Genomic DNA, 57,671 nt, shown 5'->3' on the forward strand with positions numbered 1-57,671 from the left:
CGCGGCTGCGTGACCCGGCTGGCAGCGTGGTCCGCGGCCGGCTGGGTGCTGAGCTGAAACGTCGCCTGATCGCGCATCATTGTTTTCTCCGACTCCTGGTTGCGGTGCCGCGCTCAGCGCATGAAAGACACGACTTTTTCGCCGTGCGAAGCCGGCGTGGTTTCGCCTGCTTCATGGGTTTGGGGCGCATTGCTGTAATCCGCCAGGCGGCCGATGTACCACTCGCAGAACTTCTCGACGAGGCCTTCCGTGAACGGCGAATACGGGCCCGGCTCATAAGCGCTGCTCGTCGCGCCGCGTTGCGAGTATTCGACGAGTGCGCGATCCTGATCGTTCGTCGCGCGCCACACAGCCGTGAGGTTGTTCACGTCGTAATCGATGCCTTCGCGCGCATCCTTGTGAACGAGCCACTTGGTGCGCACCAGCGTCTTGCCCGCCGAGAGCGGAATCACCGAGAAGCTGACAATGTGATCGCTCATGAAGTGATGCCACGAATTGGGCTGCGTCCAGAACGACAGGCCGCCGAGATCGGCCTGCTCGAAGCCGCCGAGCAGTTTCTTCGAGGCCACTTTCGCGTCGAGCGTCTGCGATTCGCCGTCTCGATCGAGCGGCAGGCGTTGCGTGCGAAAACCGGTGACCAGATCGGCAAGCCGTTCGATTTCCGCGGAAGGCAACTGCATCGCTTCCCATTGCGCGGTGCGGCGAGCCACGGTCTCTTCGAACGCGGCCATGCCCTCTTCATTGGCCGGCGTGCGCTGATAACCGAAACCGTATTCGTACAGCGAAATGGTCAACTCGGGATGGTTCGCGACGCAGTGATAGCACTCGCGGTTGTTTTCCATCGTGAGCTTCCAGTTGCCCTCTTCGACAATGTCGATCGAGGCCGCGATCTTGCAGTTGGCCAGATCGTGCGGCAACAGATACGGCTCCATTGCCGCGCGTACCACGGCGAAGTCCGCTGGCGGGTTATCCGCGAGGCAAATGAAAATCAGGCCGGCCAGATTCTCGAGATGCACGGACTTCAGGCTATGTTTGCAGCGGTCGAACTGGTCGCCCATGTGTTCGGCGAACATCAGATCGCCGTTCAGGTTATACGTCCAGCTGTGATACGGGCAGACGATATTGCCGAGCGAGCCTTTGTCGGTATTGCACAGGCGTGCGCCGCGATGGCGGCAGACGTTGTGAAACGCCCTCACCTGCATATCGTCGTCGCGCACGATCAGGATCGAATCGTTGCCGATCTCCACGGTGATGTAGTCGCCCGGTTCCGGCACGTCCGGTTCCACCGCGACCTGAATCCAGTGTTGCCGGAAGATCGCATCCATGTCGAGCGCGAAAATATTCTCGCTCGTATAGAAAGGCGCTTCCAGCGTGTGATTCTTCTTACGGCGTTCGATCATTGCGCGAACGTCTGCCGAAACTTTCATTGTGTGCTCCGTTGCATGTCACGTCTGGCGCTGCGCCAGGCCCTCCTGGTCGCATGCGGGCCCGAACCGGAAATCAGTAATCCACGAGTTGATGCTCGCGCAAATACGCGAGAATGACTTGTGCTTTTTCGACGGAACTCCCTTCAATTACGACGCTGCCGCCTCGGCTCTCGGTCGTCGTGGCCGACAGCATGCGGGCGTGGCCGGAACGCTTTTCGGCGGCGGCAAGCCGCACCGGTTTGGCGGCCGCCGGGCGGATAGCCCAGGCAAGCTCGTCGGCGCTGCCGGCGGCTTGCGTGGCGACCGGGCGGATCGTGCCTTCGCGCAACCGTGCGTAGGCGTACGTGGGAGCGGCGTTGGCCAGCGGGTGCACGGCGATCAGCGCGGGCAACCGCACCTCCACGCGGCGGCGCAACCCCTTCGGCATGAACTGGCGCACTTCCGCACAACCGTCGCGCAACGTCACGTCGACTGCCGCGCCGACCAGCGCAATCTCCAGCGCATTGGCGACGCGATACGGCAGCATGCCGCTGTCGAACGCGCCTTCAGCGCGCGTGCCGGTCAGAACGAGGTCGTAGCCACGCAGCCGCGCGGCTAGCGGAGCGGCTGCGTCCGCCTGGGTTTCAGGTGTCGTGGCTATTTCAAGCACTTCGACCGAACGTGCGCCGAGTGCCAGATACTCCTTCAACGCAGGGTTCGACGGATCGCCCGCATGCAGCACGTCGAGCGTCGCGTTGTGCGTTCGGGCGAGCGAGAGCGCCATGGTCAGCGCGGCGGCATCGTTGCGGCTGTAGCGCGCCGTGCCGCTCACCGGATGACGGCCCACGGAAACGAGGACGGCAATCTTCATGCGAGCGCTCCTTCGGTGACAGCCGTTGAATTCAGCAGCGCCGCACCGGTTCCGCGCGCAGTGCGCGCCGCGGCCGCTGCTTCGTTGAGCGCCGCGATGGTTTCCTGCGCGTCCGCGATCACTGTCAGGTTCGCGCGCTTGGCGATCGGCGCACTCGCGTCGAGATTCACCGCGATCACATGCCGGCAGTCCTTGATCCCTTGCAGATGCTGGACCGCGCCGGAAATGCCGAAGGCGATATACACACTCGCTTCGACGGTCTTGCCGGTCGCGCCGATCTGTTTGTCGCGGGTGAACTTGCCGTCGTCCACGGCCACACGGCTCGCGCCGATGGCCGCGCCCAGCGTGGCCGCCAGACGCTCGAACGCCGGCACGTCGCGCACGCCGTTGCCCGCCGAAACGATGAAATCCGCTTCTTCGAGTGCCAGTTGCGCGGCGTCGATTTCCTCGATGCCGAGATCGCGCACCGCGCCTTGCGCTGCCGCGGCGTCGCCGTCGAAGCGCCACATGACCCGGTCGCCCGCGCCGACGAACGGCAGCTTCGGATCGACCGCGTTGGGCGCGAGCAGCACTACCTCGGGCAACGTACGCGCGGCATACGCTGTATTCGCCTGAACATAGGCCGCCACATGCGCGGCGTCGATCTCGACGACATGCGTGGCCACGCTCGCATTCGCCGCGGCTGCATAACGGCGGCCAAGGTCGCCGTCGCCGGTTGCGTTATCGGGCAGAAAAACATGCACCGGTGCGTAAGCCGCGACGCACGCGGCCAGCGCATTCAATTCGTCCAGCGGCGCGAAGGTGCGGCGGTCGAACATCGGCAATTCGATCAGCTTGTCGGCGCCGAGCGCTGCGGCGTCGCCGCTGAACTCGCCGAAGACCAGCAACACCACCTCGGTCGTTGCGTCCGCAATCAGGGCGGCGCCGGCCAATACCTGGCGCGCATGATCGTCCAGCGCGCCACGGTCCGCGTGGGCGGCCACCAGCATCACACGCTGCGGCGCCGCCGTGGTGCGGCGCGGTTTGGCCTGTTCGCGATGCGAGGCGCCGTGCGCCGTGAATTCCAGTGAGCCCGCCACACCCGTCACACCGAGGGTGATACGCCTGAGTCCGTCTGCCGTGATCGTGAACGGACGGCGCGGGTCGATTCGTTTGAGAGAGTTCATCGCGTTACTCCAGCGCCGCTGCAACCAGTTCGGCGACGTCCAGCACTTCCGGACGCGGCCCCACAACGCCTTCGAGCATCGCCGTGCAATTCGGGCAGCCGACCGCGACGATCTCCGCGCCGACGGTTTTCGCGTCGTCGATACGAATGTCGGGAATGCGCCGCTTGCCCGGAATATCGGTGAGGGGCGCCCCGCCGCCACCGCCGCAGCAGCGTCCGCGCATGCCATTGCGCTCCATCTCCACGACCTTGATTCCGATGGTCTTCAGCAAGCGGCGCGGCGCCTCCGTTTCACCGTTATAGCGGCCCAGATAGCACGGGTCGTGATACGTGATCTTGCGATCCGCAAACGCGGCCACCGCACGCGGCGTGAGCTTCCCGCTCGCGACCAGTTGCTCGATCAGCGCCGTGTGATGCTGCACCTCGTAGAAACCGCCCAGCGCGCGATACTCGTTGCGCAGGCTGTGCAGCACGTGCGGGTCCGCGGTGACGATCTTGCGGAACGAGTACTGCGAGAGCGTGCCGATCAGCTTGTGCGCGAGCTGCTGGAAAGTCGCTTCGTCGCCGAGACGGCGGGCAGTGTCGCCCGTATCGGTTTCCACGCCGCCCAGCACCGCATAGTCGATGCCCGCGCGATTCAGCACCTTGACGAGCGCACGCAGCGTGCGCTGATAGCGCATGTCGAACGCGCCTTCGCCGGCGATCAGCAGCACGTCCACCGGACGGCCCGGCTGCGCGACCTGCACTTGCAGATCGACGGCCCAGTCGTAACGCGCGCCGATGTCGTAGCCGTTCGAACTGCCCGTCTCGCGCAGATTCGCGAGCGTGATCGGCCCCTTGCCCGGCACGCTGCCTTCAACCAGCGTCTGATTGCGGCGCATATCCACAATCGCGTCCACATGCTCGATCAGCATCGGGCACTCCTGCACGCAAGCGCGGCAGGTCGTGCAGGACCACAGCGTGTCCGCTTCGATCAGGCTGGAGATCAGCGGCTTGCCCGGCGCACCGGCGTGCTTGCCGACCGGAATGCCCGGCGTGGGACTGCCCGCGTATTCGGCGTCCGTGCCGCCCACCATGCCCGTGACGAGGTCTTGAATCAGCTTCTTCGGATTGAGCGGCTGACCCGCGGCGAACGCGGGACAGGCTGCTTCGCACTTGCCGCACTGCACGCACGCGTCGAAACTGAGCAACTGGTTCCAGCGAAACTCAACCGGCTTGCCGACGCCGTATTCCTTCGCGTCGAGCAGCGGTGCTTTCAATGCGGTAGGCGGCACCACGTCCGCGTCATTGCGCTCGGCAAAACGCTCCTGACGCGGATGAAACGCGAGATGCAGCAACCCGGCGAGCGCATGCTTCATCGGGCCGCCGCGCGCCGCGCCGAACGTCATCGCAAACGCGCCCACCGCGATCAGCAGCGCGACGATGACGGCGAGCGCACCGGACATCGCGGAAGCCGGCAGCGCGATGAACAGCACCAGACCGAGCGCAAACGACCCGAGCAGCAGCGGCAGATGATCCCATGGCCCGCGCGAGAGCCGCGCCGGCACCGCTTTCGCGCCGTGGCGGCGGCGCCAGACGAACACCGCGCCGACCAGCATGACGAGCGCGGCCAGAAAGATCAGCTTGTCGAGCCACGGCGAGTAAATAGCCAGCCCGTAGTTGACGAACACCAGCGCCATCGCGAGAATCGCGCCGCCCGCGGTCGCCACGTGCGTTTTGGCGATGTACGGATCGCGCGCCACCACATGATGCAGGTCGACGAAGTAGCGCTTGGGAATCGCCAGCAGATTGGTCCAGCCGTAAGCGCCCGCCGCCGTGGCGCGGCCTTCGCGCCAATACGCGGCGCGCTTGACGAGCGCGAACGCCAGACCAGCCACCGACAACCACAACAGGACGGTGATGACAAACACGGGGCTCATCGTCAGAAATCCTTGCAAAGGCGCAGCGCGTCGTAAATCGCGCCGTGAATGTTGTGCATGGAGATGCAGTCGCCGACGCGGAACAGCAGGAAGCGGCCATTGCCGAGTTCTTCGCTCAAAGACGGTTGCGGCTCGGAGGCGAACAGCTTATGCACGTCGACCTGGCCGCGATTGACCGATTCCGGCTTGAGCTTCCAGTACAACTCGTCGTTCGGCGTGCTGCCGTTTTCGATCACCACCTGATCGACCGCCCGCTCCTCCTGCTCTTCGGTGTACTCGTTGCGGATCACGGCGATCTTCTTGCCGTCTTCCTCGTAGACCTTATCGAGCCAGTAGTTCGGCGTATGGATCACACCTTGCGCGTACAGACGCCGGTAGAAAATCGGGAACGTGGTGCCGCCCACGTCGTCGGCCACTTTCACGTCCGGCGTCACGATCTCGACGTTCGAGCCGCGGCTCGACATGAAATCGGCCACGCCCGCGCCGGCATGCGTGCTGACGCCGTCGTACACCAGCACGTTCTTGCCCGGCTCCACCTTGCCCGACAGCACGTCCCACGAACTGACGGCGAGACCTTCGTCGACGCCCCACGCCGCGACTTGCGACGTGAACGACGAACCGCCCGTGGCGAGCACGACGATGTCCGGCTTCTCGGCCATGATGATTTGCTCACTGGCGGCGACACCGAGACGCCGGTCCACGCCAAGGCGCTTGGTCTCCATGTCGAACCAGCGCACGATGCCCGCCATCTGTTCGCGCTGCGGCGCTTTCGCGGCCAGCATGATCTGGCCGCCCACGTAGTCGTTCTTCTCGAACAGCACCACGTCGTGACCGCGCGACTTCGCCACGCGCGCCGCTTCGAGTCCCGCCGGACCCGCGCCGACCACGACCACCTTGCGCTTCGGCCCACGCGTTTTGGCGATCACGTGCGGCATCGTTTCTTCGCGCGAAGTCGCGGCGTTCTGCACGCACAGCACATCGAGCCCGTTGTATTGACGGTCGATGCAATAATTCGCGCCGACGCACTGCTTGATTTCGTCCTCGCGGCCATCGCGGATCTTGATGACCATATGCGGATCGGCAATCTGCGCGCGCGTCATGCCGACCAGATCGACCATGCCGCTGGCGAGCAGGCGCTCGGCCTGGCCCGCGTCGCGAATGCTTTGCGCGTGCATGACGGGCAGCTTGACCACCGATTTGATACCGGCCGCGAGATGCACGAACGGCTCGGGCGGCAGCGCCATGGGCGGCATGCAGTTGGCAAGCGTGTTGTGCGTGTCCGCACCCGAACCGATCACGCCGAGGTAGTCGATCAGGCCGGTTTCGCTCATGGCCTGAGCGATCTCTTTCAGTTGCTCGTGATCGAGCCCGTCTTCATGGAACTCGTCGCCGCACATGCGCAAGCCGACGCAGAAGTCCGCGCCTACCGCTTCACGCACGGCCTTCAACACTTCAGTGCCGAAGCGCAGGCGGTTTTCCAGCGAACCGCCCCATTCGTCGGTACGGAAGTTGGTGCGCGGGCTCCAGAACTGGTCGATCAGATGCTGGTGCGCGGCCGAGATTTCGACGCCGTCCATGCCCGCATCTTTCACGCGCTTCGCCGCGGCCGCGAAATCGCTGATGATGCGGCGAATTTCCTCGACCTCGATGATCTTCGCATTACCGCGGTGCACCGGCTCCCGCACGCCGGACGGCGACATCAGATGCGGCCAATGCTCGCCATGAAACGCCGAGCGGCGTCCCATATGCGTGGCCTGGATCATGATCTTCGCGCCATGCGTGTGCATCGCTTCGGCGAGCCGCGCAAGCGGGTCGATGATCTTGTCGGTCGACAGATTCACCGACTTCCACCAGCCTTGCGGGCTGTCGATCGACACCGGGCTCGAACCGCCGCACACAGCAAGGCCGACGCCGCCCTTGGCCTTCTCCTCGTAGTAACGGATATAACGGTCGCCAGGCAGGCCGCCCGGTTCCGCATAGACCTCCGCGTGCGCGGTGCTGACGATACGGTTGCGCAAAGTCAGCTTGTTCAGCGTGAGAGGCTTGAAAAGGTTCGGGTAACGCATCGCGATCGACCTCGGAATGAATTGCTTGTTGCGCTGTGCCGTGCGCCGTGGTGGAAGCCGTTTATCTGTGTGCTTACGGTTGCGCTTACGATGCGAGCGGCGACACTTCGAACACACAGTGTTCGTGGCCTTCAGCGGCGCATTGCGCTTCTCTGGAATGCGATGGCGGGCCCTTGCGCGAGGCGTCCGGCGCGGTATCGTTGACCCAGTCCATCGCCCCCGCGAACCAGCCGGCGAACATGTAGCAAAGCTTGCCCACCTTGCCCGGCTGCGCCAGCACGAACGAAGAGTGATGCAGTTCGATGCGCGCACGCGAGCTCGACGGATCGGCTTCGGTGATCGTGAAGATGCCCCAGCCGCGTTGCGACAGACGCTTCAGGTAATGCTCGAACACCGCCATGCCCGCCATGCCGTGCTGCTTCGCTTCCTTGTCGCACCAGAAATACGCGGACTTGTAGCCGGCCTTGTAGAGAATCTCGGCATACGTATCGAGTCCGAGGGCCTCTTCCACAGCGGTGTGGTTGTTCGTGAAGAAGTGACGCGGTACGTACAGCATCGGCAGCGCGTCGGTGGTCCAGACGCCGGTATTTGCGTCGACGTCGATAGGCAGTTGGGGTTGCATGTGGAGGCTCCGTTTTTATCTGTGGGATAGGTGTCGATTCAGGCAGCGGTCAAACCTTCCAGACTTCGCCGAATACCCGTACCCAGTTTTCGCCCATGATCTTCTTGATGCGCGTTTCGCTCCAGCCGGCGCGTTCCATCGCGGCCGTCAGGTTCGGAAACTCGCCGATCGTGCGAATGCCTTCCGGATTCACGACCTTGCCGAAGTTCGTCAACTGGCGATAGCGGCCCTTGTCGTGCGTGATCCAGTCGAAGAATTCCGTGCTGTAGCCTTGCGTGAAGTCCGTGCCGATGCCGACCTGGTCTTCGCCGATCAGGTTCACCACGTACTCGATCGCTTCGATATAGTCTTCAACGGTCGCGTCCGGACCGCGCTTGAGGAACGGCGCGAACATCGTCACGCCGACGAAACCGCCCGCGTCCGCGATCTCTTTCAGTTGCTCGTCGCTCTTGTTGCGCGGATGCTCTTTCAGGCCCGACGGGCAGCAATGCGAATAGCACACGGGCTTGTTCGAAGCCGCGATCGCTTCGGAAGAAGTCTTGCCGCCCACGTGCGAGAGATCGACCATGATCCCGACGCGGTTCATCTCCTGGATCACCTCGCGGCCATAGCCCGACAGACCGCCATCGCGCTCATAGCAACCGGTGCCCACCAGGTTCTGCGTGTTGTAGCAAAGCTGCACCACGTTCACGCCGAGGTCCTTGAACGCCTCGATATAGCCGAGGTTGTCCTCGAAAGCATGCGCGTTCTGGAAGCCGAAAATGATGCCCGTCTTGTTCTCTTTCTTCGCGCGCAAGATGTCGTCGGTCGTGCGCACGAGCGTCAGGATCTCGCCGTATTCGCGGATCTGCTGCTTCATCTCGGCAATGTTATCGACGGTCTTCTGGAAGCTTTCCCAGACCGAGACCGTGCAGTTCACCGCGGTCACGCCGCCCTTGCGCATATCCTCGAACACGGAGCGTTCGAACTTCGAAATGTTCAGACCGTCGATGATGATGCTGTTGTCGTGCAAAGTGCTCATCGTTTGCTCCAGGCGTGCTTAATAGATGGGAAAGCGTTCGCACAGCGCGAAAATCTCGCGGCGTACGCGTTGTTCAGTTGCGGCATGGCCTTCCGGGTGATCGCGCAGCGCATCGAGCACCTCGACGATCAGACGCCCGACTTCGCGGAATTCGCTCACGCCGAAGCCGCGCGTGGTGCCCGCGGGCGTGCCGAGGCGAATGCCGGAGGTGATCGTGGGCTTCTCGGTATCGAAGGGAATGCCGTTCTTGTTGCAGGTAATGCCCGCGCGCTCCAGCGCCTGCTCGACCTGATTGCCCTTGAGGCCCTTCGGCCGCAGATCGACCAGCAACAGATGGTTGTCGGTGCCGCCCGTCACCAGATCCACGCCGCCGGCCTTCAGCACCTCGCCGAGCGTCTGCGCGTTGGCGAGCACGCTGTCGATATAGGTCTTGAAGCCGGGTTGCAGTGCTTCGCCAAATGCAACCGCCTTGCCGGCGATCACGTGCATCAGCGGGCCGCCCTGCAAGCCCGGGAACACGGCCGAGTTGATTTTCTTGGCAATGTCTTCGTCATTCGTCAGCACAAAGCCGCCGCGCGGGCCGCGCAGTGTCTTGTGCGTGGTCGAGGTGACCACATGCGCATGCTCGACCGGATTCTGATGACGCCCCGCCGCGATCACGCCGGCGATATGCGCCATATCCACCATCAATTTGGCGCCCACGCCGTCGGCGATCGCGCGCAGCCGTGCAAAGTCCAGCGCCCGCGGATAAGCCGAGAAGCCGGCGATCAGCAACGCAGGTTTGTGCTGCTGCGCGAGTTCCTCGATCTGCTCGTAATCGATCAGCATCGTGTCGCGATTGACACCGTACTGCACCGCGTTGAACCATTTTCCCGACATGGCCGGCTTGGCGCCGTGCGTGAGGTGGCCGCCCGCGTCGAGCGACATGCCGAGCACCGTGTCGCCCGGCTTCACCAGCGCGAGCATCACCGCGCCGTTGGCCTGCGCGCCGGAATGCGGCTGCACGTTGGCGAACTTCGCGTTGAACAGTTGCTTGATGCGATCGAGCGCGAGCGTTTCGATCACGTCGGCGTATTCGCAACCGCCGTAGTAACGTTTGCCCGGATAGCCTTCCGCATATTTGTTGGTCAGCACCGAGCCCTGTGCTTCGAGCACCGCGCGCGACACGATGTTTTCCGACGCGATCAGTTCGACTTGCGACTGCTGGCGCTCGAGCTCTTTCAAAATAGCGCCGCGCACCGCCGGATCGCGCGTGGCCAGCGATTCTTCGAAGAAAGGATTCGGGTTCGACATGGAAGGTCCGTGGAGTCGTTGACGGAAGGCCGGAAGCCGCGCCTGGGACTCGCTTCGCCCCTGCTGCTACCGGTGTGCATTGCGTCTATTCTTGACGCTCGCCACGCGCGTCAATTTATGAATTCAGACGCGTTCTTTGCCTTTTCCGCCATAAGCGTCCTTTTTTCACAAGTCGGCCCTTGCCCGCGTTCTACCGATTGCCGCACGAGCGTGCTTTGCGGCGGACCATGCTGCACTGCACCTGACCTTCGTGCGCAATTCGGGTGCGCCAATAAACCCTGTCAGCGCCGTTCTGGTGCCGTTTGGTTAGCTATCCGACTGGAATGATGAGTAACCAGGGGTTTAGCCTGATGGCACGGTAGTTGCCCTAGTCCTCAGAATTACAGAAGTCGCTGCTCCCCACGGCGACGCGACATTACAGATTCGAAGGAATCATTCCTCCCATGTCCACCGATCGCACGGCATCGTTGTCGCATTTCGCATTCATGCCGGTTCCCAACTTCACCATGATTGCGTTCACTAACGCGATCGAAGTCCTGCGCATGGCGAACTATCTGACCGGCCAAACGCTTTACCGCTGGTCGATCGTGAGTCCGGAAGGCGGTCCGGTCATGGCGAGCAACGGCTTGTCGGTCGATACGGGACCGGTGGAATGCGTCGGTCAGCCCGATATCGTGTTCGTGGTCGGCGGCATCGACGTGCAGCATGCGACCACGCCCGCCCATCTTTCCGCGCTGCGCCGCTTTGCCCGTATGGGCAGCGTGCTCGGCAGCCTGTGCACCGGCACGTATGCGTTGGCGCGCGCCGGTCTGCTGGCCGGGTATGCGTGCGCGATTCACTGGGAGAACATGTCGGCGCTCAAGGAAGAGTTTCCCGACACGCGCTTTCTGAAAGAACTGTTCGTGATCGATCGCGATCGCGTCACATGCACTGGCGGCGTCGCGCCGCTCGATATGATGCTGAACCTGATCGCGCCGCGCGTCGGCACTGCGCGCGTCACGCAGATCGCCGAGCAGTTCATTGTCGAACATGTGCGCGACACCAGCGCGCAACAGAAAATGCCGCTAGTGGCGCGGCTCGGCTCGGCCAACAAGTCGCTTTTCGAAGTGATCGCGCTGATGGAGAACAACATCGAAGAGCCGCTCTCACGCGAAGAACTCGCGCGGCTCGCCGGTATGTCGCAGCGGCAATTGCAGCGGTTGTTCCGCGAACATCTGGGGATGACGCCGACGCATTACTATCTGACGCTGCGTTTGCGGCGCGCGCGCGAGTTGCTGTTGCAAACCGACATGTCGATCATGCACATCACGATGGCATGCGGCTTCCAGTCGGCCTGCCACTTTTCGAAAAGCTACCGCGATGCGTTCGGCACGGCGCCGACGCGAGAACGACGCAAGCAGGCGCCGTCGCTGGCGGTGGCGCCGGTGCTGGCGGCTTGAGGCGGCGGCGTTTCCATCAGCGGAGCGCACTCAGTACATCAGCGCACCGTCCATTCAGCGGATGACGGAACGCAGGCCGCAATTGTCATAGCGCGGCCAGCCACGCCGCTGCATCCCGCACGACGGGATCCCAGTCGCCCTCCCGCGTTTGCCGCAACAGCGTCGCGCTTTCGATCCAGTTGGACGTGCTTCCCGAATGGCCCCAACGCCAGTCGCCGGACGTGTTGACCGGCACGCAAGTCAGTTTGCCCATCATCGCGGCGAGATTGGCCACGGCCGAATCAACCGCGAACACAGCGTCCAGTTCGCCGATGCATGCGGCGGTGTCATCGAAAAGGTGGATGCCGGGCAGATAGCGCTCGACCGTGGCGGGCGGCATGCCTGCTGCCGCCTCGGCAAGCGGATGATGCAGATTCACGAAACAGATTCGCCCGGTCAGCGCGGGATCCGTCACGAGCCGATTGAGCGCATCGAGCGGCAGGCTGCGTCGCGCAGCCCAGCACCGCATTGAGCTGCCGACATTGGACAGGTGGCGCTGGCCACAGTCCCAGAACAACCCGACGAGCTTCTTTCCGCGATGTTGCGCGCGCAACTGTCGCGCCCACGCTGCCGCAATCTGCCGCTTTGCCGGCGGAGCCCGTAGATACGCCTGAAACCGGTATGGACATGTCGTCTGCGCGGCGCGCAACACCGGCAAATGCAATAGCGTCGCGTATAAGTGCGGCGCGAATGCTTCCACTCGCGCGCGCACCGCGTCGGGCAGTGGGCCATGGGTCTGCAACGGACGCGCCGCGCTGACGACTTCGCAGTCGGGCAAGGACGCCTGCATGAGCGCATGGATCTGCGGGTCACAGGTAATCATCACCTGCGCACCGGCAGCGCGCCAGTCCGCCACGCAGGCGCCCAGCAGAAAGTTGTCGCCAAAACCGAGTTGGTGCACGACGAGCACCCGCCGGCCGCGCGGATCGGATTCGCCGTCCCACGCCGGGATGCCGGCCGGACGATAACTGCCGGCATCGCCAGAATCGTTGCGCCGGGTCCAGTGCTTAAAGCCACGCGGGTCGCCTGCCTTGAGCATCGCTTCGCCGAGAAGCTGTTCGGCGGTTGCCAGGACATTGGGCGTGCTCGTTGCCACCGGCCGTCGCGCCTCATCCAGCAACTGGATCGCGTGAGCGAAATGGCCTGCCATCATCAGGCTGTAGCCGAGACGCAGTTGGGCGAGCGCGGGATTATCCGCCATCGACGGGGCATGCGTTCTAGTCTCCACCGCCTCGGCATGCCGCCCCTGCAGATCCAGCGCAAACGCGCGCATGGCAAAAAAATGGTGGTCCTGAGTACCGAGTGCCAGCGCCCGGTCAGCCCAGTCAATGAGTTCGTCCTCGCGCTCGAGCGTGATCAGCACATCGCATATCTCGCGCAGAATCGCCAGGTTGTGAGGCTCGTGCTCATGACGCACGCATGCGTTTCGCAGTTGCCGCTCCAGATCGTTGGTCGGCGTCACTCGCACAATCCATCGCAAGCATTCTTCACCACGCTTTCGCACAGGTCGACGTATTGCAGCGCGGCCTCCGCGGTCAGCCCTATCACCATCATGTTCCGCACGAACTCCTGGGTGCTCCATAGGCGCCGGTAACGCTCGTACATCACCTTTACGCAGTCGAATTTGCGCTGATCGCAATAGATCTTCAATAGCATCAGGACCTCGTTGGAGCTGTAAGTCCCGATGTCCAGCTTACGCACCATATCCATCAGCATCTCGTCGCCGACGTGCCGCCACATGTTGAACACGGCGTGAAAACCGAAGGTCGGCCTGTCCGGCAGCACATGCTCATAAGCAAAGCGGGTCGCGACTTCCTCGGGCGCAAACCGGATGCCGTATCCGCTTTCGAGCAAGGGCCGATATACGCGGCAGATCAGGTCGTCCTCATTGACGCCGGGAAGGAATTCGAACCGTTCGTCCGCCAGCGCCTGCAACAGCTTTGTCGAACGCAGCGAGAACCCGCCGTTGCCCACGTTCATGCCATCGTAGTGGAACGGCCATTTCGCACCGATGTAGTCGTAGTCGAAAAACGTATCACTCCACGCCGCGGGGTCCAGCACATAACCGTCCCATTGAACGACGAGTACCCACGGTGTGGTCACATGGCCGAGCAGATGCTTGACCATGAAAGCCGAATAGTCTTCTTTGGACTGCAGGCGCGGAATCAGCACGGTACGTACAGAGGTGGGTACGGTCTCGTGAGTGAAGAGGATCGCGTCGGCAAAGTTGCACCGGGCCGCTGATATCTCGAGCGCGCGCGCGGCGAATACGGGATTGATCGAATCCGCCGCACAGAGCGTCACATTGCGCAGATTCAGGGGGGAAGCGTTACTGCTCATCAGGACTATTCGGCCAATCGGTGCTTTATCGGTCTGCGCAATGCGCAAAGGGTTTCCCTCAGCAAAGCTGAATGGGCGCAACCCTCACGCTACGACTCGCGCCAGTCATCGGGCCGCTTCGTACCAAAGCTTTCAACTGCGACCGTTGCTCGCAGTTGCCCGACGACCGAGCACGCCTCGTCGCGAATAGCGTGATCCTATACAAAGTTCACGCAAACCGAAGGATGACACGATGTCGCTGACGAAGGCTCGCCTACGCCGCCTTCAACAACCCATGCGGGTCGATCACGAACTTCTTCGGTGCACCGCCATCGAATTGGCGATAACCATCGGGCGCCTGGTCGAGCGACACCACCGTCACGTTGACGATATCCGCAATCGGCAAGCGGTCCCACAAGATCGCCTGCATCAGGTTCTGGTTGTACTTCATCACGGGCGTCTGTCCGGTATGGAACGAGTGCGACTTGGCCCAGCCCAGACCGAAACGGATGCTCAGGCTGCCTTTGCGCGCTGCGGCATCGGCGGCGCCGGGGTCGTCGGTCACGTAAAGGCCCGGAATGCCGATCGCGCCCGCAGCCCGCGTGATTTCCATCAGCGAATTGAGCACGGTGGCCGGCGCTTCCTCGTGCGAGCCGCTGCTGCCGTGGCCGTGTGCTTCGAAGCCGACGCAGTCCACTGCGCAATCCACTTCGGGCCGTCCGAGAATCTGTTCGATCTGCTCGCCCAGCGTGGCGTCCTTAGACAGATCCACGGTCTGGAAACCCATCTTGCGCGCATGCGCGAGACGCTCCTCGTTCATATCGCCGACGATCGTGCAGGCCGCGCCCAGCAAGCGCGCCGAAGCGGCCGCCGCCATCCCCACCGGCCCCGCGCCCGCGATATAGACGGTCGCGCCGGGCTTCACGCCGGCCATCACCGCGCCGTGATAGCCGGTCGGCAGAATGTCGGAGAGGCACGTGAGATCGCGGATTTTCGACAGCGCCTGCGCGCGATCGGGGAATTTCAGCAGATTGAAGTCGGCGTACGGCACCATCACATATTCGGCCTGGCCGCCGATCCAGCCGCCCATGTCCACATAACCATAAGCACCGCCGGCACGCGAAGGATTCACGTTCAGGCACACGCCGGTATGCTGCGCCTTGCAGGTCGGACAGCGTCCGCAGGCCACGTTGAACGGCACCGAAACGAGATCGCCGATCCTCAGCGTTTCCACGTCGCGGCCAATCTCGATCACCTCGCCGGTAATCTCGTGGCCGAGCACGAGGCCGACCTCGGCGGTCGTGCGGCCGCGCACCATATGCTGATCGGAGCCGCAAATATTGGTGCTCACTACCTTCAGGATCACGCCGTGGCCGATCGAACGGCCACGCGGATCGACCATCTTCGGATAGTCGATCGACTGCACTTCCACCTTGCCCTGCCCTAGATACACGACGCCACGATTGCTGCTCATTGTCTGTCTCCATGTCTTGTGAGCGGCGTGCCCGGTTCAGTGCAGCACGCCGTTCAACGAGCGTAGCGCCCGCCGAACGAAGCGCATGTGCCGAACGCGACACGGGTTTGGCCGGAACCGACACGACCAGCGCAACCCGTATCCATGTTGATGCAACCCGCTTTTTATTGATTGACCGTTCAATATAAAAAACCTACCATAGCCACTCGAATCCACTCAGGCGGATCGTGTTTTCGTCTTGCGCAGTCCGCCCGAAGCTCATGCCAGCAATAGCGCCCGCACCATGCCCAAACTTGGAATGCGCGAAATCCGCCGCGCGCAACTGATCGACGCCACGCTCCTCACCATCGACCAGACCGGTCTCGCGGGAACGACGCTGGCTTCGGTCGCGCAGCGCGCGAGCATTTCCACCGGCATCGTCAGCCACTATTTCGGCGACAAGGACGGTTTGCTGGAAGCCACCATGCGGCACGTGCTGCGCGATTTGTGGCAAGCCACCTCGCGCCGGCGCCGGGCGGCCAAGGCGGATCCGCGTTCTAAATTACGCGCCGTGGTCGCCGCGAATTTCGACGCCGAGCAGACCAGCGGCCCGGTCATGAAAACCTGGCTGGCATTCTGGACCGAGAGCATGCACAAGCCGCAATTGCGCCGGCTGCAATATGTGAACACGCGCCGCCTGAACTCGAACCTGTGCGCGGATTTTTCCAAGGCCATGCCGCGTGCGGCGGCGCGGCGCGCGGCGAGCGGCCTCGCCGCCCTGATCGACGGACTGTGGCTGCGCGGCGCGCTCTCGGGCGAGCCGTTCGACACTCGCGCAGCGCTGCGCGTGGCCAACGACTATATCGATCTGGTCCTCGCATCGCGCGAGTAAGGACGCAGGCAGATCGGCGACATCTTCAGAAAGGAGCAAGTCATGGCGGTATTCGCAACGCAACGCCTCTATATCGGCGGCGCTTACGTCGACGCAACCAGCGGCGAAACCTTCGAGACGCACGATCCCGCCACCGGCGAGACGCTCGCGAGCGTGCAGCAGGCCTCGGCGGCCGACGTCGATCGCGCGGTGCAATCCGCGCGGGACGGGCAACGCGAATGGGCCGCGCTCACGGCCATGCAGCGTTCGCGCATTCTGCGCCGCGCAGTCGAGATTCTGCGCGAGCGCAACGACGAACTCGCCGCGCTCGAAACGCGCGATACGGGCAAGCCGATTGCCGAAACCCGCGCGGTGGATATCGTCACCGGCGCGGACGTGATCGAGTATTACGCGGGGCTCGCCACTGCCATAGAGGGTCAGCAGATTCCACTACGGCCCACGTCGTTTGTTTATACGCGGCGCGAGCCGCTTGGCGTTTGCGCGGGCATCGGCGCATGGAACTATCCGATCCAGATCGCCTGCTGGAAGTCGGCGCCCGCGCTCGCGGCCGGCAATGCGATGATCTTCAAGCCGAGCGAGATCACACCGTTGTCGGCGCTGAAGCTCGCCGATATCTATACCGAAGCCGGCGTGCCCGCGGGCGTGTTCAACGTCGTGCAAGGCGACGGACGGGTCGGCGCGATGCTCGCCGCGCATCCGGACATCGAGAAAATTTCGTTCACCGGCGGCGTTGAAACGGGCAAGAAGGTGATGTCGCTCGCCGGCGCCTCGTCGCTGAAAGAAGTGACAATGGAACTCGGCGGCAAATCTCCGCTGCTCGTATTCGACGACGCCAACCTCGAACGCGCCGCCGACATCGCGATGAGCGCCAACTTCTTCAGCTCCGGCCAGGTCTGCACCAACGGCACACGCGTGTTCGTGCAACGTGGCGTGCTGGAACGGTTCGAGAAGCTGGTTCTGGAACGCGTCGAACGCATTCGCGTGGGCGCCCCCACCCACGCCGACACCAACTTCGGCCCGCTCGTGAGCGCCGCGCAATTGCAGAAAGTGCTGGGTTATATCGAAAGCGGCAAGCAGGAAGGCGCGCGGCTCGTGGCGGGCGGCAAGCGCCTCACCGAAGGGCATTTCGGCAATGGCCAGTATGTCGAACCGACCGTATTCACCGGCTGCCATGACGACATGCGCATCGTGCGCGAGGAAATCTTCGGCCCAGTCATGAGCATTCTCGTTTTCGACGACGAAGACGAGGCGATCGCGCGCGCGAACCGCACCGCGTATGGCCTCGCCGCGGGCGTCGTGACCGAGAATCTGGCGCGCGCGCATCGCGTGATTCATCGTCTGGAAGCGGGGATCTGCTGGATCAACACCTGGGGCGAGTCGCCTGCGGAAATGCCGGTGGGCGGCTACAAGCAATCGGGTGTGGGCCGCGAAAACGGCATCACCACGCTCGAGCACTACACGCGCATCAAGTCCGTGCAGGTCGAACTCGGCCCGTATCAACCGGTGTTCTAAGGAGGCAGGACGATGGCTGCGAACGAATACGACTACATTATCGTGGGCGCGGGTTCGGCGGGCAACGTGCTCGCCTCGCGCCTCACCGAAGACGCGGACGTGACCGTGCTCCTGCTCGAAGCGGGCGGCCCCGACTACCGCTTCGACTTCCGCACGCAGATGCCGGCCGCGCTCGCCTATCCGCTGCAAGGGCGCCGTTACAACTGGGCGTACGAAACGGACCCCGAGCCGCATATGAACAACCGCCGCATGGAATGCGGGCGCGGCAAGGGGCTCGGTGGATCGTCGCTGATCAACGGCATGTGCTATATCCGCGGCAACGCGCTCGATTACGACGGATGGGCTGCGCAGCCCGGCCTGGAAAACTGGACCTATCTGGATTGTCTGCCGTATTTTCGCAAGGCCGAGACGCGCGATGTGGGCGCCAACGCGTACCACGGCGGCGACGGTCCGGTGCATGTGACCACGAGCAAGCCCGGCAACAACCCGCTCTTCGCCGCGATGGTCGAAGCCGGTGTGCAGGCAGGCTTTCCGCGCACCGACGATCTGAACGGCTATCAGCAGGAAGGCTTCGGCCCGATGGATCGCACGGTCACGGCGAATGGCCGGCGCGCCAGCACGGCGCGCGGCTATCTGGATCGCGCGAAGGCGCGGCCGAATCTGACCATCGTCACGCATGCCGTGACGGATCGCGTACTGTTCGCCGGCAAGCGCGCGGTCGGCGTCGTGTATCTGCAGCATGGCAACGCGGTGAATGCGCACGCGCGCCGCGAGGTGCTGGTGTGCAGCGGCGCGATTGCTTCGCCGCAATTGCTGCAGCGCTCGGGCGTGGGCCGCTCCACGTGGCTGCGCGAACTCGATGTGCCGCTCGTTCACGATCTGCCCGGTGTGGGCGAGAACCTGCAGGATCATCTGGAGATGTATATCCAGTACGAGTGCAAGGAGCCGGTCTCGCTGTACCCGGCTTTGCAGTGGTGGAATCAGCCGGCTATCGGACTCGAATGGATGCTGAACGGCACGGGTATCGGCGCGAGCAACCAGTTCGAAGCAGGCGGTTTCATCCGCACGCGCGACGACGATCTGTGGCCGAACATCCAGTATCACTTTCTACCCGTTGCGATCAACTACAACGGCTCGAACGCGATCAAGATGCACGGATTCCAGGCGCACGTCGGTTCGATGCGTTCGCCAAGCCGTGGCCGCGTGAAGCTCACGTCGCGTGATCCGAACGCGCATCCGAGCATCCTGTTCAACTACATGGCCGATCCGCTCGACTGGCGCGAATTCCGCGACGGCATTCGCATCACGCGCGAGATCATGCGGCAACCGGCTCTCGATCGTTATCGGGGCCGCGAACTGAATCCCGGTGCCGATCTGACTACCGACGAGCAGCTCGACACTTTCGTGCGGATGCGGGCTGAGACGGCGTTTCATCCGTCGTGTTCATGCAAGATGGGTTACGACGACATGGCCGTGGTCGACAACGAGGGCCGCGTGCACGGCATGCAGGGACTGCGCGTGGTGGATGCGTCGATCATGCCGCGCATCACCACCGGCAATCTGAATGCGCCGACCATCATGCTGGCGGAAAAGATCGCCGACCGGATTCGCAAACGCGAGGCGTTGGCGCGGGTGGATACGCCCTATTTCGTGGCAAACGGCGTAGCGTCCCGCAAACGGGAGAGCGCGACGGTTTGACGCCGAAGCCCGCCTGCAAGATTTTCTTTACCCTCGCGCAACTTATACTCGATTGTCAGCGCGGCGCAAAAGCCGGATAGTGCGGCTTCATCCGCAGACAGACAATCAAGGAAACGCGAGCGATGAAGTTCAAAGCCCTCAGCCTCACGGCGGCCCTTTTCTTTACCCTGTGCGCGACCGCTCCGGCGAGTCGCGCAGCCGGCGATACGCAAGACGGCATTCAACGGACCGTCGACGCAGCGATCCGCCCGCTCATGGCTAAGGATGGCATTCATGGCATGGCGGTCGGCATTGTTGTCGGGGGCAAGCCTTATGTGTACAACTACGGCGTGGCGTCGACGGAAACCGGCAAGCCCGTGACGCGCGACACGCTGTTCGAACTCGGCTCGATCAGCAAGACCTTCACGGCGACACTGGCTTCGTATGCGCAGGTCAGTGGCGATCTTTCGCTGTCGGATGCGACGAGCAAATATCTGCCCATTCTCCAGGGCAGTCCGTTCGGCAACGTGAAGCTTGTCAATCTGGGCACGCATACGCCGGGCGGTCTGCCGTTGCAGGTGCCGGACGAGATCCATAACGACGATGAACTCATGCAGTATTTCAAGGCATGGCAGCCGAGTTGCGTGCCGGGCACATGCCGGACTTACACCAATCCCGGTATCGGCACGCTCGGCCTGATCACGGCAAAGAGCATGGGCCAGGATTTCACATCGCTGATGGAACAGCGACTGTTTCCAGCACTGGGGCTGAAGAACAGCTATATCGACGTTCCGCAAGCGCGAATGCAGGACTACGCGCAAGGCTATAAAAAGGATGGCGCGCCGATCCGCATGGCGCCCGGCGTGCTATCCGCGCAAGCGTACGGTGTGAAATCCAGCGCCGCTGATATCACGCGCTTTCTGCAAGCGAACATGAATCAGCTCCAACTCGATGCGAAGTTGCAGCTCGCGATCACGCAGACGCACACCGGCTACTTCAACGCAGGTGTGATGACTCAGGATCTGATCTGGGAGCAATACGCGTATCCGGTCGCGTTGAAGACGTTGCTGGCGGGCAATTCGTCGACGATGGCTTTAAAGGCGACGCCCGCCATCGAAATCAAGCCGCCGCTCGCGCCGCGACAGGATGTCTGGATCAACAAGACCGGTTCGACCAATGGGTTCGGCGCGTATGTGGCTTTCGTTCCGGAGAAGCAGTTAGGCATTGTCATGCTCGCCAACAAAAACTTTCCGATGGAGGACCGGGTGGCCGTGGCTTATAAGATTCTGACGACGCTTGCTGGGGCGCGTTGAATAAAGAAGTGGACATGGCGGGCGACGAGGACAAAATGCGGATGAGCACCGCCGTGGCACTCATCCTCTTTACATGACCGTGTCGCGTTCGGATGGAACGGCGTCATGGTGCGCGCGCCGTCCGCAAGAAGTGAACCTTCAATCCCGCACTGGACTCAACACCCCACGCGCATCCGTCTCAACCGCCTCCGACACCAGCGTCTCCAGCGCCAGCCCACGCGTTTCGATACCGAGAATCCAGACCGCCGCCGCTGCGATCACGAAGCACATCGCGCCGAGCGAGAAGACACCGCCCTGGCCGAACATCGGCAACACCACGCCCACCACGTAAGGTCCGATCAACGAACCCACGCGGCCGATCGCCGACGCGAAGCCCGAACCCGTCGCACGCGCACCGGTTCCGTAAAGCTCGGGCGTATAGGTGTACAACACCGCCCACATCGCGAACAGGAAGAACTGCATCGCCAGCCCCGCACAGATCAGCAAGGTCGGCGTCTGCGCGTGCAGCGCGGTTTGCCCATATACGTAAGCCATCACCGCGCTGCCCGCGAGCGACGCAATGCAGGTCGGCTTACGCCCCCAGCGTTCCACCAGCCACGCCGCGCAAATAAACCCCGGAATGCCGCCGAGCGAAATCAGCACCGTGTACAGCACCGACTTGGTCACCGCGAAGCCGGCCTGCTGCATCAACGCGCCCAGCCACGACGTCAGCCCATAAAAACCGAGCAGCGCGAAGAACCACAGCGTCCACACCATGATCGTGCGGCGCCGGTATGCGAGGCTCCAGATCTCACGAAACGCGCCCATGCTCTTCGCGGCAGGCGGCTCGGCGAGCATGGCCGGTGCGCGCAACTGGCTCAGGCCGGCCGCTTTCATCACCTTCACTTCGACTTCGGCGAGTATCTTGTCCGCTTCGTCGAGGCGGCCGCGATGCTCCAGCCAACGCGGCGATTCCGGCACCACGCGGCGCACGATCAGCACGAATACCGCAGGAATGGCGAGCAGCGCGAACTCGGTGCGCCAGCCGAACGTCGGCAGCACGAAGTACGACACCACGCCCGCGGTAATGAAGCCGAGCGGCCAGAACCCGTCCATCAACGCAATCAGGCGGCCGCGCGACGCAGCCGGCACGAACTCCGACAGCAACGTCTGCGCAATGGGAAACTCCATCCCCATGCCGAAGCCGAGCAGCACGCGATAAAAGATCAGGGCTTCGACGCTTTGCGCCGTGGAACACAGATACGATGCGAGCCCCCATAGCACCATGCTCCATTGAAACACCGGCCGGCGTCCGAAGCGATCCGCCAGCAATCCCGCAATCGCCGCGCCGATCACCATGCCGAAGAAGCTCGCGCTGGCCACCAGCCCCGCCGTCGCGCTCGATAAGCCGAATTCCGTCCTGATCGAGCCGAGCACGAAAGTCATCGTGCCGAGATCGACGGAATCGAAAAAGAACGCAATGGCGATGATGATGAAAATGGTCCGGTGATAACCGGAGAACGGCAGTCGTTCGAGTCGGGCGGCTGCGCTCGCGCGCGGCTGATAAGCGGTAGACATGTCATCCCCTGGTTGATGCGGCGGCTGCCGCGTGGGTGCTGCGAGGAGATTTCAGTAGACGCCGACATAAATCGGCCACATAGAAGAAATACGTCATCGGGATGGAACGGGGGCGTCGTTCCATCCACGTGCGTCTCGAACGCTACGTCCGCAAACGCGAGCGCGCGGCACCGGCAATGCGCGCAAGCGTGTCCGCACTCAACCGCGCGGCGATCTTTTCGACGTATTCGTGATGACGCGCCTGCAGCGGCGCGCCGAGTTGCTGGGCAAGCAGATAACGGATCAGCGCGATGCGCCGGTGCCGCAGCACGATGCTCTGATCGAGCAGCGCGAGCGCGGCGTGCGCATCGCCCTCGTGGCACGCGCGCTCGGTGAGGCGCGCGGTGGCTAGACGTGTCGACGTCATGTCGGTCAATCAGCGCGAAAAAGGCGCGAGCGGTTCGGCATCGACCGCTCGCCGCGCCTTACGACATCAGCGGCTCGGCCGCGTCGAGCATGATCTTGACGAAGTAGTCCGCAAAACTGCGGCGCACGACCAGGTCAAAACTGCTCGCGCCGGTGGGCAGCAATGTCATCGATGCCTTGAAGAAGTGACTCTGCGCGCACTGTCCCTCGCCGAATAGTTTGGGATGCAGATCGAGCGGACAACCGCGCGACAGCACTTCACGCGTGCGCGTGCCGCTGATTTCGAGCACCGTATAGCCGCTGCCGATATCCACCGCCGACGCGAACACGCCTGCGAACGCGGCACCGAGCTTGGCCTGCAACGGCGCGGTACGCGTCGCGTCGTGGGCGGCGCCCGAGCGCACCAGCCACTCGTCCGGGCCGAGCCACATCACGTCGTAGCCGTTGCCGCGGACCACCGTGTTGGCCTTTTCAGGCGGACGGCAGCCGACCACGCTTTCGAAAGCGCGCACGAACGCCGCGTCACGCGTATCGCCGCGCACATTCACGAGTTCCAGAAATGGCCGCTCGTTCAACCTGAACGCCGCGGATGCCGTCGCCTGATGTTTCTTCAGCAGCGCATCCGCGCCCACCAGCGGCGACTCCTGCCACACACCGGTCTGTTTGCCGACAGCGCGATCCACGACCGACGCCGTCCCTCTCGTTTCATTCCACATGTTGACGTGCTCCTTCGCTGTCGTAGAACACCGAACTGGTGACCTTCGCTGCAATCTGTTTGCCGCTGGAAAGCGGAATCGTGACCGTCTCGCCGATCTTGTCGAGACCGCCCTTCACCACCGCCATCGCGATCGAGCGCTTCAGGATCGGGCTGTAGTAACTCGACGTGACGTGGCCGAGCATCGCCGCCGTCTCGCCCTGGAACGGACCGGCGACGATCTGCGAACCTTCGGGTATCACGAACGACGGGTCGTCCGAGAGCAAGCCGACCAGTTGCTTGCGCCCCGCCTTCGCCGTATCCGAGCGGGTCAGCGAACGCTTGCCGAGAAAGTCCTTCGACTTCGCGACGAGTCCGCCCATGCCGAGGTCATACGGCGTCATCGAACCGTCCGTATCCTGGCCGACGATGATGTAGCCCTTCTCCGCGCGCAGCACGTGCATGGTTTCGGTGCCATACGGCGTAATGTCGAATTCCGCGCCCGCCGCCATCAGCGCCTCCCACACCGCGCGCCCGACGTTGGCCGGCACGTTCACTTCATAGGCGAGCTCGCCCGAGAAGCTGATGCGCATCACGCGCGAGGCCGCGCCAGCCACCGTGCCTTCGCGATAGCTCATGAACGGGAATGCCGCGTTCGCGAAGTCGATGTCGTGGCAAACCTTCTGCAGCGCCTTGCGGCTGTTCGGACCGACCACGGCGAAGGTCGCCCAATGGTCCGTCACCGACGCGAGCCGCACGCGCATGTCCGGCCATTCTGTCTGCAGCCAGCGTTCGAGCCATGTCAGCACACGTGCCGCGCCGCCGGTGGTGGTCGTCATCATGTAGTGCTGGTCGGCGAGGCGCACGGTCACGCCGTCGTCGAAGATCATGCCGTTTTCGTCGAGCATCAGGCCATAGCGGCACTTGCCGACTTCCAGCTTGCTCCACGGATTCGTATAGACCCAGTTCAGCAGCTTCGCCGAATCGGGGCCCTGAATGTCGATCTTGCCGAGCGTCGAGGCGTCGAGAATGCCGACGCTCGTACGCACCGCGAGAGACTCGCGCGCCACTGCCGCGTGCAGATCTTCGCCAGCCTTCGGGTAATACCACGGACGCTTCCAGTTGCCCACGTCCTCGAACGCCGCGCCGTTTTCCACGTGCCATTCGTGTACCGCCGTCTTGCGCACAGGATCGAGAAACTCGCCCAGCTCGCGGCCGGCAAACGTGCCGAACGTGACGGGTGTGTAGTTCGGCCGGAACGTGGTCGTGCCGGTCTCGGGAATCGTCTTGCCGAGCGCCTGCGCGAGAATCGCCATGCCGTTGATGTTGCCGAGCTTGCCCTGGTCAGTGCCGAAGCCCATCGCGGTATAGCGTTTGACGTGTTCGACCGATTCGAAGCCTTCGCGCGCCGCGAGGAAAATATCCGCGGCCGACACGTCGTTCTGGAAGTCGATGAACTGCTTCGGCCCGCGCGTGGCCAGTTCGCGGCCGCCGACCAGCCACAGCGGCTGCATCTTCGCTTCCGTGATCTCGGCCACCTGCACCGGATTCGGCCGCGCCACAATAAAGCCCGCCGCGCGCGCCGCCTCGATACCGGCATCCACCGCAAAGCGGATGCCCTGGCCCAGCGTGAAGTCGCCCGCACAGGCGCCGACGCTCGTTTCCGCCTGCATCGCCTTGCCCGGCACGAAGCAGGCCTTCTCGTCATGCCAATGCGCCTTGCCGCCCGATTGCGCGAACAGATGCAGCACCGGGCTCCAGCCGCCGGACATGGCGAGCAGATCGCACGAGAGTGCGCCCTGCTTCGCACCGACCTGTCCGTTCGAATACGACGCCAGGTCAACCGACGCCACGCGCAGTTTGCCGTGCGCGGCCGTGATCACCACGCCATTCATGACCTTGACGCCGTAGCGCCGTGCCAGCGCGGGCAGCGTGCCCTTCGATTCGCTCGCACGCGGATCGACCACCGTTACCTGGGCGCCGGCTGCTTTCAGATCGAGCGCGCATTGATAGCCGTCGTCGTTGTTCGTGAAGACCACTGCGTTGCGGCCCGGCAGCACCGCATAGCGATGCAGGTAGGTCGACACGGCCGACGCCAGCATCACGCCCGGCAGATCGTTGTTGCCGAACACGATGGGCCGTTCATGCGCGCCGGTCGCGAGAATCACGCGTTTCGCGCGGATCTTCCACATCAGTTCGCGCGTGCCTTTGCGCTGCGATACCGGCAGATGCTCGGTGAGCCGCTGTGTCACCGTCACGAGATTGTGGTCCTGATAACCGAACGCCGTGCTGCGGCACAGGATTTTCACGTCGGGCATCTGCCGCAGTTCGTCTTCGATCTTCTGCACCCAGTGCAGCGCGGGCTTGCCGTCGATCTCCGCGCGGCACGACAGCAGCGAGCCGCCGAGTTCCGGCTGATCGTCGACCAGCGTCACACGCGCGCCGGACAAGGCCGCGGCGTGCGCCGCCGCGAGCCCGGTCGGGCCACCGCCCACCACCAGCACGTCGCAATGCGCAAAGCACTTGTCGTAGCGGTCCGCGTCAGTGTGTTCCGGCGCCTTGCCGAGACCGGCCGCGTCGCGGATCACTTCTTCGTACTTCGGCCAGAATTTGCGCGGCCACATGAAGGTCTTGTAATAGAAGCCCGCCGGAATGAAGCGCGCGATCTTCTGGTTGACCGCCATGCGGTCTTTCTCGATGCTCGGCTTCGCGTTCACGCTGGTGGCGACGAGTCCCTGGTACAACTCGACTTCGGTCGCACGGGCATTCGGCACTGTGTACGCGCCGGTTTCCAGTTGCACCACGGCATTCGGCTCTTCCACACCCGCCGTGACGATGCCGCGCGGCCTGTGGTACTTCCAGCTACGCGCGACGAAATGCTCGCCGTTTGCGAGCAGCGCCGAGGCCAGCGTGTCGCCTTGATAGCCCTGGTACTGGCGGCCGTTGAACGTGAACGTCAGCGGCATGGCGCGATTGATGCGTCCGCCGTTGGGGAGTCGGTCTTTCTGGCTCATGATGCCTTGCCCTCTTGTGCCTGGTTCGGTGCCTGGTTCGGTGCCTTGTCTTGTGGTTTAGCCTCGTTGCTGTCCATGGCGAGCAGCGGTCGCTCGAACGTCTCGTAGCCCTGGATCTCGTAGCTCACCGTGTCGCGCTGCGCCTTGAACCAGCGGCGGCAGCCTTGCGTGTGCAGCCATTGCTCGCGATGCACGCCGCGCGGGTTCTTGCGCATGAACAGGTAGTCGCCCCATTCCTTGTCGGTGAGTTTGTCGGTGTCGAGCGGACGGGCAATATCCGCTTCGCCGCCGCAGGAAAATTCGGTTTCGGCGCGTGGCCCGCACCACGGGCATTCGATCAATAGCATTTCTTGGTTCCTCGTCGCAGTGCGTGGGGTTAGTGGGCGACGGCGGCGGCGCCGTGCTCGTCGATCAGGTGGCCGGTATAGAAACGGTCCAGCGAGAATGGCGCATTCAACGGATGCGGTTCATCCTTCGCGATGGTGTGCGCATAGGCCCACCCCGAACCCGGCGTCGCCTTGAAGCCGCCCGTGCCCCAGCCGCAATTGAAATACAGCCCTTTCACGTCGGTCTTGCTGATGATCGGGCACGCATCCGGCGAGACATCCACAATGCCGCCCCACTGCCGGTTCATCCGCACCCGCGAGAACACCGGGAACATTTCGACAATCGCTTCGAGCGTGCCCTCGATAATCTGGAAACTGCCGCGCTGACCGAAACCCGTGTACTGGTCCACGCCCGCGCCGATCACCAGATCGCCCTTGTCCGACTGGCTGATATACGCGTGCACCGCGTTCGACATCACGACCGTATTGACCACCGGCTTGATCGGCTCCGACACCAGCGCCTGCAACGGGTGGCTCTCCAGCGGCAGCCGCACGCCGGCCATGTCGGCGAGCGTGGAGGTATTGCCTGCCGCCACCACCGCGACTTTCTTGGCCTTGATGAAACCCTTCGTGGTGTCCACGCCCACCACCTGGCTGCCGTTGCGGCGAATGCCCGTGACCTGGCAGTTCTGTACGATATCCACACCGGCCTGATCCGCGCCGCGCGCGAAACCCCAGGCCACCGCATCGTGACGCGCCACGCCGCCGCGGCGCTGGATCGACGCGCCGAGCACCGGATAGCGGCTGTTCAGATTGATGGTCGGCTCGATTTCCTTGATCTGCTCGGGCGTAAGGAATTCGGCATCCACGCCGTTCAGCCGGTTCGCATTCACGCGACGCTCGGTGTCGCGCACGTCCTGCAACGTGTGCGCGAGGTTCATCACGCCGCGCTGGCTGAACATGACGTTGTAGTTCAGGTCCTGCGAGAGCCCTTCCCACAGCTTCATGGCTTTCTCGTAGAGCGCCGCCGACTCGTCCCACAGGTAGTTCGAGCGCACGATGGTCGTATTGCGCGCCGTATTGCCGCCGCCGATCCAGCCCTTCTCCAGCACGGCGACATTGCGCACGCCATGTTCCTTCGCCAGGTAATACGCGGTGGCGAGACCATGCCCGCCGCCGCCGACGATCACGACGTCGTATTCACGTTTGGGCTCGGGGCTCTTCCACTGTCGCTCCCAGTTCTCGTGATACGACATCCCGTTGCGCAACAGGCTGAATATCGAATAGCGGCTCATCGTCTGTCCTTGGTGGGTACTCGTGCTTAATGCTTCGTTGCTGTTCAACACTCGATGACGTTCACGGCCAACCCGCCGCGCGACGTCTCCTTGTATTTCGTCTTCATGTCCGCGCCGGTTTCGCGCATCGTCTTGATCACGTTGTCGAGCGACACATAATGCTGGCCGTCGCCCTTCATCGCCATGCGCGCGGCGTTCAGCGCCTTGATCGCGCCCATCGCATTGCGCTCGATGCACGGAATCTGCACGAGTCCGCCGACCGGATCGCAAGTCATGCCCAGGTTGTGTTCCATGCCGATTTCGGCGGCGTTTTCGACTTGTGTCGGCGTGCCGCCCATCACGGCGGCGAGCGCCGCGGCGGCCATCGAGCAGGCCACGCCCACTTCGCCCTGGCAGCCCACTTCCGCGCCGGAGATCGACGCCGTTTCCTTGTAGATGATGCCGATCGCCGCGGCCGTCAGCAGGAAGTTGACAATGCCTTCGTCGTTCGATGCATGCATGAACTTCACGTAGTAGTGCAGCACGGCGGGAATCACACCGGCTGCGCCATTGGTCGGTGCCGTGACGACACGCCCGCCCGCCGCGTTTTCTTCGTTGACGGCCATCGCGTACAGGTTGACCCAGTCGAGCATGGAGAGCGGATCGCGCAGCGACTCTTCCGAACGCGAACGCAGTTGCGCGCACAGATCGGCGGCGCGGCGCTTGACATGCATCGGGCCGGGCAATTCGCCGCGCACCTTGCAGCCGCGTTCGACGCAGGCCGCCATGGCGCGCCAGATGGTCAGCAGGCCGTCGCGCACTTCCTGTTCAGGACGCGACGCGCATTCGTTGCGCAGCGTGATCTGCGCGATCGACAGACCGGTTTCGCGGCAGACGCGCATCAGATCGTCGCCGGTCCGAAACGGATACGGCACCTGGGCACCGGCGCGCACGCCGTTCACGCGATCGCCTTCGCGATTCACCACGAAGCCGCCGCCGATCGAGAAATACTCCTTCTCCACCAGCAACTGGCCGTTTTCATCGAAAGCCTGAAAACGCATGCCGTTCGGATGCACGATGCCCGAGCCCGGCGCGCCCGGCATCAGCTTGCGGAAAAAGCCGAGATGCTCGCGTTCGTCGAATTTCACCGGATGCTTGCCGAGCAGCACGAGCTGCTTCGTCGCGCGAATGGCCTGCAGGCGCGGCTCGATCACGTCCGGGTCGATGGAATCGGGCAGATTGCCTTCGAGCCCCAGCAGCACTGCCTTGTCCGTGCCGTGCCCTTTGCCGGTCGCGCCGAGCGAGCCGAACAGTTCGACCTTCACGCCGCGCACGAAGCCGAGCAGATTGGCGTCTTCGATATGCGAGGCGAAGCGGCATGCAGCGATCATCGGCCCGACCGTGTGCGAGCTTGAGGGACCGATACCGATCTTGAACAGATCGAAGACGCTGACGTTCATGGCGTACCTTGTGCGTTGCGATGCCTTGGGTGGATTTGCTGCTATTGCACCGCACGCCAATTTGAATCGATAGAATAAAAACGGCATGACAGTGGGATAGTGGCGTCAAGCCGGCCGCCGGCAAAGGGCGGCGACGTATTTGCGAAGACTTTTGACGCATTTGCGAAGGGCGCCGCGCTTGCGGCTGGCGATGGCCGCCATCCCTGGTGCTATGCTTGATCCCACCCTTTTCCTTGCTGGCTGCATGCATGAATTCCGCTGAACCGCTTCCCCCTCAATCGATCGACGGCACCTCGAAGCAGCGCATCCGCTTCGGCATCATCCTGCTGCCGAACTTCACGCTGACGGCGTTTTCGGGTTTCGTCGACCTGCTGCGCCTGTCCGCGGATGAAGGCGATTTCAGCAAGCCCGTGCGCTGCTCGTGGAGCGTGATAGGGGAAACCCTTGCTCCGGTGCGTGCGAGTTGTGGCATTCAGATCACCCCGTGGGAAACCTTCGACACCGCCGAGCCGTTCGATTACGTGGTGGTGGTGGGCGGCCTGCTGCATTCCGGGCCTGCCACGAACGAAGCGACCCTCGCCTTCATTCGCCGCGCCGCCGCCACGAATGCGACGCTCGTCGGCATGTGCACGGGCGTGTTTTCGTTGATGCGCGCGGGCGTGCTGGAGGGACACCGCATCTGCGTGAGCTGGTTTCACTACTGGGATTTCATCGAACGTTTTCCGTCGGTCAACGAAGAGGCGCTGGTCGCCGACCGGCTGTTCGTGATCGACCGCCGGCGCATTACGTGTTCAGGCGGACGCGCGTCGATCGACGTCGCCGCCGCGATTCTTCTGCGGCATTTCGAAACCGCCACGGTGCAGAAGGCGCTGCGTATTCTGCTTGTGGACGACATGCAGAAAGGTAACGCGCCGCAGCCGCATCCACCGGGACTTGCGCCGGCCGCTCACCCCAAGGTGAAGCGCGCGATTCTGCTGATGGAGCAGCACGTGGGCCGTTCGTTGTCGCTCGACGAACTTGCGGGCAAGCTCGACCTGTCGCCGCGTCAGTTGGAGCGGCTTTTCAAGGCGCAAACAGGTAAGGCGCCGCAGGCTTATGCGAAGCAGGTGCGTTTGCGCACCGCCGCGTGGCTGCTCACGAGTTCGGATAAGACGGTGGCCGATATTGCGTCGAGTTGCGGGTTTTCCGATGCGTCGCATCTGGGGCGGGAGTTTCGCAAGCAGTTTGGCTTGCCGCCGATGATGTATCGCGAGCAACGCGGCACGGCGGCGGAAGCGGTGGATAGTGGGGATTATGAGGAGACGTTTCCGGGGCGGGCGCGGGCGATTTGAGGGGGGGGGTGACCGGCCTATCAAGACTTTGCCAGCCGAATGACAGAATTCATCCGGCCGGCAGGTTTGAAGGCTAAAGCAGCGGGCCGGAATGTTGCCGCACAAGTTGCGGTCACTGGCCCATCCCGCAAGTCAACCGACTACAGTTCTATCCGGAAGCGCTCTGGCGGTTGTAGAAAAAATGGATAGAAGTTCCTCGCACACTCCATGATATCGGCTGGGCCATAAAAGACGCCGACATCCCATGATCGATCGCCAAAGGCAATCCACTCACCTTCCACCGGCATGATGGCATAGTGCCGATGATTCACACCCAGTGCATCCGCGGGACTTCCGCCCGGATCTTCCATCATGAAGTGAAAGAACTCGTCGTCCGAGTTCTCACTACGATGAATGAAGCCGGGATACTTTCCAAAATGATGGTGGAAATAACCGAACGGATCGGGATTCAAAATCAGCGTCACAAATTCGGTACTACTCCGGAACGCAAGCAGCGCCTGTACAAGCTCAAAGAATTTTTGCGTTGAGATATCGATCGGGTCGAAATACAGCAACTCGTCGCGCGGGACGCCGACGAGAGCGCGCACACCCTCCCTCGCTCGCTTCCAGAGAAGCGTGAACTCAGTCAAATCATGGATGTAATCTAATCTACTCATTGTTTACCACATCGATGCCTATCAGATTGGATATTGAGCGTTCCCTCTTTGGCTGAGGAGGGAAAGTATTCCGCGGTTGAGGCGCCGTTGTTCGTACAGCCGCCAGGGAATCAATCCCGTATTGTCGGCGCGCGATTAGATGCCGCACGGTCTTTCGCTGCGAAGTGCAGCATTCAGCAGGCAAGCAGGCAAGAGCCTCCTAGTCAACGATTTTGAAATCGACCCCAGGTCGCACAATGTCGCCTGATAATGTCGTACGGGCAAATGCATTGGCTTCTGCTGTTCCAAGGAAAGCCGCAACCTCCTTCGAATCATCCCCGTAGGCTAGCCATTACCCGGATCGAGGCAAGATCGCATAAGCCCCAGTGTTAAATGCTAGCGCGTCCGCAGGACTGCCGCCCGGGTCGGCCTGCAACATGGCACAGTAGTCGGCTTCAATGTCTGTCGGCTGAAAGATGATCGCGGGATACCTCGAAAAGTGGTTGAAGAAGTATCCGACCGGATCTGGGCGCAATCCTACAAAAGCAAAATCGTCCGTGTCTTGGTTCGTGAATCTAAGCAGGGCTCTAACGAACTGGTAGAAGTGGCGTGTCGTAACGATCGACGAGGCCAAATACACGACGTTATCTTGTGGCGCGTGCTTGAGTAGCCGCACGCCCGCAGTGGCGCGTGCCCAGAGATCTTGAAACTCAGCTGGGTTGTCGACGAAGATTCGCTTTTCCATTTCACTTCAACCTGATCCTGTACGTGACGCAACCGTCCTGCGATTAGCCAAATCGGGCCTCGAACGCGCTTTGAATTCCGCCGTTCGCTGGGTATCGCTGACGCCAAGACGCCACGTGTTTACGCGTTGAGCGACCGCCTCCAGTGGAAGCGTGTGTGTCCCGACCTGTTGTCCGGGACACGCGCGCTACTTCCGTAATCGGACGTAACGACGACGATGGCGATTCAATAAAAGATTTACGCTGGATTCTCGTAAAACGCGAAACGCTGCTTAGCAAATTGCATGACGTCCGGGGGACCGCTGAGAACACCAGTTCCGCCAACCCATCCTCGATCGGCATAACAGAACCATTCGCCCGATGGTGGCAAGACGACGTATTGCTCCGAATAAAATCCAATCGCGTCAGCTGGACTGTCACCAGGGTCCATCATCAGTATGTCAAAAAAATCCTCGTTCGTATGACGAGATTCAACTATGAACCCCGGATACTTGCCAAAGTGCATATTGAAGTAGCTGAACGGATCTGGGTTAATAACGACCACAGCGAACTCACCGGTTCCGTGGAACACCGCAATGCTTCGGATAAGGTTGAGAAAAACCTCCGTAGCAATGTTAGAAGAGTCGAAGCGCAAAAGCTTCGAGGCCGGGGTCACTGCCGCTCGCTCCATACATGCGCATGCACGTTGCCAAAGCAGCGTGAATGTCTCAAGGTCATTGATGTAATCAATGTTGCTCATAAACTGCTCAAGCGGATTTTGACAGTTGCGCTTTTCGAACCCGCAGGAATCTTGCGTAGCCTCAGGCGGTAAACGTGGCATGCGGAAACGACGCGGATTGTTACGGCGTTTCCGCCCTGCCTGACCTTGCGATCTAACGCAAGCTATTCAACAACGCTGAACCCTTCACCGGGTTGGAGAAAAAACGGATAAAAGCTTCGGGCAAACGCAAGGATATTAGGCGGCCCTGTCAGTACGCCCATTTCCCGTTTTCTGTCCGCGTACATGAACCATGTTCCAGGTGCCGGCAGAACCGCATACCGCTCAGAATTGGCCCATAAACAATCCGCCGGACTGTCGCCCGGATCCCGTTGCCAGGATTCAAAAAAATCGTCATCGGATTGCTCCGCGCGATGCACGAAGCCGGGGTATGTGTGGAAGTGAAAATTAAAATAACTGAAGGGGTCAGGCTTCAGTACCAAGCTGACGAAATCGCGCCCACCTTCGTGGGCCAGCAACGCTAGTACAAGTTCAAAAAATTTCTGTGTGGATATATCAACAGAGTCAAAATAGAGTAGCTCGGCCGGCGAGGCTGACGCCAACTCTTGCACGCGCGTGCTCGCACGCTCCCACAGCGGATAAAAGGTCGCCGAATCTGAAATGAAGTCTGGCTTGGTCATGACGGAAGGCGGCTTACCGGTGCCAACTGGGCGAACCCGGCTTCGCGCCGGTGGCTGCCCACACCGCATTGCAATCAGCCGCGTTCGCACCGAACGCCAACATGAGCAGCATGAATGCGGCCAACAGGCGGGTCACCATTGCGCCCGGACTCTCTTTAATTCTGTTTCTTATCATCGTCGTCCTTATCGGTTGTACTTGGATTTAGCCCAAGCACCCTATAAGGACTGCAACAATCAAAAAATCCGACAACTCCTAAAACTGAGGTATCCACACACGGAATCTAATGCGAGTCGATAAACACCGACACTCGCCGTAGGAACTCTGAAGCGCAACTATCAGACAAGATCCAATCGCGATGCAGAAACGGCCGTCTGCCGGCAACACACGAGACCGCCGCCCGCGGGCTAAACGAACAGAAAGCAAAAAAAACAAAGCGACGTATAAGGCATCCCTAAAAGACTGCCCCATCCGCCGCCCCATTCTCCAACCCAACCTCACTTCCCGGCTACATAAGCCTTCACAGCCGGCAACCCATCCTTCCCGTCATACGTCTTCACTCCTGCGAGCCATTTGTCGAGCACCGCCGGATTCGCCTTCAGCCATTCGCGCGCGGCCTTGTTCGGGTCGGTCTTGTTCATGATCGGCAGCATGACGTGGTTCTCGATATCAGTCGTGAACTGCAGATTCGACACCAGCTTCGCCACATTCGGGCAACGCGCCGAATAATCGCTCGGCGTGACCGTCAACACTTTGGCTTCGCCATAATTCGGTCCAAACACGTCGTCACCGCCGGACAGATAATCGATCTTCATCTGCACGTTCATCGGATGCGGTTCCCAGCCGAGAAACACAATCGGTTTGTTCGCACGGATCGCACGGTTCACCTCGACCAGCATACCCGCCTCGCTCGACTCCACCAGTTTGAATTTGCCGAGCCCGTACTGATTGCTGTCGATCATCTTCTTGATCAACGCATTGCCGTCATTGCCCGGCTCGATCCCGTAGATCTTGCCGTCGAGCTTGTCGTAGTTCTTCGCGATATCGGAGAACGTCTTGATGCCGGACTGATACGCATAATCCGGCACCGCCAGCGTGTATTTCGCGCCCGTCAGATTCGGCGTGGGCAAGACGGTGAGCTGCCCAGACTTTTTGAACGGGTCGATCATCGGGTCCATGGTCGGCGACCAGTAGCCGAGGAACACGTCGATCTGCTTGCTCTTCACGCCGGCAAAGGTGATCGGCACCGACGCGATCGTCTTGGTCGGCTTGTAGCCGAGCCCCTCGAGCACGGTCGACGCAAGCCCGGTGGTCGCCGCGATATCGGTCCAGCCGACGTCGGCGAACCGGACATCGCGGCAGGTGGCGGGTTCCGCAGCGAAGACAGACGACACAGACAGCGCGCACAACGACGCAGCCCACAAACGTTTCATGGCGTTCCCTCAGGGTGATTGATGCTTGACTGGTTTTGACGGACGAAGCGGATCTCTTACGCCGCCAGGTTCAGGCGGCGCTGCATGCAATTCATGGTGCGGCTCATTACGAAGACAACCGCCGCTCGACGCTCGGCGCATGACCGAACTGCGCGCGATAGGCTTTGCTGAAATGGCACGGCGAATGAAAACCGCACACCGCCGTCACCCGCGCAATCGACGCATCCGTATTGCGCAGAAGCTCGCGCGCGCGACGCAGACGCAGCGTCAGGTAATAGTGCGTCGGCGACACGCTCAGGAACATCTTGAACATGCGTTGCAAATGACGTTGCGACAGATGCACGAGCCGCGCGAGTTCGTCGAGCGATAACGGCTCCTCGATATTCGCTTCCATCAGCCGCACTACCTCGATCAGTTCCGCGCGCGAGAAACCGACCCGCGCATCGACGGGAATGTGCTGGTAATCGGTTGAACCGCGAATCCGTTCGACGATGAATTGTTCGGACACCTGCGCGGCGAGCGCATGCCCCAGCCGCATGCCGACCAGGTTCAGCATCAGATCGAGCGGCGCGGTGCCCCCCGTGCATGTCATGCGATCGCGGTCGATCACGAACAGCTCGTCGGCGAAACGCACATCCGGGTAGGTCTTGTGCAACGGCGACATGTCTTCCCAATGCACGGTGCAGCGATAACCGTCGAGCAATCCGGCCGCCAGCAGCGCATACGGTCCCGTGCAGATGCCGCCGAGCGGAATGCCTTTTGCGGCGACGTCACGTAGCAACGCAATCACCGTGTCGTTCACGTAATCGCGCACATGCCAGCCGGCGCAGACGATCAGCACGTCCGGCATGCCGGCCTCGGCGAGCGTGGTGGTGGGTTTTACCGTGATGCCGTTGCTCGCTCGCGCCGGTTCGCCGTCGGGCGTGATCACCGACCATCTGTAGTGCTGCGCGCGGCCTACGTAGTTGGCCATGCGCAGTACCTCGACCGCGCTCGTGAACGCGATCATCGAAAAATTCGGCAGCGTCAGAAAGCCGACGTGCGCGAGCCCGGACAGCGGCGAATCGGCTTGGGGCTCGACCGGCGTGATCGCGTCGCGCTTCATCGGCGGCTCAGCCGTGTTGCGCCGCCGGCTCGCGGCGCACTTTCATGACACTGCGCAAGCCCGACAGCAGCGGCGCGCGCGCCATGCCCGGCGAGCGGCCAAAGCTCTCCGTGATGCGGTCCAGAATGATCGCGAGCATCACCACCGAAAGTCCGCTTTCAAAGCCGAGCCCGATATCGAGCCGTTGAATACTGGCCAGCACGTCGTTGCCGAGACCGCCCGCGCCCACCATCGACGCGATGATCACCATGGAGAGCGCCATCATGATGGTCTGGTTCACGCCGGTCATGATGGACGGCAGCGCGTTCGGAAACTGCACCTTGTAAAGCAATTGCCACGGCGTGCAGCCAAATGCCTGCCCTGCTTCGACGATTTCCCGGTTCACGTGCTTGATACCGAGCGAAGTGAGACGCACCGCCGGCGGCATGGCGAAAATCACGGTGGAGAGAATCCCCGGCACACGGCCCAGACCGAATAGCATCGCGGCCGGAATCAGGTACACGAACGCCGGCATGGTCTGCATCAGATCGAGCACGGGGCGCACGATCATCTCGACGGTGCGGCTCTTCGCAGTCCAGATGCCGAGCGGCACACCGAGCAGCAAGCTGATCAGCGTGGACGACAAGGTCAGGCCGAGCGTAATCACCATCTGATCCCAGAACCCGGTGCCGTAGATCAGCAGCATGGCGAGCAGTGTGAACAGCGCGAAGCGCCAGCCCACCCGCCACAGCCCGATGCCGACGAAGAACGCCATCAGCGCCCACATCGGCACGGCTTGCAAGCCGTGTTCGATCACCGCGGCAAAGCTCTCGATCACCTTGCCGATGGAATCGAAAGTTTTTGCGTCGTGGTCGAGCAGATAGTGAACGCCGTGATCGACCCAGGCGCCAAGTGGAATGACTTCAGACATGGGAACTCCGATGGCGGGTGAGAACGTTCAGCACGTTCGTCTTGTTGACCGAACCACAGTAGGAGCCGTCGGCTTCGACAACCGGCAGCGGCGCGCGGCTCGCCACCACGCGTTCGACGACGTCATCGAGCGGTGTAGTGCGGCGGATGCATTCGATCTGATTGAGCTGCGGCGAAGCGCTGCCCATCGCGTCGCGGCAGACGAAGCCGCGAATCTTGCGCTCGCTGTCGAGTACGAACGCGTAGTCGGCGCTGCCATTGAGCGTGGCGGCCACGCTCGACGCATCGATCTGCGGCGAGTGCTGCATGAGCGGCACGGCGTCGGTCTGCATCAGATCGCCGGCGGTCAGATAGCGGCTCGTGTCGATGCCTTCGAAGAACGCGCGGACGTAATCGTCGGCGGGATTGGTGATGATCTGCTGCGGCGTGCCGACCTGCACGACCCGGCCGCCTTCCATGATCGCGATGCGGGTGCCGATGCGCATCGCTTCTTCCAGATCGTGCGACACGAACAGGATGGTGCGCTGCTGCTCGCGTTGCAGATCGAGCAGTACGTTCTGCATTTCCTTGCGCTTGAGCGGATCGAGTGCGGAGAACGCCTCGTCCATGATCATCAGCGACGGGTTGACCGCCAGCGCCCGCGCGAGACCCACGCGCTGCTGCATGCCGCCGGAGAGCTGCGCGGGCAGCTTTTCCGCGAACGGCGCGAGGCCGACCTGTTCGAGCACGGCCATCGCGCGCTTCTCGCGTTCCTTGCGGCCCACGCCTGCCACTTCGAGGCCGAACGCCGCATTGGACAGCACGGTTCGCTGCGGCATCAGCGCGAAGGACTGGAACACCATGCTCATGTCCTTGCGGCGCAGCGCCGTCAATTCGGAGCGCGGCACGCTGGCCACATCGCGGCCGTCGATCAGCACCTTGCCTGCGCTCGGCTCGACCAGCCGGTTGATCAGACGGATCAGCGTCGACTTGCCGGAGCCGGACAGGCCCATCAGCACGAAGATCTCGCCTTCCTTGACTTCGAACGATACGTTGTGAACGCCGACAATCTGACCGGTGCGCGCGAAAACCTCTTCTTTCGTTGCGCCGCCTGCCAGCATGCCGATCGCCTGTTTCGGGTTGGTGCCGAACACCTTGCACAGCCCTTCGACCACGACCTTCGGGGAATTCATTGAATGCTCTCCTATGTCGACCGGAGTTAGCGCTTTAGCGCTTACTCCGGTCCCATGCACCGCTTCGACCGGAGTTTGCGCTTTAGCACTGCCTCCGGTCCCATGCACCGCTTCGACCGGAGTTTGCGCTTTAGCACTACCTCCGGTCCCATGCACCGATAGTTGCTGCAGTGGCGGACGTCCGTCCGCGCTGTGCATACATAGTTGCCAGAAAAAAGTGCGCCTAGCCGACTATTTGCGACAAGCACATGTGGAAATGCGACACCCCTCTCTGGCGCACGCCGGACGGCGGCTGCCGGAGCCTTGCTGGATAAGGGTTTGGAGGGTGTTTGGCCGAGCGGCGACGCGTGTCGCGCCTGAGCAAGTGGAGGCGGCGCGGGGCAAAAAAAATGCTGTCCCGCAGCCCGGCGGTCAGGTTGCGGCAGCGCAGCAGACGACGGGGTCGGAAATTCGGCCCGAAAAGCGCTGTTTCACCGCGCAACCCCGGATCGACTCGAACCTGCTTCAGGCGAGAGCCGAAAGCAGCTATCCATCATGCCGTTCGCCAGATGCGAGCCGGTCCGCCTTCACGAAACCGACACGCCCAAAAGCCGCCCGACCCCAAACGTGAACGCAGCCGCGATCAGCCCGATCACAATTTGCCGCAACGCCGAAAATCCGGCACTGCGTCCGTTGAAAAGCGACGTGAACACGCCGATCGACGCAAGCGCCAGCATGCTCAGCACCACGCATTGCACGATTGCGTTGTAGTCGCGAGTCCACAGAAACGGCATCACCGGAAAGATCGCACCCAGCGAGAAAAGGCAGAACGACACACCCGCGGCCGACCAGGGATTGCCGCCCAACTCCGCGGGATCGAGTCCGAGCTCTTCGCGAGTCAGGGTATCGAGCGCCTTGCTCTTGTCGCGCATCATTTGCGAGGCGACCCGTTTGGCCTCGTCCGCTTCGAGCCCCTTGGCGCGATAGATCAGCGCGAGTTCGTGCTCTTCGGCTTCCGGCGTCTCCTCGATTTCCTGCGCCTCTTTGGCGATCTGCGTGCTGGCCAGTTCGCGGGCGTTGGTGACCGAAAGCCATTCGCCCAGCGCCATCGAGCATGCACCGGCGATGAGCCCCGCCAGCCCCGTCAACAGAATCGCCTTGTTGCCGGTTCCCGCGCCCGCCACGCCCATGATCAGGCAGAAGTTCGAGACGAGGCCGTCGTTGGCGCCGAGCACGGCGGCGCGCAAATCGTTGCCGGCCCCCGCGCCCTTGTGCCACTGCTCCGCGGCGGCGATCCGCGCGCCCGGCGACAGATTCGCGTCGCCACCGCCATGCGCCAGCGTGCGGACGATGGCGGCGTGATGCTGCTCGTCCGCGGACATGCGGCCCGCGTCCGGTTGCCCCTCGTATTTATTGCGATCGGCATATTCCGCCGCCGCGAGCGTGGGCAGCACGAAACCCGCGCCGAACAGGCGAACCAGGCCTTTCATCAGGCGCGTTTTGATGGCGTGGCCCGCGCCCTTCGGCTCGAACCCGTTGGCCCTCAACTTGTCGGCCCACACGCGTGCATGCTCGCGCTCCGACTTTGCGAGGTCGCCATACACCTGTTTGCGCGTGTCGTCTTTCTCGGCCTCGGCGAGTGTCTCGTACAGCGCGGCGCTGTGCAGTTCGTCGGAAAGATTGGCTTTATATCGCTTGATTTCCTGCCGGGATGCCATGGTGGTGTGCCTGAATTTTGAGTCGCTGGCGAAAGCGTAATCGATTCAGGTACGGAAAGCATCAATGCCTTGACGCGTGCCTCGAGCGGGAATGGCAACGCATCTTGTCGAGATCCGGTCATGCCGGATCATTGCGTCGCGGGCGCGGTCCGATATCCTCGCCGGCCGACGGCCAGCGCCAGCACAGCGGAAACCACCAGGCTCGCCGCCACCACATAGAGCCCGGCAGCATATCCGCCCGTCACGCTTTTCAGCCAGCCGATCGCAAACGGCCCGACGAAACCGCCCAGATTGCCGATCGAATTGATCATGGCGATGCCGGCAGCCGCGCCCGCACCCGAGAGAAACGTGCTCGGCATCGCCCACAACGGCGCCTTGGCCGCGCTAATGCCGACGTTCACCACGACCAGCGCCAGCACCACGCCAACCGCCGTGTCCGCGACGCCGGCCCAGGCGAGCCCGAGAGCCGCCGCCACGCACGGAATCACCACATGCCAGGTGCGCTCGCCGCGCCGGTCCGAATGACGCGCCCACACCACCATGCCGATCACCGCCAGCACGCTCGGAATCGCGTTCAATGCGCCCGTGCCGAGCGCGCTGAAACCATATTGGCGGATGATGAGCGGCGCCCACAAGCCAAGCGTATAGAGTCCCGCGGACGTGCCGAAATAAATCATCGACATGATCCAGATACGCGGGTCGCGCAACGCGGCGAGCGCGCCGCCGGCATGTCCGGCGTGTGCTTCTCGACCGATGCGTTCTTCGCGCAAGGTGGCGATGAGCCAGGCCTTTTCATCGGCGGCGAGCCATTTGGCTTTGTCCGGGGAATCGGTGAGCGCTTTCAGTACCGCAAAGCCGAGCAGGACGGCGGGAATCGCTTCGACGATGAAAAGCCACTGCCAGTCCTTCAACCCGAACAACGCGGGCATCTGCATGATCGCGCCGGAAATGGGCGAGCCGATTGCGGTCGACAAAGGCGCGGCCGCCATGAACGCAGCGGCCGCGACGGCACGCTGCCGGGCAGGAAACCACTGGCTCAGGTAAAGAATGATGCCAGGAAAGAATCCGGCTTCGGCCACGCCGAGCAGAAAGCGCAGCGTATAGAACGAAGTCGGCCCCGCAACGAACGCGGATGCCGCCGAAACGAGGCCCCACGTCACCATGACGCGCGCAATCCAGATGCGCGCGCCAACCTTGTTGAGGATCAGATTCGACGGCACCTCGAACAGAAAATAGCCGAGGAAGAAAATGCCGCCGCCGAGCCCGAACATGGTCGGCGTCAAGCCGAGGTCCTTGTTCATGGTGATGGCCGCAAAGCCGACGTTCACACGGTCGAGAAAGCTGACGAAATAAAGCAGCATCACAAAAGGCAAGATGCGCCAGGTCAGCTTGCGAACCACACGGGCCTGCAATTCATCGTTCATACCTGTCTCCACTCGATCTCTGCACGGTGCAGTGAGATCGCCCGTGACGTGTTCGTCCGGGCGTTATGTTTCTGTATGACGTACGCGGGGTAGGCTCAGGCGACCTTCACGCCGGCCACCGCTTTGGTGGACGAGTCGGCGGCGAGGATCGCGCAAACGGCATCGGTCACCTGCGCGGTCGTGGCCGTGCCGCCCAGGTCGCCCGTATGCAGCGACGGGTCCGCCGTGACGCGTTCGATGGCCGCCATCAATTGCCGCGCGGCGCCGTGCTCGCCCAGGTGTTCGAGCATCATCACCACCGACCAGAAGGTGCCGACCGGATTCGCCAGCCCTTTGCCCATGATGTCGAACGCGGAGCCGTGAATCGGCTCGAACATGGACGGGTAACGACGCTCGGGATCGAGATTCGCGGTCGGCGCGATGCCGAGGCTGCCGGCCAGCGCCGCGGCCAGATCGCTGAGAATATCGGCGTGCAGGTTCGTCGCGACGATCGTGTCGAGCGTGGCGGGCCGGTTGACCATGCGCGCGGTGGCGGCGTCGACCAGTTCCTTGTCCCAGCGGACGTCTGGAAATTCCTTTGACACCTGCAGCGCAATCTCGTCCCACATGACCATGGCGTGACGTTGCGCGTTGCTCTTGGTGATCACCGTCAGCAGTTTGCGCGGCCGCGACTGCGCGAGCCGGAACGCGAAACGCAGAATGCGCTCGACGCCCGCGCGGGTCATCATCGACACGTCGGTGGCGACTTCGATCGGATGGCCCTGATGAACGCGGCCTCCCACGCCGGCATATTCACCTTCCGAGTTCTCGCGCACGATGACCCAGTCGAGATCCTGCGGCGCGCAACGCTTCAACGGCGCGTCGATGCCGGGCAGGATGCGCGTGGGACGCACGTTCGCGTATTGATCGAAGCCCTGGCAGATTTTCAGGCGCAAACCCCACAGCGTCACGTGATCGGGAATATGCGGGTCACCCGCCGAGCCGAACAGGATCGCGTCCTGATGGCGAATCGCATCCAGTCCGTCGGCCGGCATCATCACGCCATGCTCGCGGTAGTAGTCGCCGCCCCAATCGAAATTTTCGAACTCGAAGGCGAAGGTGTCGCTGCGCGCGGCGATGGCCTCGAGTACGCGCCGGCCCGCGGGCACGACTTCCTTGCCGATGCCGTCGCCGGGAATGGTTGCGATGCGATAGGTCTTCATTGGGCGTCTCCATGATGTTGTGAAAGCATGGAGCGCATCGTAGAACGGCCACGGCCCGTAAATACGCTGCTAGACTCAAAGCATCCTTAACTTCAGGTTAACAATAGGCCGTTCCATGACCTCGTCCATCCAACCTGACGACCTCGCCTTTTTCTCCACGCTCGCCGCGAGCGGCAGTCTGACGGCGGCGGCGCGCGAACTCGGCCTGAGCACGGCAGCCGTGAGTAAGCATCTGGCGCAGATGGAATCGCGCGCGGGCGTCTCGCTCGTCAACCGCACCACGCGGCGCATGAGCCTCACGCCCGAAGGCGAGCTGTATCTGACGCGCGCACGGCGCATTCTGAGCGAGATGGATGACCTCGCCCAGTTGCTCGGCGGCTCGCAGGCGGCGCCGAAAGGTCTGCTGCGCGTCAACGCAACACTCGGTTTCGGGCGCAGCCACGTCGCCCCGCTGATCTCGGCGTTCGTCCGGCGCTTTCCCGAAGTGGACGTGCAGTTGCAGTTGTCGGTCGACCCGCCGCCGCTCAGCGACGACGCCTTCGACGTGTGCGTGCGCTTTGGCGAACCACCGGATGCGCGCGTGATCGCGCGCCGGGTGGCATCGAACCGGCGCCTGCTGTGCGCCGCGCCGCGCTATCTCGCGCAACGGCGAGCGCCGCGCAGCCCGGCGGAATTGGCGCAGCACAACTGCATCGGCATTCGCCAGGGCGGCGATGGCTACGGGCTCTGGCGTCTGACCAGCGGACGCGGCGCCGCGGAGCAGACCGAAACGGTGCGCGTGCGTGGCAACCTCACCACCAATGACGGGGAAATCGCAGTGAAATGGGCGCTGGACGGCCACGGCATTCTGATGCGCGCCGAGTGGGATATCGCGGAGTATCTCGCCGATGGCCGGCTCGTCCACGTCATGCCCGACTACCGCACGCCGGGTGCCGACATCTATGCTGTGTATCCACAGCAGTTACAAATGACGGCGCGTGTGAAGGCGTTCGTCGACATGCTGATCGAGACGCTCGGCGCGCGCTGAGTGGGTTGGGTTGGGTTGCGCTGAATTGGGTTGGATTGAGTCGGCTCGCATCCCTCCCGCGCGCATGCACACGCGTGCAACACGGTGGCGCGTCCCGGCGGCAGCCGCGCGAAATTCAATCACGTCGCGCGGCTGGAGCCACACTTACTGACTCGCGCCTGCTCCGACGCCGGCCTTCTTCTCGGCCTTCTGCAGCTTGTCCGGATAGGTCGGATCATTCTGGGCCGGCTGGTAGCCTGCGTCTTCGAGCTTCTTCAACTCGGCATTCTTCTTGGCACGCGCCTGCTTGCGTGCCTCCTTGCGCTCGGCCTTGGTGGGTTTCGCACTGCTTGCCGCGGCAGGCGCCGCGGTAGCAGCAGCGCCGCTGGCATCTTGAGCCGCGGCGAGCGGAATGCTGCCTGCCACCAGGGCGGTGACGGCAAGTCCGAGCATGATCTGTTTAACGGCAAAGCTCTTCATCTTCAATATCCCCTCTCGAAAGTTGGCAATAGCCTCGAAGCCTGTCTGCAAGCCTTTGTCCAGCACCACGAGCCGCGCACTGCAACCACTGCGGACTCGCGATAAGAGCTTACAGGCAAACCATCCGAAGAGTATTCTCAGCGCCGCGAGCGGGTTTTTCGTCAAGCAGACGAACCTCACGAGCCGGCCGTGCGCGCCGCGTCCTCTTCCTGCAATTTCCGCCACAAAATCTTGCCGCTGCCCGATTTAGGCAGCGACCCGACGAACTCGACGATGCGCGGTGCCTTATACGAGGCCATCTGCTCATGCGCCCAGTCGATGATCTCCTGCGCAGTAATCGTGCCTGCATGCGCCGCGTCCGCCACGACCAGCGCTTTCACGGTCTCGCCGCGTTTCTCGTCCTTCACGCCGATCACGCACACCTCGTGAATCGCCGGATGCCGGTACATCAGCGCCTCGACTTCGGCCGGCCATACCTTGTAACCGGACGCGTTGATCATGCGTTTCAGGCGATCGGTCATGAAGAAATAACCGTCTTCGTCGATATGGCCCAGATCGCCAGTCCGCAGAAACCGTTTGCCGTCGAGTTCGATGAACGCCTCCGCCGTCGCTTTCGGATTGCCCCAGTAACCCTGCATGACCTGCGGCGCGTTCGTGACGATCTCGCCCGTTTCGCCTTGCGGCAATTCCTGTAGCGAGACCGGATCGATCACGCGCGAGTCCACGTCGAACACGGGAATGCCCAGGCATTGCGGCTTCGGCCGGTGCGGCGGATTGATATGCGTGCCGGCAATCGTTTCCGTCATACCGTAGCCTTCCACATAATCGAGTCCTGTCAGCGCCTTGAGCTTTCTCGCAATCGCGTCCGGCATCGCCGCGCCGCCGCCGCGAGTGCCGGTGAGGCTCGACAGATCGTATTCGCCAAGCTTGGGGTTCGACAGAAAGTCGACCATCATCGTCGAGATGGATTGCCATGCGGTGACGCGATATTTCTGCATGCATAGCGCTGCCGCTTCGCGATCCCAGCGCGGCAACAGGACGATCGTTGCGCCCGAGAAGACCGCGCTGTTCATGCCGCCTTGCATGCCCGTCACGTGAAAGAGCGGCAAGACCGATAGATAAACACCGTCAGATGGCGCCGAGAACCACACACAGCCGCCGAGCAGCGTGCTCATCACGCTGCGGTGCGTGTGCATGCAGCCCTTCGGCTTGCCGGTGGTCCCCGACGTATAAGGCATCACGCACAGATCGTCCGGACCGGTGGTGAGCGGCCCCGGCGAGATGTGCCGCTCGATCACGTCTCGCCACGGCGTGACGCCGGCAATGTCGAAGGTCTTACGCGGCGCGGCGACGAATTCAGGCACGGGAATCGGCGACGGCCGCTTCAGATAATCGCTATAGGTCGCGACGATTGCGTGCTCGATGCCCTTGCCGGGCCCGCTGCCGATCAACGGCTCGACGTTCGCGAACAAACATTGCGGCGCGATGATCGTAGTCGCACCGCTGTCTTCGACGTAATGCGCCAACTCCGCGGTCATGTTCATCGGATTGACCGGCACCACCACGGCGTTCGCCCGAAGAATGCCGTAATAAGCAACGATCCATTGCGGACTGTTCTGCATATAGAGCAGAACACGGTCGCCCGCCTTGACCTGGCACTCCTGCTGCAGAAAGCCCGCAACCCGCTCGGATTCGTCCTTGAATTCTGCAAACGTGATCGCCGTGTCGTAGAAGATGACGAACGGCTTGTCGGGAAAGCGCGCCGCCGAGACTTCAGCGTTATAGAAAAGACTGGTCTCGGGTAGCGTCAAATGCAGTGGCACTTGCGGCGGCCAATGCGCATGATGGCGTTCGTTCATCAGCGTCTCCTGATTTTTTAGTGTCCGCGCGCGGTTCGCCCGGTTCGCGCGGTTTGCCCGAGCCGCGCGCTTCGTTCACATCGTCACGCCTGACCCGCGTCGCACCTAGACGATGATCGCGCCACCGTCCACCGCGAAATCCTGACCGGTAATATGGCGCGACGCTTCACTCGCAAGAAACACGATCGGGCCTTTGAGATCTTCGTCGCCACCCAGGCGCTGCAACGGCGTGCGCGAAACGATCGAGTCTTCCAGTTTGCCAAGCAGACCCGCCGACATTTTCGAAGGGAAAAAGCCCGGGCAGATCGCGTTGACATTGATGTTGTACTTGCCCCATTCCGCAGCCAGCGCGCGCGTGAAATTGATCGCGGCGGCCTTCGACGTGTTGTACGCAATCGTGTTCATGCCCGGCGGCGATCCCTTCAGCCCCGCTACCGATGCGATATTGACGATCTTGCCCGCGCGCCGCGGAATCATGCTGCGCTTGCCGACTTCTCGCGCGAGAAAAAACGGTGCATTGACGTTCAGGTTCATCACCTTGTGCCACGCTTCGTCGGGATAGTCTTCGGCGGGTGCGCCCCATGTCGCGCCGGCGTTGTTGACCAGAATATCGATACTCTCATGCACGCCCAGCACTTCATCCACGAGGCCGGGAATGCCCTCGAAGCGCTGCAGGTCGTTGACCACCGTGTGCACTTCGATACCGCGCTCTTGCAGATGCGTTTTTGCTTCAGCGAGTTCGTCGGCCTTACGCGCGGTAATGGCCACGCGGCACCCCATTTCGCCGAGTGCCTCGGCCATTTGCAGACCCAGTCCGCGAGAGCCTCCGGTGATCAGTGCAACCTTGCCGTCCAGTCGAAACAGGTCCTTCACAGACATTGCGTCGCTCCTCCAGATTGTTCTGCTGTGCAGAGTGGTTGACCACATTGTTCGTCCATCATACGTGCCGGAATTCAGCCTGTAAATAAAAGCACGCTCATTCACTTTCGTTATAAACTGACATGCAACGCCGCCAGACGGAGCATTGGGAATTACCCGGATAACGCGCTTTTCAGCCCTGCCGTGCTGAGGCATTCGGCTGTGTTTTTCCTTATGCGTTGCGCACCTGTTGCGCATAACGGCTTACTTTTTCTACGGGTCTTCTGTCATGCAAGATGCGCTGATCATCAACCCGCGTGATCTCGAGTTCCAGTTGTTCGAAGTGCTCGAAGCGCAGACGCTCACGCAGCGCGCGCGCCATGCCGATCACAGCCGCGAGACCTTCAACGCCGCACTCGAAACCGCGCATGCGGTTGCCGTGGAAAAATTCGCGACGCACAACCGTCTCTCCGATGAACACGAACCGCAGTTCGACGGTCAGCGCGTTACCCTGCCCGCCGAGGTCAAGCAGGCCCTCGACGCATTGCGCGCCACCGGTTTTCTCGCTGCGGGTAAAGACTACGAATGGGGCGGCATGCAGCTGCCCTCGGTGATTTCGTTCGCGTGCCTGTCACTCTTCAAGGGTGCGAACATTGCCACTGCGTCGTATGCCATGTTGACCACGGCGAACGCGAACGTGATCGAACGTTTCGGCAGCGCGGCACAGAAGCGAAAATATCTGCAAGCGCTCTTCGAAGGCCGCGCGTTCGGCACCATGGCGTTGACGGAACCGCAGGCGGGCTCGAGTCTCTCCGATCTCGTCACGAGCGCCACGCCGAATGCGGACGGCACGTATTCGATTCGCGGCAACAAGATTTTCATTTCAGGCGGCGACCACGAACTGAGCGAGAACATCGTGCATCTGGTGCTGGCGCGTATTCCCGGCGCGCCGCCGGGCGTCAAAGGCATCTCGCTCTTCACCGTGCCCAAATTCCACGTCAACGAAGACGGCACGCTCGGCGAGCGTAACGACGTCGCGCTCGCCGGACTGATTCACAAGATGGGCTGGCGCGGCACGACGTCGACCATGCTGTCGTTCGGCGAACACGGTCAATGCATCGGCGAACTGGTGGGCGAAGCGCACCAGGGTCTCGCCGCCATGTTCCACATGATGAACGAGGCGCGCATCGGCGTCGGTCTAGGCGCGGTCATGCTCGGCTACCGCGGCTATCTGGCCTCGCTCGATTACGCACGCGAACGGCCGCAAGGGCGTCGTCCCGACAACAAGAACCCACTCGATCCACAAGTGCCGCTGATCGAACACGCCGACGTGCGCCGCATGCTACTCGCACAAAAAGCCTATGTGGAAGGGGCTTATGCGTTGTGCCTGTACGCGGCGCGTCTCGTCGATGAACAGAACACCGGCGAGAGCGACACGGCACGCGCCGAAGCGGGCCTGCTGCTCGACCTGCTGACGCCGGTGGTGAAATCCTGGCCGTCCCAATGGTGTCTGGAAGCGAACAGCCTGGCGATCCAGATTCACGGCGGCTACGGCTATACGCGTGAATACCCGGTCGAGCAGTTCTATCGCGACAATCGCCTGAACATGATTCACGAAGGCACCCACGGCATCCAGGCCATCGATCTGCTCGGCCGCAAGGTGACGATGAAACAGGGCGCCGCGCTCGGCCACCTGGCACGTGAGATCCAACGCACGATCGATGCGGCGCGCGAGCATGCACCACTGCATGCGCACGCCGCTGCGTTGGGCGAAGCATGGACCGACCTGACTGCCACGATCGAAGCACTGCTGCCCGCGTTGGCTCAAGACAGCGAACGCGCACTCGCCAACGCGAATGCGTTTCTCGAAGCCTTCGGCCATATCGTGATCGCGTGGACGTGGCTGCGGCAAGCGATCGTCGCCAGCGCCGGACTGAGCGCATCGCATACCGAGGCAGACGCGGACTTCTATCGCGGCAAGCTGCATGCGTGCCAGTGGTTCTTCCGCTGGGAACTGCCGCGCGTCGCGTTGATGCTAAAGACGCTGCGTGCTTTGGATGACACCACGCTCAGCATGGCGCCGAACTGGTTCTAGGCGCTGCGGCGCCGGCGAATTTGCAGCTCGAATCGCGGAAACATCCTTGCTCGATGCAACCGGCAGCAGCCAACGCAATGTTGCCGGAACCGCTCCCCATGCGGTGCTCCAGCCAGTTTTTCCAGCATGAGCGCGTGCGCTGGAGTATTGTTTAAGCGCGCCGGGAGCGACGCGGCATGACTCTTCTACAAGACAGAGTGCTCCTCGTGGGCGGCAAAGTGCTCGCAAGCGCGTGGTTTTTTGCATGCAACAAAGCGACATCAACTTTTCGAGGATGGAGAAAACGTGAAAACAGTCAATCTTTTGAAGGCGCTGGGCATCGCATTGTGTGTGGCAACTGCGTCCAGCGCCTATGCCCAGTCGAGCGATGCGGCGCCGTCCGCCGACGCGTCGGCGCCCAGTGCCAAAACGGTCAAGAAGGCGGACCGCTCGCTTGGTCTGCAGGTGCGCAAGGCTCTGTCGAAAGCGCAGGGTTTTGACGTGTCGAACGTGTTTGTCCGGGCGCGCGGTGGCGTAGTCACGCTGACGGGATCGGTGCCCGACGGCGCGCAGATTCCGCAGGCGGAGGAAGTGGCAAAGAATGTGGCGGGTGTGAAGTCGGTGAATAACAAGCTGACTATCGGCACCCAAGGCGGCGGAGGTTAAGCGCCTCTTCTGTCACCCGGTGAGTTGCCAGGTGACCACAGGCGGCGCCGCTCGTCGCTCAATGAGAGCGTAAGGCGCTGCCTGTCGTCCTGGTATTTGCAACTCAGCGTCGCAGTGGAACTTGCGTCACGCGAGCTTGCAGCCCACCTGATCGCTCGCCGTATCTGCCCGAGGTCCGCTCGCCGCACTAAGCTCGCACGATGCCTGCCAACGGCCGCCCCGCCGCCGTCTGGCCAAACAGCACAGCCGCCGTACGCTGTGGATCGAGTCCGAGGCTTTCACTCGCGGTGCCGGCGATCAGCGCATCGAGCGAAGTGGTCGGTTTGAGATCGCGCGCTTCGTAAAGGTTGTGAGGCGCGAGACCCGGCCAGTCGGCGATCACGCGCCCGCCCCGCACCGAGCCGCCCAGCACCATCGCCACCGAGCCCGCGCCATGATCGGTGCCGCCCGTGCCGTTGGCCGCGGCGGTTCTGCCGAACTCCGTCGCGACCAGCACGGTGGTCTTGCTCCACAATGGACCCATGCCGTCGCGCAACGCGGCGAGCATCGTATCGAGCGCCTTCAACTGATTGGCGAGGCGTGCGTTCTGCGCGCTATGTGTGTCCCAGCCGCCGGTTTCGATCATCGCGATGCGTGGGCCGTTCTCGCGCGCCAGGAAGCCGGCGGCGAGCTTGCCGAGGCTCGCCGGATCCTGGCGCGCGCCGGCGTCGCCGGCAAGGCCGCGCGCGGTCATCGCCGCCTCCCACAACGGGCGCAACTGCGCGTCCTGGTCGTAGAGTTGCGAAACGCGCGCGAGCAGATCATCGGGCGCTTGCGGCAACGCCGAGGGCGCATACGACGTCACACCCGCCGCGCCGCGCAACGCCATCGGCACGGTCGGCGCGAATGCAATCGCGTTCTCGCGCGTGGCGGGCAACTGCGTGACGAGCCGGTTCAGCCAGCCGTCTTTCATCTGATACGGCGACGTACCGCCGGTCTCGAGCACGTTCTGTCCGTCGAAGTGCGAGCGGTCCCGATACGGCGACGCCACCGCGTGTACGAACAGCGCCTGCTGGTCCGCGTACATCGCGGCGATCTGCGCCATCGCCGGATGCAAAGCGAAGGTGCCGTTCAGACGCGGCGCGTTCGAAGTGTCGATGGCGAGCGCGCCACGCAGTGTGGCGTAGGCGGGTTCGGCGTAGGGGACGACGATGTTCAGACCGTCGGCGGCGCCGCGCTGGATCACGAACACGAAGCGGCGCTCGGTGGCGACGCTTGCAAATGCGATCCGCGGCGACACGAGCATCGCGCCCGCGCCGGCAGCGGCGACGCTCAGAAACTTGCGGCGTGACAGCATGGCATTCATCTCCGTTGGAAATCCGGCGAGACCAGTAACAGCGCGATCGCCGTGGACGCACTTTCAGCGCGAGACACCGCAGTCGCCGTCGGCGCACTGAGCGAACCGGCGAACCAGGTCTGGCCGAGCGAGCGGGCGTCGAGCCGGTCGCCGACACGCGCGGCGAAACGCTGCGCCACTTCGACCCGGCGCACGAGCGCGTCGGGCGCGGCCCAACTTGCCGCTATGTCGTCGTAGCCGGCCGGCGACCCCGGCCGCCACACCGGCTGGCCGAGCTGGGTAAGAATCGGGGCCGCCTGCTGGCTGCCGAGGTCGCGCCAGCCGAGTCCGCGCATCGACGAAATGGTCCATTCCCATGGCGTCTTGAACTTCACGGCAGTGGGCGACCACGCTTGCGGCATTTCGATCAACGCCCGGTACACGGCCGGCAGATCGCCGCCGCTGCGCTCGAACGCACTGGCGAGCCGCTCGCTCACGCCGGGCGGAGGATTGTCAGCGACAAAATGACGGGCCAGTTTGCCGCCGATATGCCGCGCGGTCGCAGGCGCACTTGCGAGGTCATGCAGGATGGCGAGCGCCTGCTCTTCTCCGGGCTGGTCGTAGCGGCGGCCCATGAGGGTCCGCGAGCCAGGCTCATGCAGTGCGGCGCGAAACACGAAGGTGCCCGGCGCCGCGCTCTGCCGCATCGCTATCCGGCCCGCGTTGCCGACATTGGCCGGGTTGCCCGCGACACTCCAGCCCGTTAGCGCGCGGGCAAATTCGGTGACATCGTCCTGGGTGTAGCCGCTGCGCACGCCGAGCGTGTGCAGTTCCATGATCTCGCGCGCCAGGTTTTCGTTCAGGCCGCGTTTGCGATCCGGATCACGCTGTGCGGCACGCAGGGCCGCCATGCTGTCCGGCCCTACCGAGCGCGTCTGGTCGAGAAACAGTTGCATGGCCGGATGACGTTCCACGGCCACCAGCATGTCTTCAAAGCGACCCAGCACATGCGGACGAATTGCTTCGGCCTCGAATGCGCCCGCCAGTGCGGCGACGCCCGGCTTCTCGGTGGATATCGCGAAGTGGTTGGCCCAGAAATGCACGAGCCGCTCGACGAACGGCGTCGGCGTGGTCAATGCACTCGTCACCCGGGCATTCACGGATGAGCGGTACAGGTCGAGTATTTCACCACGCATGGCTTTTCGTTCGGCTTGTCTCGCAGTTTGAGCGTTTGCCTGGATCGCGGCTTGGGCGTTGGCTCGGGCGCTGAATTGCGAGCTGGCTTGGGTGCTGGATTGCGCGTCGCTTTGAGCGTTCGTTTTCGCCTCAGGCTGCGCCGAATTGCGCCCGATTGCGGATTGGCTCGCCGCGCCCTCGCCCGCATTCTGGCGAGCCTGCTGGGCGAACTGCATGCGCTGCTGCAGCAACTCGGTTGAAAGCGCCACCGAGTCCGGCTGACTCGCCCACGCGGCCGGCCGCGCCTGGTATTGTTCGAACTGGGCGAGCAGCCAGGCTTTCGGGTCGGCGGGCGGCGTATCGTCGGCGCGCGCGCCCAGGCCGAAGCGATTCAGAGCGATCGCTGCCGCGTTCAGGTTCGGTGAGTTGGCCATACCATCCTCTTCGGCTTTGGATAGTCTTTAAACGGCTGCCTCGGGCAAATCCGTCGCGAACGCCCGCGCTGTGTTGCTGTTTTTTTCTGTTGCCTCTTAATCGCCAGAAGCTTCGCTCGATGCCCGATTTGCCGGCTTGTTCGCACTCGCCGATGGCTGGGGTTCGCGCCACTGCCCGCGCAGCTTCAGGCTGTCGGCGAACCGGACGCGCTCCTCGGGCGACAACGTCGCCGCGAAATCCGCCACACTGCCTTCCACTTGCGCGCGCAGGCGGCTGTCCGCGTCGCGCGTGCGGGCGAGCGCGGCATCGAGCGCCGCGCGATCGAACTGTGGGGCCGCCAGCAGACGTAGCACGTCGCGACGCCCTTCACGACCGTCGCGAGCATATTGCCGGCCTTCGCGGCGGGCGTCCTTCAGGCTGTCCACGAACGCCTTCTGGCGGTCGGCGGAGAGCGTTTGCGCAGCGAAGCGCAGCGCGCGCTGTTGGGCCAGCACCGGCGCCGCCGCACCGCGCGCGGCAAACCATTGATAAGCACCACCGACGATCGCGCCCACCAGAAACACGTTCAGCACCAGCGAGGCCACCAGCACGATTTTCCAGGTCCGGCCGTTCATTCGTCGCTCCAATCGGCGGACGAACCACCAAAGCTCGAAGTTAAATAAGACGACTCATGGACTGGCGGCAGCTGCTGCGCCGCGCCCGTCAGAACGAAGAACGAGACCGCAAACGCGCCGGCCACGCCGCCCATCAGTCCAACGCCCGCTATCGCCGCGCCCGACCACCACAAGCGCCGCCGTGGCGCAGTTCGGCGACCCGGCGCAGCGTCCAGCACGCGCTCGAACAAGGCCGCGCCGGGCGGCGCGACCTTGTCGGCGGCAAGCCATGCATCGACGCCGGCCGCCTGCGCGAGCAACGCATCGGCTTGCTCGCGATGCGTCTCGGCCCACGCCTGTGCCGCCGCGCGGTCCTGTTGCGGCCAGCGGCGCGGCTCGGCACCGTAGGCCTCGACGATCTGATGGAATCTTTCGGGCGTCATGACTTGTCCTTGCTAAGGCCGCTGCCGGCCAGTTGAGCGCGCAGATTGCGGCGCGCGCGGGCCAGCAGACTTTCCAACGCATCGACGGTGATGCCCATCAGGGCCGCAGCGTCGATGTTCGACATTTCCTGGTAGTAGTTGAGCACGAGCGCCTCGCGTTGCCGTGGCGGCAACGCGGCGAGTGCGTCACGAACCCGCTGGTCCTGCGCACGTGCTTCGAGACCGGCCTCGGGAAGCGCGGCGGGATCGATTTCTTCCGGCATCTCGCCGTGCGGATCTTCACGCCGGCCGCGCAGGCGGTCATAACAGAGGTTGAGCGCGACGCGATGAACCCACGTATCGAATTTCGCCTCGCCTTCCCGCCAGCGCGACGCCTGTTTCCAGATCCGCACGAACACCTCCTGCGCCACATCTTCCGCTTCCATGCGATCGCCCAGCATGCGCGTGGCGAGCGCCAGCAGACGCGGCAGCTTGCGCGAGACGAGCGAACGGACGGCGGCCGGATCTTGCCGGCCGATCCGTTCGAGCAGTTCCGCGTCGGGATCGCGTTCGCTCAAGGCAAGCCGCTCCCCGCCACGAGTTCATCGTGCCACATGGACCGCGTCGCAAGACGAACCTCGGTCACCTGGCGCCGCTCCTTTCGAGGCATCTCATGCGGGCTTCCTCTCATTCGGATCGTTGTGCGCGCACCTGATCGAACAGCGCGCGCGGATCGCGGAGACGGCGTCTTGCCGAACCCGTCCATGGTCAATATACGACGACCGCCGGCCGATAGTAGGCCGGCCGCGCGGGGTACACCACACAGCCGGCAAGCATGGCCGCCAGCAGCATTGTCAGGAGCGTTTTCATAGCGATCCGCCTGAGTAAGGGATGCAGCACGTCACGGAACGTCGAGCGCAGGGCCGCTAGCAGGTCATGCCCAGTGGCCTTCGATCCAACGCCAGTTGGGACCGCGCTGCACCCAATGCCCAGGCACCCAGTGATAGCCGACGCGCACCGCCTGCCAGTGGCCGGGCACCCAGACATACTGCCCCTGATCCCAACGCCAGCGGCCTTGATCCCATACATAACCGGCGCGCGGTGCCGGTACCACTTCCACGCGAGGCGGCGGCGGCGCCATCGGCGCGACGATCACCGCCTGCGCGAAGGCCGGCGCGGCCGTGAGCGTGGCGGCGCACGTCAGCGCGGCCGTCAGTACGGAGGTAAGAAGACGAACGGGTTTGGTGGATGTCATGCTGGTTTCTCCCATGAAAGCCGAGGCCGCAAGCGGCTTCGTTTCTTCTTGAACGCAGCGGCGGGAAAAAACCGTCGCTGCGCGTCGTTTGAAAAATTCAAAAGGGAAGAAGGATGCGCGAAAACTCGCGCTGAGACGCGAGACGCAGAGTCGCAGCCGTTCGCGCATCGCTTGTGGCGTCAGCAGAACGACAGCAAGCGTTATGCAAATGAATAAAAAACGATGCCTTCGGTAAGGCGCGCGAGCCGGTGAGGTATCCTTGCCGGTTCCGCAACCTCTGCACCTCCCCTGCCCGATGGCCGATTTCCCTTTCGACGCCGTACTCTTCGACTGCGACGGCGTGCTCGTCGATTCCGAACCCATCACCAACCGTGTGCTCACCGAAATGCTCGGCGAGCTCGGCTGGCCATTGAGCGTCGAAGAGACGATGCGTATTTTCGTCGGCAAAGCCGTCAGGGACGAAGCCGCGCTGATCGAAGCGCGCACCGGCTTTGCGATCACGACTGACTGGCTCATGCAGTTTCGCGCGCGCCGCAATGCGGCGCTGGATCTCGAACTGAGCGCGATTTCCGGCGCGCCTCTGGCTGTGCGCGAGTTGCATGCGTCGCTCGATGGACGCATCGCGGTCGCATCCGGCGCGGACCGGATCAAGGTGGAACTGCAACTCGTGAAGGCCGGGATACTCGATTGCTTCGAAGGACGCATTTTCAGCGGCCACGAAATGCCCCGCAGCAAGCCCTATCCCGATGTGTACCTCGCCGCGGCCGCGGGTCTTGGCGTGGACGCGGCGCGCTGTGCCGTGGTCGAAGATACCGTGACGGGCGCGACGGCGGGGGTTGCAGCGGGCGCCACGGTGTTCGGCTATTGCCCGGTCGAACTCGGCCACAGCAGCGCGACCGCGTTGCACGGCGCCGGTGCCGTGCACGTGTTCAGGGACATGGCCGAGCTTCCCGCCTTGCTCGCGGGATGGCGCAGCGTCTCGCGCTGACTGCGGCCGCTACTCGAACGCCGGATCGATCGGCACGCGGTAGCCTACCGCGAGCCGGTTTGTTTCGTTGGCCACGCCCACTACCGCAAGCAATTCGCCGAACATCTCGTCGGTCATGCCGGCGCGGCGCGCGGCCGCCGTGTGGCTCGCCACGCAGTAGCCGCAGTTGTTCGTCACGCTCACCGCGACGTAGAGCAGTTCCTTGATCAGCGGATCGAGTGCTCCGGGCGCCATCACATCCTTCAGACTGTCCCACGTGCGCGCGAGCGTAGGCGGATGCTGGGCGATGTACTTCCAGAAATTATTGACGTCCTCGACCTGACGGGTCTGTTTGATATCGTCGTAGACGGCTTTGACTTCCGGCGACGCCGCGGAATACTCGACGGCTTTGAGCTGGCTCATGGGTTCTCCCTACCTTGCTGACGAAAATCGGCGAACTGCGCGCGCCATGCGCACGGTTCATGGTGGCCGTCTATTGTGCCGTGATTTTCCGCGGACTTCACGCCTGTACCCCTCGCCAACAGAAGTCGGCGAACCGCCGACACCGGCCTGCAGCCAGTTGGCCGGCGTCCATCACACATGCCTCGAAAGATCGCGCAGACGCACGCGGCACGCCGCTTTGCCGCCGATGGCACGGTGTGTGCAATCGATCGGCTTGAGTGCGGCAATCACCGCTCTCTTCGATCCACTCACTCCGTTGGAGATCCACCATGAAAACGCTCGTCCTCAAAGACCTGGCCCGTACCGAAGAACTCGACCGTGCGGCGTCGCTATCCGTTCGCGGCGGCATGGCTTGCCTGACTCGTGAAGCGCCGTCCGTGTGCCCCGGCGAATTGCAGCCGGTGTTCGTTCGACGCGGTTGGAATCCGTGTCCGCCGGTTCATCCCGGCTGCGGACCGGTCTACTTCCCGTTTGGCAAGCTGCCGTCGCATTCGGAACCAACCATCGTGCCGCTGTAATGCGCCGGCACGGCCCGATGGAAGCGGCGTGGAAAGCCTGCGCCGTGGCGTGGCGAGTGCGCGAGTCTGAGCGCCTCCGTCACGCCGCCTGACGCGCTATCGGCTCCTGTCTCGCTGCCTCAGTGTCTGGCCGCTTGCACTGTCTTCCACCAGCCAGCCGCTTGCCATCAACACCTCACGCAAACGGTCCGCTTCGGCCCATTGCTTCGCCGCGCGTGCTTTTGCGCGTTCGTCCGCCAAGGCCGCCATATCCGCGGGAATCTCCGAAGCATCATTGTCTCGCCAGTCGGCGAGACCCAAGCCGAGCACGGCATCGAAGCGATCGACTGTCGCCCTTCGCGTCGCCGCCGGCAGATCGCTTCGGACCACATCCCATAACACCGCGAGCGCGCGCGGCAGGTTCAGGTCGCAATCGACCTCGGCCTTGAAGCGCGCGACGCTTTGGGCGTCCGGTGTGCCGCCTTGCGGCCATTGCACATAGGTTCTGCGCAAACGGTCCAATGCGGCTTGCGCGGCGTCCAGCGCGGCGTCGTTGAAACGCAGGCTGCTTCGGTAGTGCGCACCAAGGCATAGATAGCGGTACGCAAGCGGATCGTTGCCGCGCTCGATCAACGTCTGCAAGCGCACGAAATCGCCGCTCGACTTCGACATCCTGCCCGCGTCCAGCAAAAGGAAATGGCCGTGCATCCAGAAGTTGGCAAGGCGCGTGCCGTGGCGTGCCTGGGTCTGCGCGATCTCGTTGCTGTGATGCACGGGAATGTGATCTTCGCCGCCGCAATGAATGTCGAACCACGGCCCCAG

Annotated in this window: 52 protein-coding genes (2 of these 52 only partly in view); 11 read left to right on the forward strand and 41 right to left on the reverse strand. The window is 62.9% G+C overall.

All coding sequences use genetic code 11. The features are described 5' to 3' along the window. The 9 genes from P0D68_RS19075 to P0D68_RS19115 form a co-directional block, all read right to left on the reverse strand. Positions 1 to 80, reverse strand: the 5' end (the start) of a protein-coding gene (locus tag P0D68_RS19075; protein WP_408298925.1) for an FAD-binding oxidoreductase. Its footprint begins 1,180 nt before the window's first position; 80 of the gene's 1,260 nt are visible here — the first part of the coding sequence; the start codon lies at positions 78 to 80; its stop codon lies off the left edge, out of view. Positions 81 to 113: 33 nt separating this feature from the next. Further along, on the reverse strand, positions 114 to 1,427 hold the full coding sequence (locus P0D68_RS19080; protein ID WP_408298927.1) for an aromatic ring-hydroxylating oxygenase subunit alpha: 1,314 nt from the start codon (positions 1,425 to 1,427) through the stop codon (positions 114 to 116). A gap of 73 nt (positions 1,428 to 1,500) precedes the next feature. Then, the gene (locus P0D68_RS19085; RefSeq protein ID WP_408298929.1) at positions 1,501 to 2,277 is read right to left on the reverse strand and encodes an electron transfer flavoprotein subunit beta/FixA family protein; all 777 of its coding nucleotides are present in this window, start codon (positions 2,275 to 2,277) and stop codon (positions 1,501 to 1,503) included. Continuing rightward, positions 2,274 to 3,443, reverse strand: coding sequence for an electron transfer flavoprotein subunit alpha/FixB family protein (locus P0D68_RS19090; RefSeq protein WP_408298931.1), 1,170 nt, complete (start codon positions 3,441 to 3,443; stop codon positions 2,274 to 2,276). The genes P0D68_RS19085 and P0D68_RS19090 overlap by 4 nt, the downstream gene beginning before the upstream one ends. Positions 3,444 to 3,447: 4 nt before the next feature. Further along, on the reverse strand, positions 3,448 to 5,361 hold the full coding sequence (locus P0D68_RS19095; RefSeq protein ID WP_091801471.1) for a (Fe-S)-binding protein: 1,914 nt from the start codon (positions 5,359 to 5,361) through the stop codon (positions 3,448 to 3,450). A gap of 2 nt (positions 5,362 to 5,363) precedes the next feature. After that, the gene (locus P0D68_RS19100; protein WP_408298933.1) at positions 5,364 to 7,427 is read right to left on the reverse strand and encodes an oxidoreductase; all 2,064 of its coding nucleotides are present in this window, start codon (positions 7,425 to 7,427) and stop codon (positions 5,364 to 5,366) included. Positions 7,428 to 7,512: 85 nt separating this feature from the next. Beyond that, complete coding sequence (locus P0D68_RS19105) at positions 7,513 to 8,049, reverse strand: DUF5943 domain-containing protein (RefSeq protein WP_091801477.1); 537 nt, start codon at positions 8,047 to 8,049, stop codon at positions 7,513 to 7,515. A gap of 49 nt (positions 8,050 to 8,098) precedes the next feature. Further along, positions 8,099 to 9,070, reverse strand: a complete 972-nt coding sequence (locus tag P0D68_RS19110; protein ID WP_007177107.1) for a dipeptidase — start codon at positions 9,068 to 9,070, stop codon at positions 8,099 to 8,101. Positions 9,071 to 9,088: 18 nt separating this feature from the next. After that, the gene (locus P0D68_RS19115) at positions 9,089 to 10,363 is read right to left on the reverse strand and encodes a serine hydroxymethyltransferase (protein ID WP_408184969.1); all 1,275 of its coding nucleotides are present in this window, start codon (positions 10,361 to 10,363) and stop codon (positions 9,089 to 9,091) included. Between the two features lie 443 nt (positions 10,364 to 10,806). Between P0D68_RS19115 and P0D68_RS19120 the strand changes: the two genes are divergently transcribed. Continuing rightward, complete coding sequence (locus tag P0D68_RS19120; RefSeq protein ID WP_091801487.1) at positions 10,807 to 11,802, forward strand: GlxA family transcriptional regulator; 996 nt, start codon at positions 10,807 to 10,809, stop codon at positions 11,800 to 11,802. Positions 11,803 to 11,887: 85 nt separating this feature from the next. Here the strand turns inward: P0D68_RS19120 and P0D68_RS19125 are convergent, their stop codons facing one another. The 3 genes from P0D68_RS19125 to fdhA all read right to left on the reverse strand — a co-directional run bounded on the left by P0D68_RS19125 (position 11,888) and on the right by fdhA (position 15,634). Then, positions 11,888 to 13,303, reverse strand: a complete 1,416-nt coding sequence (locus P0D68_RS19125; RefSeq protein ID WP_408184968.1) for a hypothetical protein — start codon at positions 13,301 to 13,303, stop codon at positions 11,888 to 11,890. Beyond that, the gene (locus tag P0D68_RS19130) at positions 13,300 to 14,181 is read right to left on the reverse strand and encodes a DUF5672 family protein (protein WP_408298936.1); all 882 of its coding nucleotides are present in this window, start codon (positions 14,179 to 14,181) and stop codon (positions 13,300 to 13,302) included. The genes P0D68_RS19125 and P0D68_RS19130 overlap by 4 nt, the downstream gene beginning before the upstream one ends. A gap of 253 nt (positions 14,182 to 14,434) precedes the next feature. Then, on the reverse strand, positions 14,435 to 15,634 hold the full coding sequence (gene fdhA, locus P0D68_RS19135) for a formaldehyde dehydrogenase, glutathione-independent (protein WP_408298938.1): 1,200 nt from the start codon (positions 15,632 to 15,634) through the stop codon (positions 14,435 to 14,437). Between the two features lie 283 nt (positions 15,635 to 15,917). Here fdhA and betI point away from each other — a divergent pair, with 283 nt between their 5' ends. The 4 genes from betI to ampC all read left to right on the forward strand — a co-directional run bounded on the left by betI (position 15,918) and on the right by ampC (position 21,007). Beyond that, a complete protein-coding gene (betI, locus tag P0D68_RS19140) occupies positions 15,918 to 16,505 on the forward strand; it encodes a transcriptional regulator BetI (protein ID WP_408298940.1) in 588 nt (195 codons plus the stop codon). 42 nt (positions 16,506 to 16,547) lie between these two features. Then, positions 16,548 to 18,017, forward strand: a complete 1,470-nt coding sequence (gene betB, locus P0D68_RS19145; RefSeq protein WP_408298942.1) for a betaine-aldehyde dehydrogenase — start codon at positions 16,548 to 16,550, stop codon at positions 18,015 to 18,017. 12 nt (positions 18,018 to 18,029) lie between these two features. Continuing rightward, positions 18,030 to 19,715, forward strand: coding sequence for a choline dehydrogenase (gene betA / locus P0D68_RS19150; RefSeq protein WP_408298944.1), 1,686 nt, complete (start codon positions 18,030 to 18,032; stop codon positions 19,713 to 19,715). Positions 19,716 to 19,837: 122 nt separating this feature from the next. Then, positions 19,838 to 21,007 (forward strand): class C beta-lactamase, encoded by a 1,170-nt coding sequence (ampC, locus tag P0D68_RS19155; protein ID WP_408298946.1) that lies wholly within the window; start codon positions 19,838 to 19,840, stop codon positions 21,005 to 21,007. Between the two features lie 138 nt (positions 21,008 to 21,145). On the opposite strand, the gene P0D68_RS19160 is transcribed toward ampC, so the two are convergent. The 7 genes from P0D68_RS19160 to P0D68_RS19190 all read right to left on the reverse strand — a co-directional run bounded on the left by P0D68_RS19160 (position 21,146) and on the right by P0D68_RS19190 (position 29,737). Further along, the gene (locus tag P0D68_RS19160) at positions 21,146 to 22,564 is read right to left on the reverse strand and encodes an MFS transporter (RefSeq protein WP_091801513.1); all 1,419 of its coding nucleotides are present in this window, start codon (positions 22,562 to 22,564) and stop codon (positions 21,146 to 21,148) included. Positions 22,565 to 22,706: 142 nt separating this feature from the next. Then, entirely contained in the window at positions 22,707 to 22,970 is a 264-nt protein-coding gene (locus P0D68_RS19165; protein WP_091801516.1) for a hypothetical protein, read from the reverse strand. 58 nt (positions 22,971 to 23,028) lie between these two features. Beyond that, a complete protein-coding gene (locus tag P0D68_RS19170) occupies positions 23,029 to 23,685 on the reverse strand; it encodes a sarcosine oxidase subunit gamma (RefSeq protein ID WP_408298948.1) in 657 nt (218 codons plus the stop codon). Further along, the gene (locus tag P0D68_RS19175; protein WP_408298950.1) at positions 23,675 to 26,677 is read right to left on the reverse strand and encodes a sarcosine oxidase subunit alpha family protein; all 3,003 of its coding nucleotides are present in this window, start codon (positions 26,675 to 26,677) and stop codon (positions 23,675 to 23,677) included. The genes P0D68_RS19170 and P0D68_RS19175 overlap by 11 nt, the downstream gene beginning before the upstream one ends. Continuing rightward, complete coding sequence (locus tag P0D68_RS19180) at positions 26,674 to 27,024, reverse strand: sarcosine oxidase subunit delta (protein WP_408298952.1); 351 nt, start codon at positions 27,022 to 27,024, stop codon at positions 26,674 to 26,676. The genes P0D68_RS19175 and P0D68_RS19180 overlap by 4 nt, the downstream gene beginning before the upstream one ends. 29 nt (positions 27,025 to 27,053) lie before the next feature. Further along, positions 27,054 to 28,298 carry a sarcosine oxidase subunit beta family protein gene (locus P0D68_RS19185; protein WP_091801526.1) on the reverse strand — a complete coding sequence of 415 codons (1,245 nt, stop codon included), beginning with the start codon at positions 28,296 to 28,298 and terminating at the stop codon, positions 27,054 to 27,056. 44 nt (positions 28,299 to 28,342) lie between these two features. Next, on the reverse strand, positions 28,343 to 29,737 hold the full coding sequence (locus P0D68_RS19190) for an L-serine ammonia-lyase (protein ID WP_091801529.1): 1,395 nt from the start codon (positions 29,735 to 29,737) through the stop codon (positions 28,343 to 28,345). 248 nt (positions 29,738 to 29,985) lie between these two features. Between P0D68_RS19190 and P0D68_RS19195 the strand changes: the two genes are divergently transcribed. Continuing rightward, on the forward strand, positions 29,986 to 31,068 hold the full coding sequence (locus P0D68_RS19195) for a GlxA family transcriptional regulator (protein WP_408184958.1): 1,083 nt from the start codon (positions 29,986 to 29,988) through the stop codon (positions 31,066 to 31,068). Between the two features lie 140 nt (positions 31,069 to 31,208). Here P0D68_RS19195 and P0D68_RS19200 read toward each other — a convergent pair whose 3' ends face one another. From P0D68_RS19200 to P0D68_RS19250, 11 genes are all read right to left on the reverse strand, one after another. After that, on the reverse strand, positions 31,209 to 31,655 hold the full coding sequence (locus P0D68_RS19200; RefSeq protein WP_408298954.1) for a hypothetical protein: 447 nt from the start codon (positions 31,653 to 31,655) through the stop codon (positions 31,209 to 31,211). A 400-nt stretch (positions 31,656 to 32,055) separates the two neighbouring features. After that, positions 32,056 to 32,448, reverse strand: coding sequence for a hypothetical protein (locus P0D68_RS19205; RefSeq protein ID WP_408298956.1), 393 nt, complete (start codon positions 32,446 to 32,448; stop codon positions 32,056 to 32,058). Positions 32,449 to 32,684: 236 nt separating this feature from the next. Continuing rightward, a complete protein-coding gene (locus P0D68_RS19210) occupies positions 32,685 to 33,185 on the reverse strand; it encodes a hypothetical protein (RefSeq protein ID WP_408298958.1) in 501 nt (166 codons plus the stop codon). Between the two features lie 143 nt (positions 33,186 to 33,328). Then, positions 33,329 to 33,844, reverse strand: a complete 516-nt coding sequence (locus P0D68_RS19215; RefSeq protein WP_091801545.1) for a hypothetical protein — start codon at positions 33,842 to 33,844, stop codon at positions 33,329 to 33,331. A 495-nt stretch (positions 33,845 to 34,339) separates the two neighbouring features. Further along, positions 34,340 to 35,275 carry a choline ABC transporter substrate-binding protein gene (locus P0D68_RS19220; RefSeq protein ID WP_408298960.1) on the reverse strand — a complete coding sequence of 312 codons (936 nt, stop codon included), beginning with the start codon at positions 35,273 to 35,275 and terminating at the stop codon, positions 34,340 to 34,342. Between the two features lie 106 nt (positions 35,276 to 35,381). After that, on the reverse strand, positions 35,382 to 36,380 hold the full coding sequence (locus P0D68_RS19225; protein ID WP_091801551.1) for a GlxA family transcriptional regulator: 999 nt from the start codon (positions 36,378 to 36,380) through the stop codon (positions 35,382 to 35,384). 7 nt (positions 36,381 to 36,387) lie between these two features. Beyond that, positions 36,388 to 37,290, reverse strand: coding sequence for a choline ABC transporter permease subunit (gene choW / locus P0D68_RS19230; protein WP_408179140.1), 903 nt, complete (start codon positions 37,288 to 37,290; stop codon positions 36,388 to 36,390). Further along, positions 37,283 to 38,461, reverse strand: coding sequence for a quaternary amine ABC transporter ATP-binding protein (locus P0D68_RS19235; protein ID WP_091801558.1), 1,179 nt, complete (start codon positions 38,459 to 38,461; stop codon positions 37,283 to 37,285). The genes choW and P0D68_RS19235 overlap by 8 nt, the downstream gene beginning before the upstream one ends. 566 nt (positions 38,462 to 39,027) lie before the next feature. Continuing rightward, a complete protein-coding gene (locus P0D68_RS19240; protein WP_408187253.1) occupies positions 39,028 to 40,158 on the reverse strand; it encodes a VIT1/CCC1 transporter family protein in 1,131 nt (376 codons plus the stop codon). 128 nt (positions 40,159 to 40,286) lie between these two features. Then, entirely contained in the window at positions 40,287 to 41,582 is a 1,296-nt protein-coding gene (locus P0D68_RS19245; protein WP_408298963.1) for an MFS transporter, read from the reverse strand. 95 nt (positions 41,583 to 41,677) lie between these two features. Further along, entirely contained in the window at positions 41,678 to 42,784 is a 1,107-nt protein-coding gene (locus tag P0D68_RS19250; RefSeq protein WP_408187254.1) for a tartrate dehydrogenase, read from the reverse strand. Positions 42,785 to 42,899: 115 nt separating this feature from the next. On the opposite strand from P0D68_RS19250, the gene P0D68_RS19255 reads away from it, so the two are divergent. Next, entirely contained in the window at positions 42,900 to 43,811 is a 912-nt protein-coding gene (locus P0D68_RS19255; protein WP_408187255.1) for a LysR family transcriptional regulator, read from the forward strand. 144 nt (positions 43,812 to 43,955) lie between these two features. Here the strand turns inward: P0D68_RS19255 and P0D68_RS19260 are convergent, their stop codons facing one another. The 3 genes from P0D68_RS19260 to P0D68_RS19270 all read right to left on the reverse strand — a co-directional run bounded on the left by P0D68_RS19260 (position 43,956) and on the right by P0D68_RS19270 (position 47,008). Continuing rightward, positions 43,956 to 44,270, reverse strand: coding sequence for a hypothetical protein (locus tag P0D68_RS19260; RefSeq protein WP_408187271.1), 315 nt, complete (start codon positions 44,268 to 44,270; stop codon positions 43,956 to 43,958). 176 nt (positions 44,271 to 44,446) lie between these two features. Then, a complete protein-coding gene (locus tag P0D68_RS19265; protein WP_408298966.1) occupies positions 44,447 to 46,129 on the reverse strand; it encodes a long-chain fatty acid--CoA ligase in 1,683 nt (560 codons plus the stop codon). A gap of 105 nt (positions 46,130 to 46,234) precedes the next feature. After that, positions 46,235 to 47,008, reverse strand: a complete 774-nt coding sequence (locus P0D68_RS19270) for an SDR family oxidoreductase (protein WP_408298968.1) — start codon at positions 47,006 to 47,008, stop codon at positions 46,235 to 46,237. A 268-nt stretch (positions 47,009 to 47,276) separates the two neighbouring features. Here P0D68_RS19270 and P0D68_RS19275 point away from each other — a divergent pair, with 268 nt between their 5' ends. Together P0D68_RS19275 and P0D68_RS19280 are read left to right on the forward strand one after the other, a co-directional pair. Continuing rightward, positions 47,277 to 49,082 (forward strand): acyl-CoA dehydrogenase, encoded by a 1,806-nt coding sequence (locus tag P0D68_RS19275; RefSeq protein ID WP_408298970.1) that lies wholly within the window; start codon positions 47,277 to 47,279, stop codon positions 49,080 to 49,082. 285 nt (positions 49,083 to 49,367) lie between these two features. Then, positions 49,368 to 49,727 (forward strand): BON domain-containing protein, encoded by a 360-nt coding sequence (locus P0D68_RS19280; RefSeq protein WP_091801595.1) that lies wholly within the window; start codon positions 49,368 to 49,370, stop codon positions 49,725 to 49,727. 187 nt (positions 49,728 to 49,914) lie between these two features. Here the strand turns inward: P0D68_RS19280 and P0D68_RS19285 are convergent, their stop codons facing one another. The 6 genes from P0D68_RS19285 to P0D68_RS19310 all read right to left on the reverse strand — a co-directional run bounded on the left by P0D68_RS19285 (position 49,915) and on the right by P0D68_RS19310 (position 54,923). Next, a complete protein-coding gene (locus tag P0D68_RS19285; protein WP_408298972.1) occupies positions 49,915 to 51,063 on the reverse strand; it encodes a DUF1501 domain-containing protein in 1,149 nt (382 codons plus the stop codon). Between the two features lie 5 nt (positions 51,064 to 51,068). Then, positions 51,069 to 52,652, reverse strand: coding sequence for a DUF1800 domain-containing protein (locus P0D68_RS19290; protein WP_408298974.1), 1,584 nt, complete (start codon positions 52,650 to 52,652; stop codon positions 51,069 to 51,071). 96 nt (positions 52,653 to 52,748) lie between these two features. Next, positions 52,749 to 53,267 (reverse strand): periplasmic heavy metal sensor, encoded by a 519-nt coding sequence (locus tag P0D68_RS19295; RefSeq protein ID WP_408298976.1) that lies wholly within the window; start codon positions 53,265 to 53,267, stop codon positions 52,749 to 52,751. Continuing rightward, a complete protein-coding gene (locus P0D68_RS19300; RefSeq protein WP_408298978.1) occupies positions 53,264 to 53,689 on the reverse strand; it encodes a hypothetical protein in 426 nt (141 codons plus the stop codon). The genes P0D68_RS19295 and P0D68_RS19300 overlap by 4 nt, the downstream gene beginning before the upstream one ends. Next, entirely contained in the window at positions 53,686 to 54,246 is a 561-nt protein-coding gene (locus P0D68_RS19305) for an RNA polymerase sigma factor (protein ID WP_408298980.1), read from the reverse strand. The genes P0D68_RS19300 and P0D68_RS19305 overlap by 4 nt, the downstream gene beginning before the upstream one ends. A gap of 356 nt (positions 54,247 to 54,602) precedes the next feature. Then, a complete protein-coding gene (locus P0D68_RS19310; RefSeq protein WP_408298982.1) occupies positions 54,603 to 54,923 on the reverse strand; it encodes a YXWGXW repeat-containing protein in 321 nt (106 codons plus the stop codon). Between the two features lie 295 nt (positions 54,924 to 55,218). Between P0D68_RS19310 and P0D68_RS19315 the strand changes: the two genes are divergently transcribed. After that, positions 55,219 to 55,911 carry an HAD family hydrolase gene (locus P0D68_RS19315; protein ID WP_408298984.1) on the forward strand — a complete coding sequence of 231 codons (693 nt, stop codon included), beginning with the start codon at positions 55,219 to 55,221 and terminating at the stop codon, positions 55,909 to 55,911. Positions 55,912 to 55,920: 9 nt separating this feature from the next. Here P0D68_RS19315 and P0D68_RS19320 read toward each other — a convergent pair whose 3' ends face one another. Beyond that, positions 55,921 to 56,313, reverse strand: a complete 393-nt coding sequence (locus P0D68_RS19320; protein ID WP_408298986.1) for a carboxymuconolactone decarboxylase family protein — start codon at positions 56,311 to 56,313, stop codon at positions 55,921 to 55,923. Positions 56,314 to 56,621: 308 nt separating this feature from the next. On the opposite strand from P0D68_RS19320, the gene P0D68_RS19325 reads away from it, so the two are divergent. Then, on the forward strand, positions 56,622 to 56,870 hold the full coding sequence (locus tag P0D68_RS19325) for a hypothetical protein (protein ID WP_408298988.1): 249 nt from the start codon (positions 56,622 to 56,624) through the stop codon (positions 56,868 to 56,870). 96 nt (positions 56,871 to 56,966) lie between these two features. On the opposite strand, the gene cysS is transcribed toward P0D68_RS19325, so the two are convergent. Next, positions 56,967 to 57,671, reverse strand: partial view of a cysteine--tRNA ligase gene (cysS, locus tag P0D68_RS19330; RefSeq protein ID WP_408298990.1) — the 3' portion only. 684 nt of this gene lie beyond the right edge of the window; 705 of the gene's 1,389 nt are visible here — the last part of the coding sequence; its start codon lies off the right edge, out of view — the gene reads right to left on this strand; the stop codon is at positions 56,967 to 56,969.

Origin of the sequence: Paraburkholderia sp. RL17-380-BIE-A, from assembly GCF_046028085.1 — a bacterium.
GTDB lineage: Bacteria > Pseudomonadota > Gammaproteobacteria > Burkholderiales > Burkholderiaceae > Paraburkholderia.

Coding starts and splice junctions, on each gene's coding strand:
- P0D68_RS19120 (WP_091801487.1), top strand. CDS start 10,807: ATGTCCACCGATCGCACGGCATCGTTGTCGCATTTCGCATTCATGCCG.
- P0D68_RS19295 (WP_408298976.1), bottom strand. CDS start 53,267: ATGAACGGCCGGACCTGGAAAATCGTGCTGGTGGCCTCGCTGGTGCTG.
- P0D68_RS19095 (WP_091801471.1), bottom strand. CDS start 5,361: ATGAGCCCCGTGTTTGTCATCACCGTCCTGTTGTGGTTGTCGGTGGCT.
- P0D68_RS19100 (WP_408298933.1), bottom strand. CDS start 7,427: ATGCGTTACCCGAACCTTTTCAAGCCTCTCACGCTGAACAAGCTGACT.
- P0D68_RS19260 (WP_408187271.1), bottom strand. CDS start 44,270: ATGAAGAGCTTTGCCGTTAAACAGATCATGCTCGGACTTGCCGTCACC.
- P0D68_RS19195 (WP_408184958.1), top strand. CDS start 29,986: ATGAATTCCGCTGAACCGCTTCCCCCTCAATCGATCGACGGCACCTCG.
- P0D68_RS19250 (WP_408187254.1), bottom strand. CDS start 42,784: ATGAAGACCTATCGCATCGCAACCATTCCCGGCGACGGCATCGGCAAG.
- P0D68_RS19315 (WP_408298984.1), top strand. CDS start 55,219: ATGGCCGATTTCCCTTTCGACGCCGTACTCTTCGACTGCGACGGCGTG.
- P0D68_RS19180 (WP_408298952.1), bottom strand. CDS start 27,024: ATGCTATTGATCGAATGCCCGTGGTGCGGGCCACGCGCCGAAACCGAA.
- P0D68_RS19085 (WP_408298929.1), bottom strand. CDS start 2,277: ATGAAGATTGCCGTCCTCGTTTCCGTGGGCCGTCATCCGGTGAGCGGC.
- P0D68_RS19300 (WP_408298978.1), bottom strand. CDS start 53,689: ATGACGCCCGAAAGATTCCATCAGATCGTCGAGGCCTACGGTGCCGAG.
- P0D68_RS19275 (WP_408298970.1), top strand. CDS start 47,277: ATGCAAGATGCGCTGATCATCAACCCGCGTGATCTCGAGTTCCAGTTG.
- P0D68_RS19270 (WP_408298968.1), bottom strand. CDS start 47,008: ATGTCTGTGAAGGACCTGTTTCGACTGGACGGCAAGGTTGCACTGATC.
- P0D68_RS19175 (WP_408298950.1), bottom strand. CDS start 26,677: ATGAGCCAGAAAGACCGACTCCCCAACGGCGGACGCATCAATCGCGCC.
- P0D68_RS19130 (WP_408298936.1), bottom strand. CDS start 14,181: ATGAGCAGTAACGCTTCCCCCCTGAATCTGCGCAATGTGACGCTCTGT.
- P0D68_RS19215 (WP_091801545.1), bottom strand. CDS start 33,844: ATGACCAAGCCAGACTTCATTTCAGATTCGGCGACCTTTTATCCGCTG.
- P0D68_RS19165 (WP_091801516.1), bottom strand. CDS start 22,970: ATGACGTCGACACGTCTAGCCACCGCGCGCCTCACCGAGCGCGCGTGC.
- betI (WP_408298940.1), top strand. CDS start 15,918: ATGCCCAAACTTGGAATGCGCGAAATCCGCCGCGCGCAACTGATCGAC.
- P0D68_RS19220 (WP_408298960.1), bottom strand. CDS start 35,275: ATGAAACGTTTGTGGGCTGCGTCGTTGTGCGCGCTGTCTGTGTCGTCT.
- P0D68_RS19110 (WP_007177107.1), bottom strand. CDS start 9,070: ATGAGCACTTTGCACGACAACAGCATCATCATCGACGGTCTGAACATT.
- P0D68_RS19210 (WP_408298958.1), bottom strand. CDS start 33,185: ATGAGCAACATTGATTACATCAATGACCTTGAGACATTCACGCTGCTT.
- P0D68_RS19320 (WP_408298986.1), bottom strand. CDS start 56,313: ATGAGCCAGCTCAAAGCCGTCGAGTATTCCGCGGCGTCGCCGGAAGTC.
- P0D68_RS19225 (WP_091801551.1), bottom strand. CDS start 36,380: ATGAAGCGCGACGCGATCACGCCGGTCGAGCCCCAAGCCGATTCGCCG.
- P0D68_RS19325 (WP_408298988.1), top strand. CDS start 56,622: ATGAAAACGCTCGTCCTCAAAGACCTGGCCCGTACCGAAGAACTCGAC.
- betA (WP_408298944.1), top strand. CDS start 18,030: ATGGCTGCGAACGAATACGACTACATTATCGTGGGCGCGGGTTCGGCG.
- P0D68_RS19160 (WP_091801513.1), bottom strand. CDS start 22,564: ATGTCTACCGCTTATCAGCCGCGCGCGAGCGCAGCCGCCCGACTCGAA.
- P0D68_RS19205 (WP_408298956.1), bottom strand. CDS start 32,448: ATGGAAAAGCGAATCTTCGTCGACAACCCAGCTGAGTTTCAAGATCTC.
- P0D68_RS19265 (WP_408298966.1), bottom strand. CDS start 46,129: ATGAACGAACGCCATCATGCGCATTGGCCGCCGCAAGTGCCACTGCAT.
- P0D68_RS19255 (WP_408187255.1), top strand. CDS start 42,900: ATGACCTCGTCCATCCAACCTGACGACCTCGCCTTTTTCTCCACGCTC.
- fdhA (WP_408298938.1), bottom strand. CDS start 15,634: ATGAGCAGCAATCGTGGCGTCGTGTATCTAGGGCAGGGCAAGGTGGAA.
- choW (WP_408179140.1), bottom strand. CDS start 37,290: ATGTCTGAAGTCATTCCACTTGGCGCCTGGGTCGATCACGGCGTTCAC.
- P0D68_RS19080 (WP_408298927.1), bottom strand. CDS start 1,427: ATGAAAGTTTCGGCAGACGTTCGCGCAATGATCGAACGCCGTAAGAAG.
- P0D68_RS19185 (WP_091801526.1), bottom strand. CDS start 28,298: ATGAGCCGCTATTCGATATTCAGCCTGTTGCGCAACGGGATGTCGTAT.
- P0D68_RS19290 (WP_408298974.1), bottom strand. CDS start 52,652: ATGGCCAACTCACCGAACCTGAACGCGGCAGCGATCGCTCTGAATCGC.
- betB (WP_408298942.1), top strand. CDS start 16,548: ATGGCGGTATTCGCAACGCAACGCCTCTATATCGGCGGCGCTTACGTC.
- P0D68_RS19235 (WP_091801558.1), bottom strand. CDS start 38,461: ATGAATTCCCCGAAGGTCGTGGTCGAAGGGCTGTGCAAGGTGTTCGGC.
- P0D68_RS19090 (WP_408298931.1), bottom strand. CDS start 3,443: ATGAACTCTCTCAAACGAATCGACCCGCGCCGTCCGTTCACGATCACG.
- P0D68_RS19245 (WP_408298963.1), bottom strand. CDS start 41,582: ATGAACGATGAATTGCAGGCCCGTGTGGTTCGCAAGCTGACCTGGCGC.
- P0D68_RS19105 (WP_091801477.1), bottom strand. CDS start 8,049: ATGCAACCCCAACTGCCTATCGACGTCGACGCAAATACCGGCGTCTGG.
- P0D68_RS19115 (WP_408184969.1), bottom strand. CDS start 10,363: ATGTCGAACCCGAATCCTTTCTTCGAAGAATCGCTGGCCACGCGCGAT.
- P0D68_RS19190 (WP_091801529.1), bottom strand. CDS start 29,737: ATGAACGTCAGCGTCTTCGATCTGTTCAAGATCGGTATCGGTCCCTCA.
- ampC (WP_408298946.1), top strand. CDS start 19,838: ATGAAGTTCAAAGCCCTCAGCCTCACGGCGGCCCTTTTCTTTACCCTG.
- P0D68_RS19285 (WP_408298972.1), bottom strand. CDS start 51,063: ATGCTGTCACGCCGCAAGTTTCTGAGCGTCGCCGCTGCCGGCGCGGGC.
- P0D68_RS19310 (WP_408298982.1), bottom strand. CDS start 54,923: ATGACATCCACCAAACCCGTTCGTCTTCTTACCTCCGTACTGACGGCC.
- P0D68_RS19170 (WP_408298948.1), bottom strand. CDS start 23,685: ATGTGGAATGAAACGAGAGGGACGGCGTCGGTCGTGGATCGCGCTGTC.
- P0D68_RS19240 (WP_408187253.1), bottom strand. CDS start 40,158: ATGGCATCCCGGCAGGAAATCAAGCGATATAAAGCCAATCTTTCCGAC.